The following is a 57,671-nucleotide window of genomic DNA, read 5'->3' on the forward strand; positions in this document are numbered from 1 at the left end:
CATCAAGCCCAGACACAGGGCCGCGAGGTTCGCGAATTTCAGAGCGGATTTCATGGGGGGTGTATCGCTTTCGGGGGAAGCAATGGCTGCGCACGGCGCGAGAGCAACAACCAGGCCAGTACCCACTCCAGGGCAGCGGGGCCTGGCTGAAGCGCGCGTCGGGTGTGTCAGGAGTCGCCCCGCGGATTCTTGACGTGTCCGTTGACGTGTCAGCGCGACGAGACCCGGTGATGGCCCCCCCGATTGACCACATGTGCTTCCCGCCGCCCACTTCACCGTGGCCACCGGAGGCAGCGGCGGCGAAGCTCCGTGCCTGGGGCACGCGGGACATCGCTCCACGGTGAACCCGGAGAGAGCGCACCATGTCGCGAATCGTCGAGCTGTGGGATGCGTGGAGCGAGCGCCAGACACAGGCGGGTCTCCGCGCACTCCATGGCGTGGAGCCCCTCTCGCGCGAGCTGCTCGAACGTTACGAGGCCGCGTTCTGGCGACGCGGGTTCGAGCTGAGCGGTGACCTGCGCGAGCTGCTCGAAGCACGCGGAATCGTATGGGTCTCTCCCGTGGAGTCCGCTGACGGCGAGACACTCCCAGGGCTGCGCCTGCTGAGCGATGTGCGGCTGCTCGACGAGCATGACCGCCACCTGGAGCTGGCGGAGCTCAACGGCGTGTCCGGCGCGGAGCAGTGGATGTTGTTCACCACGGAGCGCGACCTCGAACCCGCGTGGGCGCTCGATGCCCGCTTCGTGGGCGCGAACGGCCCGAGCGTCGGCCAGTATCACCAGGACCTCGTCTGCACCCAACCGGTGGGCCCCACCGAGCCGCTGCCGCTCGCCTCGCCTGACGTCCACTCCTGGCTCGCCGCGAGGCTTCAGGACCTCGAGGCCCGGTGGCGGAGCCTTCCGCGTGAGGTGCTCGAACAAGCGATGCCCGCTTCCCGCTCCAACACGGAGTCCTTCGAGGCCCAGCAGGCCCTGGCGCTCGCGGCGGCAGAGGCACGCGTCGCCAGGGGCGCACTCCGCTGGGAGACGCTCGATGTCGACTGGCGCCGCGTCGCGAGCGGCACGCGCGACACCGCGCTGCTCCAGCGAGTCCTGGAGGGCGTGCGGCAGGACCGGCGCAAGGGACGCCCTGGCATTCCCTTCGACCTGTTGGCCCAGGGCGTGGCCTGGCCTTGGGACTACCCGGGTCCGGGGCAGCTCGCGGCGCGTCTCGACGAAACGGAACGCGGAAAGGTCATGGGCTGGGCCCTGGAACGCGCTGGCGGGCGGACGACAGGCGGCGAGGGGCTCCGCTCCGCGATGGATGCGTTGCACCAGGGAACGCGTGGCTCGCGGGAGCTGCTTCACCTGGTCTCTCGGGAAGGGTGGACGGAGCGCGCCCTCGACTTCGCGACTCCCGAGGGACGCGGTCGCATCCTCGCGCGTGCCGCGGCGCTCGCGCTGTCGGACCGGACGGAGAGCAACGTGGAGCGTGTGTTGACGCTGTGCGCTCACACCGGCGCGGGGACGCAGGGGGCCTGGAGTCTGCTCGATGCATGGGACCACCTCGACGCCGTCTTGAACGGACGAACCCAGCCGGGCGTCGAGGTGAAGCCCGCGCCGACAGTCCCCGACTCGGCGCTCGTCACGGAGCTGCGTGCCTGGCTGCTCACGCACCCCGGTCCGCAGAGGAAGCTCGCCGAGGAGCTGGGCACACAGTGGGCACCTCGACTGAGTGCCGCGACGCCCGACGAACGCGAGCCCCTCGCCCGGATTCTCAAGAGCGCGCTCAAGTCCCCGAAGCTCACGGGCGAGCTGAACGCCCTGCTCGCACGCCTGAACTGAAGCGGGGACATCGCTCCACCGCGAGGGATACAAGGACCCCATGCAAGAGCCCCGGACCCCGCGGCCCCTCCACCGAGGCGACCTCTACTGGATGGAGTCCGATGAAGCGCGAGGGTCGATTCCCCCCATCGTGCATCCCCACCTGGTGGTTCAGGAGGATGTCCTCAACCACTCTCGCATCCACACCGTGGTGGTCTGCGCGCTGACGTCCAACCTGAAGCGCGCGAACGAGCCGGGCAACGTGCTCCTCGACGAGGGCGAAGGCGACCTGCCCCGGCACAGCGTCATCGTCGTCTCCCAGGTGTCCTCCGTGGAGAAGACCCGGCTGGGAGAGTTCATCGGCACGCTCTCCGCGCAACGGGTGGAGCAGGTCCTCGCGGGCCTGCGCTTTCAACAGGCCGCGTTCTTCAACGGCCGCTGACCCGCTGCAGCCAGCGGCTCACTTCATCCAGGTACTCGCGCGGGAGCGCATGGCCACTGTCGAAGGTCTTGTGCGTCTTGCGGCGAGACGGGGCCGCGTCGAACAGCGCCTTGCTGTCCGCGACGGGAGCGAAGTCATCCTGGTTCGACGTCAGCAGCAGCCAGTCCTGTTGAATCCGCGCCATGTGCCGCACGGGGGCCACCTCCTCCATCGTCGGGTCGATGTGGGGCGGCACCATCGTGACGAGATGGGTGACACGAGGCTCACGCGCCGCGAGCAGCAGCGCCACCTGGGCGCCCATGCTGTACCCGCCGACGAGCACCCGAGGCGGCTTGCCCTTCACCAACACGGCGGTGAGCAGCGCGTGGGCGTCCTTGACGGTGTCGGCGATCATCGCCACATACGGCCCGGGCTCGCCCCGGTGAGCCTGCTTGGCGAGCGCACCGGGCTTCGCGTCGGGGGTCGCCCGCTCCCCATGTCGTCGCGCATCCAGGAGATAGACCCGGTACCCGGCCCGCAGCAGCGTGTCCTTCAGCACTCCGCCATGCGTAGGGGCCGCGTCCGACAGCCAGTCCTCCTTCTTGCGGGTGAGACCGTGCAGGAGGATGGCCACCGGCGGGTTCGCCGCGCCGCCCTCGGGCTCCAGCACCACGGTGGGGATGCGTTCTCCATCCGCGCCGCGGACCTCCAGCGGCGCCACCGGGTCGGCGGCGTGGGCCAGGGAGGCGGACAGCAGCAGCAGGCACAGCGAGAGCAGGCGAGTCATGTCGGGATTCCTCGGAGTGAGAGGCCCCGCCACCTTGCGATTTCCGACGTCAGCCCCGCGTCAACGCGCGGTTGACCTCCGGTTGACGCGGCGACTGATAACCTGCGGCCCTCTCCTTCCAAGGCCCCCTGCCCGCCCGGGCATCCCCATGCGAGTGCTCATCGTCGAAGACAACCGCGACCTCCAGGCGAACATCGCCCGGTTCCTGGGCGCGGACTTCCAGTTGGACTTCGCCACCACCGGGCCGCAGGGACTCACGCTCGCGCTGGGCCATGAGTACGACGTCATCGTCCTGGACCTGATGTTGCCGGGCCTGGACGGAATCGAACTGTGTCAGCGCTACCGGGAGCTCGCGCCCCGGCTGGTGCCCATCCTGATGCTGACCGCGAGGGACACGCTCGATGACAAGGAGGCGGGCTTTCGCGCGGGCGCGGATGACTACCTCGTGAAGCCGTTCTCCCTTCGGGAGCTGCGCCTGCGCCTGGAAGTCCTGGCGCGGCGCCCCGTTCCTCCGAGCGGACGACGGTTGATTGTGGGGCAGCTCACCCTGGAGCCGGACACCGGCTTCACCCGGCTGGGCGAGCGCACCGTGCGCCTCAACAGGACGGAGGCCATCATCCTGAAGCTGCTCATGGAGGCCGCGCCCAAGCCCGTCTCCACGGAGAAGCTGGCCCACCAGCTCTGGGGAGACGAAGCACCGGAGTCGAGCGCGCTGCGCACCCATGTCTATGCCCTGCGAGGCGCGCTCGCGGAGCTGGGAATGAGTCCCTCCATCACCACGCGGCGCAACGAGGGCTACAGCCTGGATGCGCCCCAAGACTAGGTCGGTCCGAGGCCTCCTCCTGGGCGCCATGGCGCTTTCCGCGGCGCTCGCGCTCGCCCTGATGGGAGCCTTCTTCACCGCCTTCAGCTACGACCTCGAGGACGCCATCTTCGACCGGCTCGTGGCCACCGAGGCGGACCGACACCCGGATGAACCGAGCATCGTCCCGTCCGGAATGACGACCTACGTGGGCCACGCCAGCCTGCCTCCGTGGCTCCGGGAGTCGCTGCCGGAGGACGCTCCACGGAGCGAGCGGGAGGTCTTCACGCGGGGGCATGGGCACTTCCATGTCGCGGTGCGCCCGGACGCGGCCCGAGGGCCCACGCGCTACGTGGTCTTCGACACCACGGCGCTGACGAGCACCACCCGCCATCTCCAACGGACAGCCGGGTTGCTGGTGACCAGCGCCCTGCTGGCCCTGCTGGGCGCCGCGCTGCTCTCCCGTTTCGTCGCGAGGCGGCTCAGCCGTCCCCTGGAGCAGCTCGTGTCGCGGGTGCGGGCGGACGTGACTCCGCGCCCGGAAGAAGACGGCGGAATCGCCGAGGTGCACATGCTCGCGGCGGCCCTGCGTGCCCGGGACCTCCGCATCCAGGAGCTGCTGGAGCGAGAGCGCGCCTTCAACCGCGATGCGAGCCACGAGCTGCGCACGCCCCTGGCCGTGGCCCAGGGCGCGGTGGAGATACTGGAGCTGGACCCGCCGTCGGACGGGGAGACCTTCGAGCGACTGCGCCAGGCGGTGCGCCACATGGGCCTGCTGACCGAGGGAATCCTCTGGCTGGCCCGCGCGGGCCGCTCCGACGAGGCGTGCGGGCTGGTGGGCATCACCCGCGAGATGGCCGCGCTGTATGGAGACCGTCACCGGCACGACGGCGTGGAGCTGGTCATCGAGGCCTCGGACGAGGTCCTCGCGCCACTCCCGGGGGCCGTGGCGCGGGTGATGCTGGGCAACCTCATCAAGAACGCGCTCGATTACACGAGCCAGGGCCGCATCGTCATCCAGGTGGCTCCCGGGAGCTGGAGCATCCGCGACACGGGCGTTGGCTTCGGACAGGTACAACCCGAGCACGCGGGCTTCGGCGTCGGATTGTCGCTCGTGGAGCGGCTGGCGCGTCGGTTCTCCTGGGACTTGTCCATCCGTCCCGAGGAGCCGCACGGGACGCGGGTGCAACTCTCCTGGCCTCCCGTGGGGCCGCACGGAACGTGACGGCCGCGCGCCGAGTCGTCAGTCGTCGCGGGCGGTCCTGACGTCCGGCTTCTTGCATCCCGGCGTCATGCAGAGCTGGCCCATGACGACGCCCCCGCCGAAGCCGGGCTGGAGGTCCAACTGATGCGCATGGATGCGAATCCGGACGAAGGGGTGGCCACAGCGAAGGTCCATGTCGGAGTCCTCCGCCTCCGACACGCGCGGCAGCCCCTGAAGCTGGAGCGCGAGCGGTTTGTCCTGGAGCCGCCGGGACACGAAGCGCGCATGGCGCCACTTCACGAAGCCCGTGGGCAGCGGCCGCCCCAGCGCGTTGGCGTCCTTGTGCTCGTGGACGGCGCGCGCACGGGCTCGCGTCGAGCGGGCCTGCTTCACGGCGCGGGCGAACAGCAGGGCCCTGTCACACGGCTCGCACTCATAGAGCCGGAGGGTGCGCGCCTCCGTGTCGGCGTCGAGCGATGGGATGTGGAACACCTTCGTCGGCTGCACCCGACGGTTGCACTCAGGGCATGCGGCCCGGGCCTTCAGGTCCTCTTCGGAGATTGGCGCGGGTTGGACGTCCCAGTACAGCGCGCCGGTGAGCCCGAACGGCGCGGGGAAACGCCGAGCCTCCTCCGCGCGCTGGAGCAGAATCTTCGGGAGGGCCTTCGAGCGCTTCAGGGCCTCCAGTTCCCGCACGAGCCAGTCCGCCTTCACGTCCTCCACCTCGGGCCGACGGCCGTCCGCCAGCCACTCCACCGCCCCTCGCGACAGGTCCTTGAGCGTACGCGGCGTCGTGTCCTCCGCGTCCGGGTCTCCGGCTTCCTTCAGCACCGCCGCGAGCGCGTGGGCGCTCGACTTCGCCTTCAGACCCCGCCGCTTCAAGTAGTCCCAGAAGCCGGTACCGAAGCGAACTGCGCACTCGTCGAGGTACTGCTCGCACCGCTTGCGCTCCTTCGCGGTGAGCAGGTCCGGCGCCAGGCGCTGGAGGCCCACCAGATACTCGGCGGCCAGCTCCACCCGGTCACCATCGAAGCGCTGGATGAAGTCCAGGGTATGCGCGACGACCTCGGCGTCACTCGCGAAGTCGAACAGCGAGCTGCCGCTGACCTCACCCGCGGCCCGCCAGCCCGACTCCTCGAGGGACACGGCCTTGATCTCCTCGAACCGGTCGCCCTGTTCCTTCGCCAGTCGCTCCAGGACCTTCCTCGCGGAAGGCCGGGCCTGACGCACCGTGCCCGAGCACCACGAGGTGAAGCGCCACTCTCCTGTCTGTCCGGGGAGGCGGTAGCGCACCGGCCATCGCTCCAACTCGGACAGCAGTTCGACGCGGCGCTTCATCTCGCGACGGCTCAAGGGTTGGAGGCCCACGCCAGGCATCAAGGCTTCGTACGTCAGCGCCTCGAACGCGTTGCGCGGCCGGAGCACCCTCGCCACGAAGAGGTCGCCCTCGGGCAGCGGAATCTTCAGCTCCATCAGCCGGGCGCGCATCGGCCGAAGGCGCTCCGGGTCCTCCGGCCGCACCTCGATGCCGATGGGGGTGGTGAAGTCACACTCGCAGCTCGCGCAGACCACCGCTTCGGGTTCGACGGGCACGCCACACGCACAGCGCAGCGTGTCCTTCCGGGGCGGGACATAGGCCAGCGCCGCTTCCCGACGGTGCTTCTGCAACAGGATGAAGTCTGTCTTCACGCGCGGGTCGGAGTGACGCGCGGACAGCGCGCGCTTCTTGTCTTCCCAGAGCCAGCACCGCACCTCACCGTCGAGCGCGAAGCTCGCCAGCTCCCCACGCCCGCCTTTCTCCACCGCGAGGTCGAGGAGCGCTTCCAGGAGCGCGCGCAGCTCCGGAGCATCGGCGTCGGCCACGACACAGGCGAGCTCGAAGGGGCTGCCGAGCCCCCCCAGGTCGAACAGGGGGCGCTGCTTCAGCGTTTCGAGGAGCTGAGCGGAGGAGAGCGTCTGTCCCTGGGGCTGGCTTCGCAGCCAGGCTGCTTCCTTCCTCGGTGCGTTCTTGAACTCGATGCGGACCGCCAGCCCCGTCAGCCCCTTGATTCGCACGCACACGCTCCCGCGGTGACACCCTGGGAACGACTTACCCGAGGACAACTCCCACCGTCCATCCAGGGAGGCAATCAGGAGCCGCCGTCGCGCATCCGACGAGAGTCTTCACGTGGCGCTGGGCTTGGCTTCCGCATGGGCGCATGTTGGCGACAACGGCCGGGACGAGGGCCCTGCTCCATCCGAGTCACGACCAGGCCGGAGTAGGTGTCCGCGTGTTCCTTCAAATAGGCCACCAGGTCCACCTCCACCACCTCACCCGCGAAGTGGTCACCGACAATCCATCGTCCGTTTCCGCTGTAGAGCCCGGTATGCCAGACCCAGACAGGGCGACCCGAGAGCTCGCCGATGGAGGGCTCGGCCGGATTGGCGTCGAACCCCACCAGCCACAGCACGTCACCGGGCACCAGCCGCGTCACGTCGAGCGAAGTGGAGGCCACGGGCGACAAGCCCGACACCGAAGCGCCCAGCTCCGCCGATGGCACCGCCACGGTGGGAAGCACGGAGAACGACTTCCAGCCACAGCTTCCCACGCGCTCGGCGGCGTAGAACAACACGCCCTGGCAATCGAGCCCCGCGCCGCCCTCACGCAGGCGCCCGCCCAGCACATAGGGCACACCCAACACCTCTCGCGCGGCGAGCACGAAGCGCTCCCGGCTGAAGTTGGCGCCGGACGTTCGAGTCGACTCCGCCTGGGCACGCACGGCGCCGGGCAGAGCGAGCATGCAGAGGCTCAATCCCAGCCATGAAGTCAGAGCCCACGGCGAGACGAACCCACGCGAGCTCGCGCCGAACCCCTTGCGATTGAAGGACATGACCGGAGCGTTGCACGCCCTGCGGAGGCGACACAAAGCGACACATGTCCGGCGCGGCTCCCGCGAAACGGAAACGCGGGCGGCTTTGACACCGCTCCTCGTCCGCGCGTTCCCTCGACGCGGGCCGGCTATCTCATTGAGCGAAGAGGCCCTCCGACCGAGCGGAGACACCGCCTGGAATCGGTCCTACCGGGACCCGGCTTTCAGCGCCTCCTCGAGGACGGTCCGGGTCTCGTCCGCGATGGCCTTGTCGCCCTTGTGCATCTCGTACATGAGCAGGCCCTTCGAGAGCGAGACGTTGCGCGGTGGGGTGTCGTTGGTGCCTAACTTCTGCTTGTTGTCGGGGTGCTCGGGGTTGAGGGCACCGTAGAGCGCCATTTCCGAGACGTTCCATGTGAACAGGCACGCCACGCCGGTCACCTTCTTGGCGAGGGCCTTCTTGTTCTCGGGGCGGGCGCACGTGGTCGCGATGCCAAGAAGCACCTCCTTGCAGGAGTCCTCGTAGCCCACCCCATCCCAATCCTTGGGATTGAACCAGTTGAAGTTGGTCTTGACCTTGAGCCGGGTGCCGCACGCGGTGTTGGCGTCCTTCAGCGCGCTGGAGATCGACTTCTCGAAGGAGAGCCTGGCCTCCTTCTGAAAGAGCTTGGGCTCATCGGCGCGCGCGGCCATGGACAACAGGACCATGGCCGCGAATACGTGCTGCGAACGCATGCAGGGCTTCCTTGACTAGAACACCTTGTCCCAGCCGGTCTTGAACCAGTTCTTCACCGCGCTGGCCGCGTCACCCCAGTTGTTCCCATGGGGCCCCGCGATGTCGACCATCCCGTTGACGCCTCGGGCCTTGAGGTCCTCGGCGGCCTTCACCGGGTCCTTCGACTCGCCCCACACCGAGACGGTGCCGGCGGGCAGGAAGGTCTTGATGGCGTCGTCAGTCAGCTTGTCGTGACGCACCACGAAGGTGACGGGCCCGCCCAGCTCCTTCGCCAGGTCGACCATCTTCCGCGCATCCGCCCCCTTCACCTGTCCCTCGGTGGGCGGGTTGATGGCGAGGATGGCATTGGGGAAGCGCGCGCGAATCTCGGCGCCGTACTTCTGCATGTCCCCGAAGCCGAGGTTGAGCATCAGCTTGTCCTCGGAGATGCCCACCTTCTCCAGTTCGTCGAGGACGGCCGGAATCTGGTCGCCCTCCTTGATGTCGAGCTTGAGGCCGCGCCCGGACGCCTTGCCCATCGTCAGCCACTCGTTGAGCGTGAGGTTGTCTCCATCCTCGTGGCCCTTGTCGTGGCGCATCTCCGGGGTGTCGTTGTTGATCTCCTTCCGGATATCCCCCTCGAACCAGTTCGCGCCGCTGTTCAACGCGGCCTCGAACTCCTCCTTCGTGTTGGTGCGATGCGCGTTGCGCGCCTCGGAGAGCGGCTGGCCCTTGGACCAGGTGGTGTCCACCGGAGTCGAGGACTCGGCGGACTTCGCGCTGACGGTGTTCGCCTGGAAGCTGTCCGTCTGGGAATGGCCCTTGGGCGCGGTCGACGGAGCGGTCGCCTTCGCCTCGGCCACCGGAGGCTGTGGCTGCGGCTTGGGGAGCAGCGGGACGACCCTGGGACCAATCCGACCGCCGTGCTCAAAGGGCATGGTGCGACCTCCGATTCTCAATTGTCGGGGAATGGTGGAAAAAAGGTGCTTCGGCGAGGGCCATGCCCCGCGGCCCACAGGCGCAGGGCACCGCTCACCGTCTCGCGGGGGGCCTTCACAGAGGAGGGAACGGAGGGGCAACCGGGCGCCCCTACCCTTCCCCTGGTGATGGATCCCACTCTGGTAGGTTGCTCCGCATGAAACACCGCCCGGCCCCCGCTCCGGCCTTCTGGACGTTGCAGCTCGGGGGCTGGGGGCTCTACGCCCTCCTGCTCATCATCACCTTCTATCCGGCCATCACCGCGGGCGTGGATGGCGGCGCGCTGCACCTGGTGGTGCCCAAGGCGCACCGCGCGCTGTACGGGCTGGCGCTCACCAGTGTCATGCGGCTGGCCTACCGGCCGCTCTTCCCGGGCACCTTCCGACGGCAGACGCTCTGGGCCATGGTCATCAGCGCGGCGTTCGGAGCCCTCTGGGCGGTGCTGGGCGAGCTGTGGGCCATCTGGCTCTACCCCACCTACGACTGGCAGCGGCACCAGATGTCGATTCCCCGGCTCTCGCTGGAGTACGGAATCACCCTGCTGGGCTGGAGCGGGCTCTATTTCGGAATCAAGCACGCCCGCGCCTGGCAGGAGGAGCGCGAGCGCGCCCTGCGAGCGGACACCCTCGCGCAGGAGGCGCGGCTCGCGTCCCTGCGGCACCAGATGCATCCTCACTTCCTGTTCAACGCGCTCACCTCCGTGCGCGCCCTCATCGGGGAGGACCCGGCCCGTGCGAAGCGCATGGTGACGGAGATGGCGGACTTCCTGCGCTTCTCGCTCCAGAAGGGGGACTCCCCGCATGTCCCGCTGGAGGAGGAGCTGTCCATGGTGCGCAGCTACCTGAGCATCGAGTCGGTGCGCTTCGAGGAGAAGCTGGACGCGAGCCTCTCCGTGGAGCCCGGCACCGAGCAGCTCACCGTGCCCGCGTTCCTCATCCAGCCGCTGGTGGACAACGCGGTGAAGCACGGCATGGCCGCTGGAGTCCTGCCAGTGCGCGTGCGCGTACAGGTGACGCGGGTGAAGGACGTGCTGCGCATCCAGGTGGACAACACCGGCACGTGGGCCCCCGCGGCACGCGAGCTGGGCCCCCAGGGCACGGGCACCGGCCTGCGCAACGTGCGCGAGCGGCTGGCCCAGCTCTTCGCGGAGCGCGCGAAGCTGGAGACGTCGGAGACGGACGGCTGGGTCCACATCGCCGTCGAGCTTCCCGCCATGGAATGGACCCCGATACTCGCCGAGGAATCGCATGACACAGCCCCTGCGCGCCTTGCTCGTGGATGACGAGCGGCTCGCCCGAGTCGAGCTGCGCGAGATGCTGTCGTCGTCGCCCCACGTGCAGGTGGTGGGCGAGGCGGACAGCGTGACGTCCGCGCTGGCGCGAATCGAGGAGCTGCGGCCGGAGCTGCTGTTCCTCGACGTGCAGATGCCCGGAGAGGGTGGCTTCGAGCTGCTCGCCCGCCTGCCCGAGCGGCCGTTCCAGGTGATTTTCGTCACGGCCCACGACATGCACGCGCTGCGGGCGTTCGAGGTCAACGCGCTCGACTACCTGCTCAAGCCCGTGCATCCGGACCGGCTGGCGCGGGCCGTGGAGAAACTCGTGGCCCGGGAGCAGGGCAAGCCCGCGCCCACGCAGGGCCCCACCCGCCCGAAGCTCACCGAGGCGGACGTGCTGTTCCTGGAGAACGGCGCGAAGTCGCGCTTCGTGCGGGTGGAGCACCTCGTCTGCCTTCGCGGCGCGGGCGACTACGTGGAGCTCGTCACCGCGGATGGCCAGTGCACGCTGTCGCCGCGCCCCTTGAAGGAATGGGAGCTGCGCTTGCCGGAGCGGACCTTCGCGCGCATCCACCGCTCCGCGCTGGTCAACCTCACCTTCGTCGAGCGCGTGGACCGGGGCCTGAGCGGAGGCGGTGACGTCTACCTGCGCGGGCTGGAGGCCCCGCTGCCACTCAGCCGGAGCCACGCGTCGGCGCTGCGCGAGCGGTTCGGCTAGCGCGGGCGAAGGCGGCTACCTGCCTTGCCGCTCCTGCTCGCGACTGCGCTCCACGAAGTCCAGCACCTCCCTCGACACCGAGCCCTCCGGCAGCGCGAAGTGGCGCGAGACGACGTCCACGGTGGCGATGTACTCCGGCAGGTTGTAGCCGTAGAAGACCACCCGCCCGAGCCGCGAGTGCTCGCGCGTGCGCAGGTGCTCGCTCAGCGTGGAGCACGCCAGCTCCACCGACTCGCGCAGCGAGAGCCCTCCGGTACCGGCCCCCAGCGCCACCATGGCCACCGAGAGGTCGTCTTCCTCCACCTGCTCCAGCGCCGCCCACAGCCGCACGCATGCGTCGCGGATGCGCTGCACGTCCGGGAACGAGCCACCGTGGATGCCCTCGCGGTAGTCCATCACCGCGACGTGGGCCACCCACTTCGCGGTGGGGTGCGCGCCCGCCTCCGTCACCAGCACCTCGCCAGGCGCCATGGGCCCACCGAAGCGCGCGTTCAGCGCGGCGAGGATGTGCTCCTGGAAGCCCACGCCGCACGCCCGGCGGATGGCACCGGAGACACCCGAGCCGAGCTGACCATTCGTGTTGGACGCATTGACGAGCACCCGCTCCCGCCCGTTCACCAGACTGCCCTGCGCGACTTCGACAGACGACAACCTCGGGCCCACGTCAGGGCCCTTCAACACCACGTTCGACAAGCGCATGCACGACCTTCCCAGGTCCACTCAAGACAAGCGGGACCCGCCAGTGCTCAGGCCGGTCCCGCGAAGATGGAAGTTTGTGATTGATGCCGGTGGAGCGGACCTTGGGCCCGCTCTACACCCGGCTCACTCCACGGCGCGCTTCACCTCGGGGTCGAGGACTCGGTTGCCCTTCCACCAGTCATGCTCCCCGTAGCGCTGCTGGGCCCGGTCCACGCCCCCGTAGTTCCCGGTGACGATGTCGGCGATGTTGGCCAGGGACTCGGAGCCCTCGTTGTAGTACTTGGAATGGTCGCCCATGTTGCTGTTGTTCCCGCGGTCCTTCGCCTCCGCGGTGAACCGGTTGGCGCCGAACTTGTTCTCGGACGGGTCCTGTCCCAGCGGGTCCCCGGGCAGGTTGCTGCCATTGAGCCAGGACACCAGGTCGCGGCTGGCCGAGCCGGACCACGTGTGGCCATTGGCGAGCGCGCCGTCGTAGTCCTTCACGGACTTCGCGCTGCCAGCGCCTGGGCTGCCGATGAGCACCAGGTCATCCGCCTGGAGTCCATTCTTGTCGGCGGCGATGGAGGCGGTGGTGCTGCCATAGCTGTGGCCAATGACAGTCAGGTGGGGCTGGTTGCCCTCGCGGCTGGCGCGGATGCCGGCCACGTCGGCGGCCAGCAGCTTCGCGCCATTCTCCGCAGCGTTGTCGGACGCCACGTTATGGAAGCCCGGCGCGTCGTAGCCCATCCAGGCCACCGTCGCGACCTCACCGTTCGCCGTGCCCGAGGCCTCATGGAGCCGGAGCACTTCGCTGGTCATGCTGTCCATCGAGCTGCGCACGTCCGAGTTCAGTCCCGGCACGCTCACGGACACGTGCTTCGCGGTGTCCAGGTTGCCGGCGACGATGGCCGCACGGCCCTCGCTCTTCACGAAAGTCGAGTCATAGATGAGCAGCTGCGCGGAGCCCGCCTCCTTCGCCGTCCGGTCCAACTGAGCCTGCACGGTCCGCGCGTTATCCAACTGGCGCTGCTGCTCCTTCGACGGCGACTTCTCCGCGCTGAGCCGCGCGATTTCGTTCTTGAGCTGCGTGCGGTTCGCCGTGTCGCGCACGGAGGCCGGCAGGCCGTCCATGGAGCCGACCTTCTTGGGGTCCGAGGAGACCGCCTGCATCTGCTCCGTGGGGGAGAGCTGCTTCCACCACGTCGCGCGCGCCTTCGGGTCCGCGGGCGCGCTGTCCAGCGGCCCCTTCGCGGCGGGCTGCGCCTTCTCACCCGTGAGCTTCTCCGCGCCCGTCTTGCGAGGCCCCTCGTACGCGGAGACCTGCTCCACCGGCTTCGCCTTCGGCCTGGCCTCGGTCGCCGTCGCCGTCTGCTGCTGCCTGGCGGCGACGCGCGCTGCCTCCGCGCGACGACGGGCGGACTCGGCGGCGCTGCTGTTCACAGAGGAGAGACCGGCCATGACTGCGCCTCGTGTTGAAGGGGGGATGCCTACATCTTCGCGAATCAGCCGAAAATGTTTCCTGACGCATGGGAAAAACCGACGGACATGATGTGACGCAGGAAGTCACCTTCATTGTCCGCGACCCACGGCGCCATGCGTCACCTCGGCGCCTCTCCGCGCAAAGCCGGACATGGGGTCCGCCCCGTTCCCGGCCCCCGCGTGAAAGGCAGAAGGCCCGGGGCCGCTCGTGAGCGACCACCGGGCCTTCGTCAGCGAGCGAGGACGGGACGGCTACTTCGTGGGGTTGTCCACGCCGGTGCTGGTCCACTGGTAGCGCTGAACCCAGTCACCCCCGACGCCCAGGCCGGTCTCCCGCTGGCGGTCCTGCACGAGCGCCGGAGGCAGGCCCTTCTCCTGGAAGCTGGCCGGCACGCGGGTGCCGGACTCCATGTGGGAGTTGTTCACGACTTCGTACGAGAGGTTCGGCTTGCCGGTCTTCTCGTCGATGCCGGTGCACTTCACTTCCGTGCGGTACGAGCCGATGAACCACTCCAGCGAGGTGTACTTCTCCTTGCTCTTCTCGTCGGTGCCCGGGCCCGTGAAGCGGTACAGGGCCTTGTCGTTCTGCTCCTGGGTGGCGTCCTTGGGAGGGAAGACGTCGCCCGGCTTCGGGTTCGGGTACATCTTGAAGAACTCTTCGGTCACCTGCTGCTGGTGGGGCCGGCCCGCCAGGTCGTCGGTGTACGCGTTGTCGCGCACGGTGACACGCTCGGTGCCATTCTTGTCCTTGTCCCAGGTGCCCAGGTCCTTGGGCTTCTCCTCCAGCAGCCACGTCCCCCACAGCTTGGGCCAGTCACCCTGGAGCTTCTGTCCCGTCACCGGGTCCGTCGTCCGGGTGATGCCCTCCAGGTCCACCCGGCCCAGCGTCTTCAGGCTCTGGGTGACGGAGGAGTCCTTGCCCAGGAGCAGCTCGGACGTCTTGGCCAGGCCATCCATGCCGCCCTCGGCCGCCTTCACGAGCTGGTTCGCCGCGCCTTCCGGCAGCACCTTCTGCGCGCCGTGGTAGGCCGTGCGCAGGCCCGTCTGGAACACGTCGCGCGCCAGGTCCTTCGGGTCGGTGATGGCCTTCTTGAACGCGTCCGTGACGGGGTTGTGCTTCACGTCCTCGAACACGTCCTTGCTGGTGTCGACGACGGCCTTCTTCACGTCCTTGCTCGTGTCGACGACGGCCTTCTTCACGTCGGCCGCCTTGTCGACGACCGTGTCCTTCACGTCGTTGACGGTGTTCGTCACCGTCTTCCGAACGTCGTTGAAGCTGGGGATCCTGAAACCCATGGGTGGGACCTCGGGGGGTGTGGGCGGCCGGACCGCGGCTGACTCAGGGGTTATCGGGCCCGGAACCCCTGTTGTTTCTTGTAGGCTGAGAACCACGAGCCCACCGACGGATTTTCCATGATTCCAGGGGTTTGCAGGGTGTGGGCAAGGACATGACAGGCCGCGCCGACGCCGCGACTCAGAGGCCATTGATGCAGCCGCAATCCGACTGGCGCCCGCACGCGCTCGATGGCGCCCTCCTCTGGTTCCACCCGAAGACGGGCACGAACCTGCGCGTCGATGCGCCTTCCACACGCCACCTGCGGCGAAGGGCGCCCCGGCTGGTGCTCTTCGGCATCACCAACGCGTGCAACCTCGCGTGCACCTTCTGCTCGAGGGAGCAGGAAGCGCGGAGCGAGTGGACGGTGGACTCGGCGTTCGACGTACTGGCGGGGCTGGCCCGCGCGGGCACGTTGGAGGTCGCCTTCGGTGGCGGCGAGCCCCTGGCATTTCGCGGGTTCGACGAACTGGTGCGGCGGCTGTCGGAGGAGACGTCGCTCGCGCTCCACTTCACCACCAACGGGACGCTGCTCTCCGACGAGCGACTCGCGAGGCTCGCGCCCCACCTGGGCGAGGTCCGGGTGTCGCTCTACGAGGACAACGACTGGGAGGCCTGCGTCGAGCGGCTCGCCCGCGCGGGACAGACGTTCGGGGTGAACATCCTGGCCACTCCGGAGCGGCTGCCCTTGCTTCCGGAACAGCTCCGCACGCTCCACGCGCTGGGCTGTCGCGACGCCGCACTCCTGCGCTACGTGGGCAACGACTCGAAGCTCCGACTGAGCGCCTCGGAGGAGGCGCGACTCACGGAGGTACTCGCGGAGAGTCCGCTGCGCACGCGGCTGTCGGTCTGCTTCGGGGACACGCTGACGGAGGTCCCCCGGCTCTTCGGCGGTGACTGTGGCGCGGGGCTCGACTTCATCACCCTGACGTCGGACCGGCGGTTGAAGGCCTGCTCGTTCCAGGGAGGAGGGTTGCCCATCCGCTCGGCGGAGGACGTGCTCGCGGGCTGGAACGGACGGCGGGACGTGTTGTCCGCGCCGTCGCCCCTGGCGGGCTGCGCACGCGCGGGGACGCCCCAGGAGGAGGCGCTGGCCGACGGTGTTCGCGTGTGGCGGGGCTTCTCCGGAAACAACAGCGGCGACTGCGTGCTCGTGGGTCGCTTCGAGACCACGGACGAGACCACCGCGTACCTCGACACGCTCCTGCCGGACTGGAAGTCAGGGCGCGCCTATCCCGAGCGGTGGAAGGAGCTGCTCGCGGCGGAAGGCATCCCCGTGGGCGAGGAGGAACGTGCGCCGGAGATGATGACTGCCCTGGGCCGCGTGGTGATGCTGTACACGGACATGACGCTGGGGGACGACTTCCCCGCGCTGCGGACCCTCCTGTGGAAGCGCAAGGGGAGCATGATCCACGCGGAGATTCACGGCCACGGCCAGCTCGCGCTGGCGACCGTGTTCGGCGTGAAGGACGCCGCTTCCCTCGGTGCACTGGAGCGTGTGATGGAGAAGGAGCAGCTCGGCACCTTCTTCCGCCACGCGAACCAGCTCCACGGGCTCGTCGACTTCTGGGGCGTCCCTTCCCTCGACACCAAGGTGGCGAAGCTGAAGGCACTTGCCCAGGAGCACGACGCGGCGGTGGCGGTGGAGCTGGTGGATGTTCCCAAGAACGTTCGCCTCGAACAACGCCTCGCCTCGCGCGCACCTCACACGGGACGGCTGCGCCTGTGGGCCCTGTTCAAGTCAGCGGAGGCGGCGGCCCGGTATGCGAAGGACTTGAGCGGCGACGTCACGGTGGCGGGCCCGCACGTCCTGCTGGAGGAGGACCACTTCGGACCTCGCCTCGGCTACCTCGCCCAGCGACAGGGCGGCACCGCGCTCATGCTCACCAGCAAGCGCGTCGTCGTGCTGGGCCACTTCACCCAGCCCACGCGCGGTCCCCCCGACGTCGTCCCGCACCTCCGTCCGTACCTGACGGCGGACGACCGCGTGGAATCGACGACCTGGAACGACACCCTCTCGGTCCAGGTCAACACCCTGGAGCCCGGACGGGTGTTGAAGGCGCTCACCGAGTTGGAGGCCGTGCTGGGCGTGCGCGCCTGGATTCGGGTGAACTCGGACAACGCGCTCGCGGAGGCCCTGCACCGCCTCCGCGAGGACGTGGACCAGGAGCTCCGTAGACGGTAGCGGCGGGCCTACCCCTGCTCCCCCCGGGGGGCTTCTCGCGCCCACGCGGACGAGCAGGCAAGCGATTCACCGTCATCGAGGGCGACCAATGGAGCCACCCCTCGCTGACACCCGAGCACCAGGCAGGAGGCGGGGTCGACGAGGACTGCCAGGATTCGCGCGACGTCGAGCCCCGTTCCACTCCGCTGGGAGCCCATTGTTCCGCCCACGCGGAGTCTTCACGTGCGCCCGCGTCAGAAATGCCGGGTAGCACTTCGCGCCGCCGCCGGCGTTTCATGAGAAACTCCGCCACAGTTCACGCGCCCCCGCCGCCTGCTCAGGGAATTCATGTCATTTCTGGACCGCATCCTCGACCCTCCGAGCTACGGCTACGAAAAGGACGGCGCGCTCTACGTGCCGACTCATCGGGAGATCGCCTCGGAGTTCTTTACGCGCCTGAACATCTTTCGCACGCGTAAGAACTGGCTGGCGCTCATCGCCTGGGTCACCACGCTGGGATTCGGAGTCCCCCTCGCGCTCTTCTTCACCCACTACTTCAGTTGGTGGCTGCTGCTGGCCGGCTTCATCTACAGCATGGTGATTCTGGGGACGCACGGCACCATCTGGTACCACCGCTACTCGACGCACCGCGCCTTCACGTTCAAGAACGCGTTCTTCCGGGAGCTGTGCCGCAACCTGGTGGTGAAGACGATTTCGGAAGAGGCGTATGTCGTCTCCCACCACGTGCACCACGCCAAGGTGGAGCAGCCGGGGGACCCCTACAACGCGAAGGCCGGCTGGCTCTACTGCTTCCTGGCGGATGTGAACCACCAGGGCATCCGCAGGGACTTGAGCGCCAAGGACTACTCGCAGCTGCGCAAGCTGGTGGAGCACACGGGCGTCCACGTGAACAGCTATGAGCAGTACCAGAAGTGGGGTTCGCTCTGTCACCCCGCCTGGACGGTGGCGCACTTCCTGGCGAACTGGGCGGTCTGGTACGGCCTGTTCTTCCTCATCGGCGGACACGGGCTGGCGCTGGCGCTCTTCGGCTGGTCCGGCGTGTGGGCCGTGGGCGTGCGGACGTTCAACTATGACGGGCACGGGGGCGGCAAGGACCGCCGCCGCGATGGCGTGGACTTCAACATGAAGGACCAGTCCATCAACCAGCTCTGGCCGGGCCTCATCACGGGCGAGTGGCACAACAACCACCACCTGTACCCGCACGGAGCCCGCGCGGGGTTCCTGCCCCACCAGTTCGACCCCGCCTGGCACTTCATCCGCGGCTGGTCCTGGCTGGGCGCCATCAGCTCGTACCGGGACTTCAAGACGGAGTTCATGGAGCAGCACTACCTGCCCTGGGCGGAGAAGCAGAAGGCCAAGGCCGCCGTCGTCGTGAGCGGATAGGCGTGAGCCGGGTGCGGGGTGGCCTCCCTGGCACCCCTGCGATACGCTGACACGCGAATGGCGACAGAGAAGGCGCTGCTGCTCATCGCGGACATCGGTGGCTACACCCGGTTCATGAAGCACCACCGGTTCAGCCTCGCGCACGCGCAGGACACCGTGGCGCAGTTGCTGGAGGCCCTCATCGACGCCTCCGGCAAGCTGAAGCTCGCGAAGCTCGAAGGGGACGCGGCGTTCTTCTACGCCGTCGGAGACGACTGCTCCGCCTTCGCCCGGCAGGTCGCCAACCTCCGCCGTGCCTTCCTCGCCCGGCGCGAGCGGCTCATCGTCGACCGCATGTGCAAGTGCGACGGGTGCATGCAGGTGGGCGCCCTGACGCTCAAGTTCGTGGCGCACTCGGGTGAGGTCGCCTTCCAGCGCGTGAAGCACCTCACCGAGCTGGCGGGTGTCGACGTCATCCTCGTGCACCGGATGCTGAAGAACGACGTCCCGGTGTCCGAGTACGTGCTGATGACCGACTCGGTGCACCAGCGGCTCGAACCGGGGCTGCGCCAGCACACGCGGGGGCTCGAGCACGAGTTCGAGGGCCTGGGCCGCACCGCGACGCACTACCTGGACCTGAACGAGAGCGGCCAGGAGCTGCCCGCGGCGCCAGGTCCCAACCTGTTGCGCAGGTGGTGGCACAAGCTGACGCAGGAAGCGCGCTCGCTCAAGTACGTGCTCGGCTTCCGCGAGGCCTGCCAGGACTTCCGCAACGTCGAGATTGTCGACGCCCACGCGCAAGCGCACCTGCCGCGTCCTCCGAACTCCTGAGCGGGACCGCCGCGCGGGAGAGGTGCCGCCGGAGCCCGCAGGCGGATGAACCGCCGGAACCCGTCCGCTGGGAACAGACGTTTCCGAGCCACCCCGCGCGCAGGTCCTTGGACAGCGACAGCAACGCCGTCATGGCGAAGTGAGTCACGAGGAACCAGCGCTCGCGTCGGATGCGGAGTCGCGCTGCCTCGGGTACCTTGCCGGACAGCGCTCGCGCGACGCGAGCAGCCTGGGGGCGACTCGTGAAGCGCTACTTCATGCCGGGAACTCGAGCCACCCTCCTGCTCGACGGCCCTCCGCGCCGGGCCAACTCCATCCAGCGACACACGCGGAGGCCCGCGGTCCGCGGGGCCGTCTCGACTTGAAGACCTCCGAAGGAGGACGCCGATGAACCAGCTCGCCTGTGGCCATGCCGCACCCCACGCGGGACAGTGGTGTGTCCACCTCCTGGATGACGACGACGCGGGCCACCACGTCCGCTTCACGGGGCAGGGCGTCCACCATGACCTGCTCTGTCAGGACTGCGCGCGGGTGGCGCTGCCCGGCCAGCAGTTCCGGAGCATCTGCGCCGACTGCCAGCACGTGCGGCTGGGACACAGCTCCGCGTTGATGGGCATCATCGGACGCCCCCAGGTGCGCACCCGGACCACGGGGCTCCACTTCGAGCACCGGGAGCAGTCACTCCCCCAGCTCGCGGGCCAGTCGCTTCGGGCCGTCACCGCGCTGGGCTCCGCGCCTGGCTCCCTGTGGCTCGCGGTGAACGCGCATGGCGAGCTGCTCCGCATCGACCTCGATGAAGGCTCGCTCACGCGGCTGGGGTCCGTGGGCGCGGAGACACTCGACCTCTCCGCCAGGCTCGCGCTGCACGTCTCGCCCTGCGGGCGCTATGCCGCGGTGGTGAACCTGCTGGGCGCCAGGGGGCTCGTGCTGGAGCTGGTCTCCGGCAAGGTGACGATGTCGCTGGACCGGGGCTCGTACCATGAGACGCGCTGCGAGTTTCCCCTGGCCTTCTTCCGCGACGGCCCCCGGACGCTCCTCGCCCACGCGACGACCTGGAATCGGCTGGACCTGTCGGACCCCGCCACGGGGGAGCTGCTGACGCGGCGAGAGCCCGGGGGGCGGGGCAAGCCCGGTGAGCCCATGCCTCGCCACGAGCGCGACTACTTCCACTGCGGCCTCACGGTGTCCCCGGACGAGGCCTGGCTCGTGGACGATGGCTGGGTCTGGCACCCGCTGGGCATCCTGACGACCTTCTCCCTGCGGCGATGGGTGCATGAGAACGTGTGGGAGTCCGAGGACGGCCCGTCCCTGAAGCACCTGCGCGAGTGCACCTACCACTGGGATGGCCCGCGCTGCTTCGTGGGCCCTCGCGCGGTCGCCTTCTGGGGTTTCGGCGGGGACGCCGACGCCTTGCTCGACGCCGCGATGATTCACGACGTGGAGACAGGGAAGCTGCTGCGCTGGTTCCCTGGACCGCGCGGCGAGTTCAGGTGCGATGGCAACCTGCTGCTCGCGAGCACGAAGGACCAGGGAACCTCCGTGTGGGATGTGGAGACGGGAGAGCAGCTCCACCAGGACCCCACCGTGGTGCCCACGGCGTGGCACCCGGTGGCGCGTCGCTTCCTGACGGTGATGCCCGAGGGCCTGCTCCGCGAGAGCAGCCTGAGCGGCGCGGACTGGTGAGCCGCGCGCGGGCCCCGGGCGCGACTCAGGTGGGGAACACCGCCAGCTCCAGCTCCCGCAGGCGCTCCGGCTCGAAGATGGAATCGAGCGCGAGGAGCTTCCCCTCCTCGCTGAATGAGGCGCCCTTCAGGCTCCAACCCTGGATGTTCCGCGCCGGGCCCCCTTCGGCTTCTTCGCAGGCGGGGTCTTCTTCGCGGCCTGGGTCTTCTTCGCGGGCTTCCTCGCAGTCGCGGCGTGGGTCTTCTTCGCGGGCTTCCTCGCCGTCGCGGTCTGGGACTTCTTCGCGGCCCGGGTCTTCTTCGCGGGCTTCGGCTCCTTCGCAGGCGCCTGCTTCACCGGAGGCAGGAGCTTCTCGTTCCAGGCCTCGAAGGCGGTCGTCCCGAAGATGTGCCCCTCCACGAGATGCTGGAGATACTTCTTGTCCGTCACCTTCACCAAGAGGTCGAAGTGATGAAGCCGCTTCCACGCGGCATCGAGGAAGGCGCCCTTGCCCTTCTCCTCGAGAGGACGAAGCTCACGCCGGGCCTTGTACAGCAGCCCGTCGCTTTCCGCGTTGTGCCGCGCGATGACGCGGGCGCGCGCCACGAAGCGCGGCGTGTGCTCGGCGTGCCACTGTTCCTCCCAGACCACGGCGGCGCCCGCATCCGCATGGAGGGGCGACTCGGCCTTTTCCGCCTTCTTCGCCAGGGCCACCCGCGCCTTCGCCACCGCCTTCGGCGCCCCCCTCACCAGATAATCGATGTCACTCGCGCGGCGCTTCGCATCCAGGAGCAGCATCAGGGCGAAGGCCCTGCCCGAACCGAAGTCCCTCGGGCCGCCACCAAAACCCGTCAGGCAGTGCATGGTGACTTCGCGTCCCACTGTCTTTCCCACCCGCACATAAAACGTATCCGTGGACACGAGGTCCTCCGCTCGAGGCTGTTGTCGGCGACGGCCCCCATCTGGCCACCAAACGTCGGCGACTCAAAGCGGCATCTCCGATGGAGATGCCATTCAGTCACATCTGTTTCGTCGCGGAGGCCGCGGCGTCCAGGCCGCGGGCCCGCGCGCACGGGAAGGCGCCTCGTGAACGCGGGCCCCTCCCCGAAGCACACGTTGGCAGTCCAGGTCAGGCACCCCACCCTCCCATGCCTTTTTTCAGGCCGGAGAGGAGAAGACATGCGGGCAAGACATGGATGGGCTCTGTTGGCACTGGGACTCGCGGGGTGCGGAGTTTCCCCTGGCACCGAAGGGATGCCGCCGGGCGCGGACGGACGCGACGTCAAGCAATGGGCCTGCCCCTCCGGGGTCGCCTCGCGCCTGAAGGTCATCACTCCCCCGGGCACGGGCCCCGTCATCATCAGTGGGCAGCTCCTTGGGACCGACCAGCTCGTCAACGCGAATGGGGTGCTCTACTTCGGCACCAACTTCTACGACGGCAGCGCCGTCCTCTGGCGCACGGATGGAACGTCATCCGGCACCACGCGGGTGAGGACGTTTCCACCCTCCATGCGCGGCCCACCCCGCCTGGGCGGACTGGTGGCCGTGGGCGACCAGGTCTTCTTCGAGCTGGATGACACCGCCACCGGAAACGAGCTGTGGGTCAGCGATGGGACGGAGCGAGGAACCCGGCTCGTCAAGGAGCTCGCGCCCGGCATGGATGGCGTCTCTCTGCAACACCTCACCTCGCTCAACGGGCTGCTCGTCTTCGTTCGCAACGTGTCACTCCCCGCACCAACGTTCATGCGTCGTGAGGTCTGGCGCTCGGATGGCACCGACGCCGGCACCTTTCGCGTGGCCGTGCTTCCGTCGGATGTCGAGGTCCGCTTCACCTCGCTGAAGGTGGGCGCGGCGCTGCACCTGTTCCTGTCGTCGGAGCCCCACGGCACCACGCTCTGGCGCACCGACGGCACCTCCGCCGGGACGTTCGCCGTCAAGAAGCTGGACGCGCGGAGCACCTACGTCCACCACGTGGCGCAGGCGGGCAACCTGGGGTTGTTCGTGCTGGACGACGGCCCCAACGACGAGGTGTGGACGACGGATGGAACCACCGCGGGGACCGTCCGGCTGGAGTCGTTCGGCCGCTCCACCAGCCTGCTCGGCGTGCTGGACTCGTCCGTCTACCTGGCCACGCAGTCCACGGATACGAAGCGACTGCATGTCGAGCGCGTGTCCTTGAGCGGCGGAGGCAAGACACGCATCACCACCCTGCCCAACCTGTACGCGAACCTGCCGGACGCGACGCCCTACTTGCAGCGGACGACGAGCTCCGGAGGAAGGCTCTACTTCTCCATGGCCATCGGCGGCAGCGGCCCCGCGCCCCGGGACGTGTCGCTGTGGGCGACGGATGGAACGACGGCCGGGACGCAGTTGCTCCATCACCCCCTGGACCTGAGCGACGACTCCAACTCGTCCCTCTTCGCCACGGGAGACGGCTCCGTCTTCTTCAGCGCGTCAAAGGATGGCCTGTTCACCGAGCCCTGGTTCACCCGAGGCACACCGGCGACCACGGGCCAGCTCGCGGACATCAACCCCGGCACCTGGGGCTCCTCGCCGGACGGCTTCGCGCGGCTGGGCTCGCGCGTCTATTTCTTCGCGAGCGACGAGACGGGCGAATATCAGCTCTGGTCCACGCCCTCGGGCATCCACTGTCCCCCGGGGGCGGCCCCCGCGAAGTAGCCGCGCACCTCCCGCCCTCACTGCCCGGGCGGAGGGAATGAGGGAGGCTGGAAGCCAGGCACGGGCAACTCCACGCGCACCGGGAGCCCGCGGGTGTCGCCCGTCTTGAGGAACTTCACCACCTGGGCCAGCAGCTCCGGGTACTTCGCGAAGACGGGGGCCCGCGTGTGGTGCGCGCCCCGGTGGACCTGGATGACGCGGCCGTTGGAGAACCAGGGCAGCAGGCCCAGCGCGTTCTCCAGGGGCGTCGAGGTGTCCCAGTCCCCGTGGAACATGAGCACCGGAATCGGGCTCGGCACCGGGAGGCGCACCTCATCACCGATATCGGGCGTCGGCCACGCCTCCTCGGAGGCCATCAGCGCATCGAAGTCGACGGCGCCCAGCAGCTCCAGGCCCGCGTCGGTCTTCAACAGATGTCGGCGCTCGGCGGACACGGCGAGACTGCTGTCAATCAGTGGCGCGATGAGCCGGACGGGTTCCTCGACGTCCTGACGCTCCGCGAGGACCTCTCGCGCCCAGTCGTCGTAACGGCGGTAGTACAGGGAGAGGACGAAGGCGGGCCAGGACGCCGCGGGCCTGAGCAATGCGCCCTGGAAGTCCTCCAGGCCGAGCACCACCGTTCGCGCCGTCCCCGTCTTCGCGTCCTGGACCGTGACTTCGACGGGCCCGGCGGCGAGGCGCTCCCGCACCGCGCGCAATGCCGCCATCACCCCACCCCGGGGCAGATAGGGCCGGAGCGCGGGGGAGCGGTCCGCGTCCCAGGCGATGCGCTGGAGGGACGCGAAGATGTGCGAAGGCATGTCATGGCTGTTGTCGAGCGGCTCGATGCCCGAGAGCAGCGCCCGCGCCACGATTTCGGGATGCAGCCGCATCACCGCCAGGCTCCACTGCGAGCCGAAGCTCTGTCCCGACAACGAAATGCGCCGATAGCCGAGCGCCTTGCTCAGCGCCTTCACGTCCTCCGCGTACTCGACGAGGTTGTAGCCGGACAGGTCCTTGTCGGGATGGGCCGCCACCGCATCCTGGGCCAGCGCCACCATCGCCTCCGCATCCGCGGCCAGTGAGCGCGGTTGCTCCAGCGGCTGCGCCCGCCGGGACACCGTCAGGATTTCCCCGCGCGGCGAGTAGCCCCGCTGGTCCACCACCACCACGTCCCCCACGGCCCGGTAGGGAAGGATTCCCTCGAGCTGGCTCTTCGCCGCGTCGTCGTGGTCCGTGAAGGCGTTGAGATACGAGCGCGCTGGCCCGCCAGGGAGGATGAACACTGGCGGAGCACCGGTGGGCTTCGCCGCGCGGATGCGAGCGAATCCGATGCCGATGACACGAGCGCGCTTCGAGGTCCGGTTCTCCGGGACATAGAAGGTGCCCAGCTCGTAACGAAGCGTCTCGCCGGACGGCGTCTTCGTCGTGCCGGTCTCCACCACCAGCGCTCCCGCCTTGCGAATCCCCACCGTATCGGTGGCGCGGGCCTGCGGGACAAGTACCAGCAACCAGATGACAGCTACAACGGAAGATGTCTTATCGAGGCGCAGGGTCATTTCCTCCGAGGGAGGGTAACCGGGCGCGAGGAGGTTTACTCCCGCCTCCGAGCGACTTCGGGCAGCAGTCCCACGGCCTTCGACGTGGCCCGGGCCTCGGCGAGCAGCCAGGCCTTGAACGCGACCACATCCCGGCGGCTCGACAGGGGCCGGGGGTGGACCAGCCAGTAGCCGAAGTCATTGGGGAGGACCTGCGCGAAGGGCTGGACCAGCCGCCCCGCCTTCAGGTCGTCGGCGGCGAGCAGCAATCGCCCGAGCGCCACGCCATCACCTTGCCGCGCGGCCTGGAGCACCAGCCCCGCGTCGTTGAACGCGAAGCCCTTCCCGGTGTCCACGCCGTCGACACCGGCCGCATCCAGCCAGCGACGCCATCCATCCTTCGGCGTGTCATGGAGGAGCCGCACCTTGCCCAGGTCCGACGGCGAGCGCAGCTTCCTGGCGAGCGCCGGACTGCACAGGGGCGCGAGCACCTCCGGCGCGAGCTGCTCGGCCTTCAGCCCCGTCCACCGTCCCAGCCCGGAGCGGATGCCCACGTCGAAGCGGTCGTCCAGGAAGTCCCACAGCTCCGACGCGCTGCTCAGGTGCAGCTCGATATCCGGATGGAGCCGACGAAAGCCCTCCAGGCGGGGAAGGAGCCAGGACGAGGCGAACGAGGGCAACACGGTGAGCCGCAGGGGCCCCTGCTCCGCCTCGTACAGCCGCGTGGTGGCTTCCGACAGGCGCTCGAACACGGGCGTCAGCTCGCGCAGGTACGCCTGTCCCTTCGCTGTCAGCGTCAGCGCGTGCCCCCGGCGTTCGAAGAGCGAGACGCCGAGCCAGTCCTCCAACTGGCGCACCTGGTGGCTGATGGCCGCCTGGGTGACGCGCAGCTCCGTGGCGGCCCGGGTGAAGCTCAGGTGTCGCGCCCCGGCCTCGAAGGCCCGCAGGGCGCCGAGCGGTGGAATGCGGCGCATGCTCGATGAGCTCCCTCTATCGAGCGCGTGAGGATAGCTCGCTGGGGGTTCGACTCGAAATGGAGTTTGTGTGGCGACTCGCGCCCCCTCACGACGACAGGGGCGCGTGGGGGCTTTCGTCATGATTCCCGCTGAAGTGTGGGTGATGTTCCTGGGCTACACCGTGCCGATGGTCTTCAGTCCCGGACCCGGCAACACGGTGCTCGCCACCGCGGGCGGACGCTTCGGCATCCGGGGCTCGCTGCCGTTCTGGACGGGCTTCGAGGTGGCCAACGTCGCCCTCTGCCTGCTCTACGGACTGGGGCTGGGGCGCGCGCTGCAAGGGGTTCCCCCGCTGCACGGCATCCTGCGCTGGTGCAGCGTCGTGTACCTGCTCTACCTCGCGTGGGGCTTCTTCCGCGCATCCAGCACACCCGCCGGAGCGGAGAAGGAACCGGAGCGCCTCGGCTTCGTCGAGGGCCTCTTCACCGTGGCCCTCAACCCCAAGATTCACTCGATGATTCTCGTGATGTTCTCCCAGTTCCTGAACCCGGAGGGTGGCATGCTCTCGCAGGCCGCGCAGCTCACCGCCGCCTTCCTCGTCGTCTGCGTGGCGTGTCACTTCCCATGGATCTACGGAGGCAAGCTCATCCTGGGGCGCTTCCGCTCCGCACGAGCCCTGCGCATCCAGGGCTGGACGTTCGGCGCCTGCATGGTCGCCGTCGCCGCCTACGTGGCCGTCGCCTGAAGCACGTTATTCAAGCATCTCCGTTTATTCTCGGATAAATCCGTATCAGTGGCGAAACACGCCACCCAGACATCCGTGACTGGAGATGTTCATGCTCACTCGAAGAACCGGAATGCTCCGGTTGGTGTTGTTGACGTTTTCCTCCGTGGCCGTGCTGGGCTCGACGCCTGGCTGGGCCCAGACGGTGTTGGACCTGTCGCCCGCGAATCGGCGGGCGCCCATCACCGGACTGCCGGACTGGTCCAAGGCGGGCTACCGGGGCGGACAGGAGCTGCCAGGTGAGTCGGACATCAATCCGGATTCGGCGTGCCGGGTGACACCGGCCGAGCTGGCGACGAACCACGGCGTGATTCCGAATGATGGCGTGGACGACACGGCCGGCCTCCAGGCCGCCATCGATTACCTGCGCACGACGTGCTCACCTGGCGCGTCCTTCACGAAGCTCTCCCTGCTCTCGCTGCCCGCGGGCCAGCTCGACGTCTCCCGTCAGCTCGCGGTGGACGCCAACTACGTCATCATCCGGGGTGCGAGCTCCTCTCCGGTGACGGGCACGAAGCTGGTGTTCCGTCCCGATGTGAACACCCGCTACGACACGCTGACGTCGGACGGGGGCGACTGGGACGAGGACGCCATGACCTACGGCGAGGGCAAGGGCGGCTGGCTGTGGCCCGGACGGGGCCTGTTCCGGGTGCAGTCGCGCCAGGTCCACACGGCGTACGACGACGACCATGAGACGGCCCCCGCCAACCGCGCCGACATCTTCGAGGGCACCGCGAATGTCCATTGGAAGGTCGGGGTGAAGCTCCGCGCGAAGCCGGGCGAGACGGGCTTCGCCGCGCGCACCGGCGACACGGTGGTGTACCTGGCGGCCAACTCCTCCGCCCTGGCCGTGGGCAGGCTCGTCAACATCCGCGCCGCCAACTCGCGCGCCTTCTACGCGGAGCAGCAGGCGCTGCCCACCGAGCACGCGCTGTCCAACCTGCACATGCGTCAGCAGCTCTTCCGCATCGTCGCCGTGGACTCGGGCAACAAGACGCTCACCCTGGACAAGCCGCTGGAATACGACGTGCCGGTGACGTCGACCTCGGACGGCTCATCCGCCATCGACGGCACGGTGTACGACTCCAAGGCGGCTCCGCTCGTCGACCCCATCGTCGGCGTCGGCATCGAGAACCTGTACTTCACGCAAGAGGTGCCGGGGGTGAGCGCATCGGCCGCGCTCCATAACTACGGCAACCTGGCGCCCGCGTACGAGATGCACGGCATCGTCTTCAAGTGGGCCGCGGACTCGTGGGTGCGAGGCATCCGCGCGGAGATGACGGGCTCGCATCCCATCGTCACGGAGGAGGCGAAGAACCTCCAGATTGTCGACAACGTGTTCGACGGAGCGTGGAACAAGGGCAAGGGCGGCAACGGCTACTTCCGAGGCTCCCGCGTCTGGGATTCCCTCTACGCCGGCAACACGTCGCGCAACCTGCGGCACTTCACCTTCCAGTGGTCCGCGTCCAACAACGTCGTCATCGGCAACGACTTCGACTCCGACCTCAACCTGCACGGCGGCTGGGAGCGCAGGAACCTCTTCGAGCGCAACGTCAGCGCCGTTCCGTACGCGCACCGCTCCGGCAACTGCAACGCCCACTGCGGCGAGGAAGGCGGCGGCGGCCCGGATGACTCGAACTGGTATCCCATCTGGTGGGGCGCGGGGAAGAAGGCGGTGAAGTGGTCCGGTGCCACGGGGCCGCAGAACGTCTTCTTCAACAACGTCCTGCGCAAGCAGGTGGGTACGGACACGGCGCCCTACGCCGACTTCTATTCGGAGCCCTCGCGCGTCTACCAGTTCGGCTGGTCCGGCTCGGCGTACAAGCACCTGGACATCAGCGGGACGCCCATCTCCGACTGGGCGCATGCGGAGACGCTCGACTACTCCGGAGGCCATGGCGTGGACACCACGCGGACGGACACGGCGCCGTCGCTGTTCCTCATCAGCGTCGGTGCTCCGCCGCCTCCCGACACCACTCCGCCGAGCGCCCCCTCCAATCTCCGCGTGACGGCGGTGACGTCCACCAGCGTCACCCTGGCCTGGGACGCGGCCACGGACAACCGGGGCGTCACCGGCTACTCCGCCTGGCTCGGCGGCAACGTGACCGCCACCACGACGGGCCTGGGTGTGACGCTGCTCGGCCTGAGCCCGGCCACGGCGTACTCATTCACCGTCACCGCGCGGGATGCGGCGGGCAACGTGTCGGTGCCGAGCGCGGCGGTCATCGCGACCACGGCCCCGGCGGCGGCCTCTGGACTCGTCGCCCACTTCGCCATGAGCTCTGTCTGGGCCAATGGCTACACGGGCCGGTACACGGTGGAGAACCTGGGCACGACGAACGTCAGCGGGTGGCAGCTGGAGTTCGATTTGCCGGCCGGCACGACGGCGCAGAACCCGTTCTCCTCCACGATGACGCGCAACGGGAACCACTACACGTTCCTTCCCGTCAGCCACAACACCGTCATCAAGGCGGGCGCGAGCAAGGAGTTCGGCTTCACCACCACCGGGCTGGGGCAGCCCTTCAACTGCACCTTGAACGGCAACCCCTGCGAGTGAGACGGACACGGGTCCGGTGCTCGTCCAGGCCGGGCCCAGGGGTAGTAGGCCTCTCCGTCGAGCGTCGGACGGACGTGCCGCGTCGTGCGCTGGAGCAGTCGCACGCCGAGCCGGGACTCCAACTGCTTGATGGCCTGCATGGCCGTCGAGCGCGGCAGCTCCAGGTCCTGGGCCGCCACCGTGAAGCTGCGCCGCTCCACGATGCGCGTGAACAACCGCATGACGTCCAGCCGGTCCATCCCGCCTCCTCACGGTCCACCGGGGCCGAGCACAGCGGCTCGAGTGCTCGGCCCCAGCGAATCGCGGGGCACGTGGGCCCCGCGACTCCCTGCGCACCGGCTCACCGCTTAATGACGAACTCCACGCGGCGGTTCTCGCTGCGTCCTTCCGGCGTGTCGTTCGACGCGATGGGCTGGGCCGGGCCGTACCCCTTGGCCTCCAACCGCGAGCCTTCGACACCCCGGCGGATGAGGTAGGCGCGCACCGACTCCGCGCGGTCCTGGCTCAACGTGCGGTTGAGGTCCTCCGGACCGGTGTTGTCCGTGTGCCCTTCGATTCGCACCGCGACGCCGGGCCGTGCCTTCAACTGCTCGGCGATTTCGTCGAGCACCTTCGCACCCTCGCCCTCAATCTGGGCAAGGCCCACCTGGAAGGTGATGCGACGGTCCGCCAGGGAGAGCCGCTCCTCCGCCGGCGCCTTCTCCGGCTCGGGGCAACCCTGATTCTCCACGGTCCCCTTCTGCTTCGGGCACTTGTCGTCGGCATCCGGCACGCTGTCGCCGTCCGAGTCCTTCACGGGCGCGGGGCATCCCTGGTTCTCCACGGTGCCCTTCTCGTCCGGGCACTTGTCGGAGTCGTCCGGCACGCCATCGCCATCCGAGTCCTTCGCGGGCGCGGGGCATCCCTGGTTCTCCACGGTGCCCTTCTCGTTCGGGCACTTGTCCTCGGCATCCGGCACGCCATCGCCATCCGAGTCAGGGCAGCCGTTCGTCTCCGCGCTCCCAGCCTGGTTCGGGCACTTGTCCAGCCGGTCCACGACGCCATCGCCATCCGAGTCGCGGTCCGGGCAACCCGCGTTGTCCGGCGACCCGGCCTCCAGCGGGCAACGGTCCGACTTGTTCAGCACGGAGTCACCGTCGTCATCGGAGTCCGGGCACTGCTCGGGCGTGTGCTTGCGTCCACCCTGGCAGACGTCCTCGCGCGCCGGGTTGTGCGCCCACGCGATTCCCGCACCCAAGCGCCACGACGGTGTCCCCGGGATGTCCGTGAAGCCATGCCCGGCGAGCGCGTTCAGCTCGAAGCCCAGGCCAATGGGCAGCCTCACGCCTCCGAGCAGCTCCACCGCCACGTCCGGATGCACCAGCGACTCCGCCACCTGCAGGGCCACCTCGGCGCGCAGGCCATCTCCACGGGTCGCCACCACCACGGACTGCTCCAGCTCCGTGCCCACGTCGCGGCCCGGCTCCACTTCCGTGGAACGAATCCGCGCGCCCACGCTCGCGCCCAGCGCGAACATCCCGACCTCGCGCCCCAGCGAGACTCGCGGCGAGAACTGAAGCCCCGCCCAGTGCTCCTGCCGGCCGAAGGCGCTCGCCCGTCCACCCGGGAGCCCCACGTCCAGCCCCACCGCGAGGGACAACGGCGCACCTTCCTCGCGCCGCAGCAGCGAGTAGCGCGCGCCCACCTCGGGCGTCCCGAGCCCCGCGGACGAGGGCTCCGCGACTCCCTCCAACTGGTTCGCGCCATGCCCACCCTGCGAGATGATGACGGGCAGCCGCGCGGAGACCTCCAAACGGTCCACCGGAGACCACGCGCCCATCAGCCAGGCCGAGGTCCGGTAGTGGATGATGGAGCGCTCGCTCCCGTCACTGCCCTCCAACAGGAGGATGCCTCGCTCGTAGTTGGCGAGGAGGCTGAGCCGATAGCCGCCCTCCGAGAGCACCCGGCCCGTGTCCACCATCAACGAGTCCGTGGCGGCGGGGCTCAGACGCAAGCGCTCCGCGTCGAAAGCAACCAAGGGGCTGGAGAGCGTCTGCGCCGAGGCGCCCGTGGCGACCAGGGCGGCGACAAGCACACAAGTCCGTGCCGATTCACGCAAGGGAAGGTCCTTCGAGCTGAAGAGTCGGATGAGAGGATTCAGGAGGCTCACGGGGTGCCTTGCTCCCGGCCGCGACGGCGGCCTGCCCATACGGCGAGGACCGACAGCACGACGAGCGCCGCGTTCGCGCCGCCCCCCGAGGACTGACAGCCACCTCCGGCAATCGAGACCACCTGGGCCTGGACGGAGACCTCGAACGTGCACTGCGCCGAGTTCCCCGCGGCATCCGTCGCGGTGACGGTGACGCGCGTCTGGCCCGGAGGAAAGCGCGAGCCCGACTCGGGCGACGCCGTGACTGTCGCCGGTCCGGAGACGGAGTCCGTCGACGTGGGCAGGGTGTACGTCACCAGCGAGCCACCCGGCCCGTCAGAGCGCACCCGGACATTGTCCGGACAGGTCAACGGCGGCGGGGCCGTCGTGTCGCGCACCGTCACCCGGAACGTACACGTGGCCTGCTCGCCATCCGAGGCCACCGCCGTCACCGTGACGGTCGTCTCACCCAGCGGCAGCCGGCTTCCCGACGGGGGCGAGTACGTCACCACCGGCGGAGTCGGCGCACCCGGGTCCGTCACCGTCGCGGGCTCATACGTCACCTCGGCCCCCGAGGCGTCCTGGGCCTCCACCACCTGGTCCGCGGGACAGGTGAGCACCGGCGGAGGGTTTGCCGCCACGTCCACCGCCACCGTGGAGGTATTGCTGTCCAGTCCGCAATCCCGGGCCACGAAGGTGAAGGTGTCCGGGCCGGAGTAGCCCGCGTTCGGCGTGTACGTGAGGTTGGGTGGCGTCCCGCTCAGCGTTCCATTCGCGGGAGGCGTGACGATGACGTACGTCAGCGGACCCGCCTCCGCATCCGTGGCCACCAGCGTCACCGCCACCGGGGTGCCATGGGGCGCGGCAACAGTCTGGGCCTGCGCCACCGGCGCGGTGTTCTGCAGCACCGTCATCAGTCGCCCGCTTCCAATCGCGTTGGCGAAGACGGACAGCGCATAGGTGCCGGGCGTCGTGCTGGCGGGAATGGTCACCGTCACGCCCGTGGCGGACAGGTCCGTCCCCGGCAGGCTCCAGAGCCGACCACCCTCCACGCCTTGCAGCCGCGCCAGCGGGAAGTCCGTCGCGGAGTCCTTGTAGTCTCCCGAGCTGGCCCCGGAGATGCCTCGGAACCCCGTGCCATTGATTCGGACGGAGCACGTACGAAGCACCTCGTCCGGCCCCGTCACCACCGGACGCCAGGCGGGCTGCGCCCCCGTGTCCTCGTACAGCTCGGAGCTCGCCAGCCACGTATTGGCCGCGGACTCTCCCCCGAGCACGAGCACCTCGCTCGTGGGCAGCACCACGGCGGCGAAGCGCGCCCGGGGCCCACCGAGGTTCTTCGCCGGCTTCCAGGTGTTCGTCGTGCCGTCATACAGCTCCGCGGTGTCGAGCACCGCGCCTCCAGCGCCCTGGCCTCCCGCGACGAGCAAGCGGCCCGACGGCAACAGCACCGCGGAGTGGAAGGCGCGCGCCCCCGCGAGCGAGCCCGCCGGAGTCCAGGTGTTGGAGACCGGGTCATACAGCTCCGCCGAGGCCAGCTCCGCCGCGAGCGTGGAGCCCGCCGATGCCAGCACGCGGCCCGAGGACAACAACGTCAGCGTGAAGGACTCGCGCCCCTGAGCGAGGCTCGCCGCCGGAGCCCAGGTGTTGGTGGTCGGGTCATACAGCTCCGCCGACGCCAGCAGCGCTCCCGCGTTCTGCCCGCCCGCCACGAGGACACGGCCGTCGTTGAGCAACACGGCGGCATGTCCCGAGCGCGGCGTGGAGGCCGAAGCGGCGGCGCTCCAGGCATGGGTCGCCGGGTCATACACCTCCGCCGACGCCGAGCTCGCGCCGCCCACCACGAGCACCTGGCCCGAGCCGAGCACCGTCGCGGTGTGTCCATCTCGGGCCGTGGCCAGAGCGCCCGCGGGCGTCCAGGCGTTGGCCGTGGCGTCATACTGCTCGGCCGAAGCCACCGCACCCGCGCCATTGGCGCCGCCGACGACGAGCACCCGGCCCGACTGCAACAGGCTCATCGAGGCCCGCTCACGCGCTGTCGCCAGGGACGCGGCGGGCGCCCAGGTGTTGCTCGCTCGCGTGTAGCGCTCCGCCGTCGCGAGCACTCCTCCCGGACCGCGGCCTCCAGCCACCAGCACCTGCCCCGTGGGCAACAGCACGGCCGCCCTGGAAGCGCGCGACGCCGCGAGATTGCCGGCGGGAGCCCAGACGTCGCTGGATTCCTCATAGACATCGGCGTCGGCGTAGAAGGTGAGGCTCGGGTTGGAGCGGTAGCCGCCGTTGGCCAGCACCTGGCCCGTGGGCAGCAGCGTCGCCATCAGGTTCTCACGCCCCACCGCCATCGTCCCGGCCGAGCTCCAGGTCCCCGTCGCGGGGTCATACAGCTCCGAGACCACCTCGGTATTGCGAGCCGCGTCCGCGCCGCCCGCGACGAGCACCTTGCCGTCGGGAAGCAGCGTGGCGGAGTGGCCATTGCGCGGAAAGCCGAGCGCTTCCGTGGCGGTCCACGTGTTGGCCACGGGGTCATAGAGCTCCGCGTGGTTGGTGACCCCTCCCGCCGCGAAGCCGCCCGCGAGCAGCACCCGGCCATCCGGCAACAGGGTCCCCGTCGCGTAGTGCCGAGGGACCAGGACAGGCGCCGCGAGAGACCATGTCTCGGAGACGGGGTCATACAGCTCGCATTGGGGGACCTCGCCCGGGATGACGTTGCTGAAGCCGCTCACCACCAGCACCCGTCCATCCCTCAGCAGCACGGCCGCGTGAGCACGGTGGACGACCGCCATGGAACCCGTGGGTGTGAAGAGGTTGGTCGCGGCATCGTAGAGCTCCGCCGTCGCCAGGTTGGAGCCACCGGCGACGAGCACCTTGCCCGAGGGCAGCACGGTGACCGACGGCAAGCTGCGCAGCGCGGACATCGCGCCCGTGGCGGTCCAGGTGTTCGTCTGGACATCGTAGATGCGTCCCGTCTGGCTGCCGTCCGTCATCACCAGCGGCCGTCCCGTGGGCAGCATCACGCCCACCGCGATATTGCCCTGGATGCCGGGGCTCCCAGCGGAAGCCCAGGTCCCCCGCTCCGGGTCGAACCGCTCCGCGGTGGACACGAAGCCCAGCCTGTTGACCCCTCCCGACACCAGGACCGTGCCATCCGTCAGGAGCAGCGAGGCGTGCTGCGCTCTCGGGGTCGCCATGCCGGCCGTCGACGACCAGGCCGGGTCCACCACCAGCGGCGCGGCGAGTCCGGCGAGCGCCACCTCCGTGACGAGACTCACGCGAACACCCTCGACGTCGAACACGTTCGCGACCGAGGACGCGCGCACGCCCGACAGTCGCGTGACGCCGCGTCGGGACTCGCCCCGCGCATCGCGCACCTCGGACGGATGGAAGCGCAGGACGGGCTGCCCGTCGGTGTCGAGGAACTCCACGTACTCGCCCACGTCCCGCAGGCGCGTCACCGAAGGCGGCAGCGTGACGTGGTACTCCGCGCGGTGGAACGGCTCGGAGCCATCCACCACCCAGGCCTCCTCCAGTCGCGAGGAGCGCCAGCCCTGGCTCACCTCGGCGGAAGCACCCACCGGGAACCAGAAGTGCCGGGGGCCCGCGAAGACCTCCGTGCGCTCGCGGCGCAGGGCCCCGGCGTCATCGGCGGAAGCCCCCTGTTCGATGCGGAAGAGCAGGCCCCGCGTCGTCAACTCCAGCGTCCCGCTCCCGGAGAGCCGCGACGTGAGGGCGCGGGAATCCGCGACGGTGAGGGGAACCTCCGAGGTGGAGTAGACCTTCGACGGCGCCTCCTCCGTGGCCAGTTCCGGGAAGTAGGCTCGGGTCAGGGCCACGGCTTGCGCCGAGTCCGGCAGGTCGCGCTTCTGTTCGCACGCGGCGACGAAGGCACAGCAGAGCACCACGACCAGGCGTTGCGAGACGCATCTAGACTGCATCTTTCAGCCTCCACACCCGTGCGCGTGGCACGGGCTGACGCGCGGGGGGCTCCACGGCTGGCGAGCATGCGCGTGTTGCATCCGGCTGTATCACGCTTTGACCCCACCGGGTCCTGGCTGACGCCTCCAAAAAGAAACGCCAAGGGTTTGGACACGACAGTGGCAGGCTGCGGGCCTCGTTGGGTTTCATGGAGGAATAAAATGACCGCGACGAAGCATCAGCCCGTCACCGCGCCTGGATTGCCGAAGCCCGTGGGCCCCTACTCTCCGGGCATGCGGCTGGACTCGTTGCTCCTCGTGTCCGGACAGGCGGCCACGGACCCCGCTACCGGGAAGCAGGCCGAGGGAATCGAGGCGCAGACGGAGCAGGTCCTCCGCAACCTGGAGCGCATCCTCCTCGCCGGTGGCTCCAGCCTCCAGCACGTCCTGCGCTGCGGCGTCTTCCTCGTCGACATGAAGGACTTCTCCCGGATGAACGCCGTCTATGAGCGCGTGTTCGCCGGGCACCGTCCCGCCCGCACCACGGTGCAGGTGGCGGCGCTCCCCGAGGCCGGACTGCTGGTGGAGATAGACTGCATCGCCTACGTGCCCTGAGACGGCCGCGGACTTCACGGTCCGAATCAGGACCGGAACTGTCCTAGATGGCCCGTACGGTGCCTTCCGATACCCCGCTACCGGAAGGCCCCATGCGACCTGTGCTCTTCACGCTCTTGTTGTTGCTCACGTGCGAGGCGGGTGCGCGTCCGAGGACGCCTCCGACAGGAGCCTCCGCCGTGAAGCCCGCGTCCCGTGATTGCTGTGCCGTGCTGGAGTTGCGGCAGTACACGCTGCGCCCAGGCCAGCGCGACGTCCTCATCGACCTGTTCGAGCGGGAGTTCATCGAGAGCCAGGAAGCCGAGGGCGCCCACCTCGTCGGACAGTTCCGGGACTCGGCCCGGTCCGAGCGCTTCGTCTGGGTGCGCGGCTTCCCGGACATGGTGTCGCGCGAACAGACCCTGAAGCGCTTCTACGGAGGGCCGGTGTGGAAGGCCCATCGCGAAGCGGCCAACGCGACGATGCTGGACTCGAGCAATGTCCTGCTGTTGCGCCCCGTCACCGGAAGTCGAGGGTTCCCCCCGCCGAGCGCCCAGCGGCCCGACAAGGGGAACACCTCGACGCCGGACTCCGTCGTCCTCGTCACGATGTTCCACCGTGACGCCCCCCTGGACGCCGGGTTGCTGCGCTTCGTCGAGCAACAGCTCGTGCCCGTCCTGCGCGAGACGGGTGGCGCGCCGCTCGCCCTGTTCCAGACGGAGTACGCCCCGAACACCTTCCCCGCCCTCCCCGTGCGCGAGGGAGAGCACGTGCTCGTCGCGTTCACCGTGTTCGCGAGCCGGGAGCAGTACCAGGCCCACGTCGAGCGACTGGCCGGCTCACGCCGATGGACGGACACCGTGCGTCCCGCCCTGCTCCAATATTTGAAGGCCGCCCCCGAGTCCCTGCTGCTGGAGCCCACGCCCCGCTCCCTGCTGCGGTGAAGCCGCGGCCTACGGCGACACCGCGATGTCTCCATTGTCGATGGCGGACTTCTGCCCGAAGAAGCGCAGCCCGAGCTGCCCCACCTTCACGCCGTCCTTCGAGGTGGCGCCCATGGCCGCGACGTCCAGGTTGAGGGCGGGAGCCAGGCTCACCGAGAGGAGGTCCTGCGACCCTGATTCATCCGAGACGGCTCCGAAATAAGCCAGCAGGGGGACCTCCGCCATCAACGTGGCGTTGCCACCCGCCTGGATGAAGTTCTCGAGATTCCCCTCGCGCGAGGCCGCGGGGGGCTCGCCTTCCTCCGGCGTCGGAGTCTCCGTGGAGGTGATGGCCGCATAGAGGCTGAGCTGGACGTTGTAGAGCACCCGGAACCCCAGCAGCTTCGCGGTGATGCTCTTGCCCTCCTCGGACACGCCGGTGAAGGTGAAGTAGTCGGCCGCCGATATCGTGTCGTGGCCGAAGTAGACATTGGAGACCGCCTTGTCCCAGAACCGGTACTGCAACTTCTCGGGACGCGACGGCCCTTCACCCTCGGGCTTGCCATCGACGAGGGCCCGCTCCGTCGCGCCCGTTCTCCCCCGGAGCCGCGTCTCCGGAGGGGCCATGGACTGCGCGAACGTCACCCGGGGCATCCCCACGAAAAACACGAGCAAGCCACACAGCACCAGGCGCTTCATCGGACCCCCAAATCAGACAACACCCGTGCCGACATTGCAGGGGGCACGCCAGCGGTGGCTCCAGGGTGACACGCGGCACGTTCCGGGCCGGGACTGTCCACCGGCTTTGACAATCCCCTCGCGCGGTGTCCAATCCCGTGGACAGGTGCGAGTCGAGCCGTCTGTCACACAGGCATGTAAGGGATTGGCCTTAGTCCCTTTCGACAGGCTCCGCGCGGAGTGTCGACTCGCGAGTCTCAACAGGGACCCGCGTCGGGCTTTGCTGACGGGGACGCGTCACCCCAGCTTGCCCCGTGGCCCGTCCATCCCGGACAGGCTTCGTGGCCCCTGACTCGCGTCATGTCCGCGGTGCGGTGTGCGCGGTGCCAGAGAGGCCTCGAGAGGAGCACACACATGAGGTCGCGGTGGGTGGGTTGGTTGGCTTTGGGGATGTTCTTGTTCTGGAGCGGGGGTGCGGGCGCGACGGAGCCGGAGCCTTCCGCGGTATCGCAGGTGGATTCGTTCGCCACGAGTTGGATCTACCGGGACGCCATGACGTCGCCCTGGGTGAACGCCTCCTGGACGACACACTCCCTCGTGGCCCCCTCTCCGGTGTCGGAGGGGCGCTACTCCATCTCCGCGACGATGGGCGCCGAGGAGGCCCTGTTCTTCTACACGCCCTCCCGCGTCGCCGACTCCAGCGCCGTGTTCATCCTGCGCGTGCACGGCGGAACGGCCGGGACGGGCGCGGCGGTCAAGGTCCGCGCCTTCGCGGATGACCTGCTGACCGCCGGCACGGACCTGGGTGCGCGCTGCACGGGGGGGCGCATCCAGGCCAATACCTGGGTGACCTGCAACGTGCCGCTCTCCGCGCTCGCGCCCCCGGGAGCGCGCATCCAGGGCGTCGTGCTCCAGGAAGGGCGCGGCGTGACGCTGCCCACGCTCTACTTCGATGAGCTGCGCGTGGAGGGCCTGAGCGTCCCATCCGCCGTGACTGTCACGCTCTCCCCCGCATCCCTCTCCATGACCGGAGGTACCTCCCGGACCTTCATCGCCACGGTGACGGGAACCTCGAACACGGCGGTGACCTGGTCCATCCAGGAGGGGCCCACGGGCGGCTCCGTCACGGCCGCGGGCCGCTACACCGCGCCCCGGCAGGTGGGCACGTATCACCTGGTGGCCACCAGCGTCGCGGACCCCACGAAGTCCGCGACGGCGCCCATCCGGGTCACCGCGCCGCCGTCCGGCGGGTTGTGGGTGTCTGGCTATTACACCGGCTGGAACGCGGACCTGTATCCGCCGGAGAAGGTCGACTTCAGCGCGATGACCCACATCATGGTCGGCCGCGTCACCCCCAATCCCGACGGCACGGTGAACACCCAGTTCGACAACGACAACGGCCCCGCCATCGCCCGCACCCTGTCCACCCGCGCCCACGCGGCCAACCGCAAGGCGCTCATCATGGTGGGCGGCTCCGGAGAGCACGACGGTTGGGTGGGTGCCGCGTCCAACGCCAACCGCGCCCGCTTCGTGCGCAACCTCCTGGCCGCCATGGACAGCTTCGGCTACGACGGCCTGGACATCGACTGGGAGCCGGTGGAGGCCGCCGACAAGCCCTTCCTGCTCGCGCTGGTGCGAGAGCTGCGAGCGGCCCGGCCCGGCATGCTCCTCACCTTCCCCATGGGCTGGGTCAACGCCAACTTCCCCGAGGACGCCGACCCGTGGTTCACCAACCTGGTGCCGTACCTGGACCAGATGAACGTCATGACCTACGAGATGACGGGCCCGTGGGGCGGCTGGACGTCCTGGTACTCCTCCGCGCTGATGGGAGAGTCGGGCACCCACCCCACCTCCGTGGACGCCAGCCTGAGTGCCTGGGTGGCCGCGGGAATCCCCAAGGCCAAGCTGGGCATGGGGCTGCCATTCTATGGCATGGCCTGGCGCCACATCACCGGCCCCTATCAACCCTATACGGACTGGTCCGACTACGTGGGCAGCGACAATGACTTCACCTACGGGCGCATCCTGGAGCTGTCCGCCATGGGCGGGACGTATCACTGGGATGCCCAGGCGCAGTCCAGCTACGTGACATTCACCACGCCGGTGGTGGATGGAACCGTGCGCTGGATTTCCTATGACTCGCCGCAAGCGATTGCCGCCAAGGGGGCCTGGGCGCGCGCCAACGGCTTCGGCGGCACCATCATCTGGAGCCTCAACCAGGGCTGCACCGACCCGGTGACGGGCGCCAATCCCCCGCTCGACGCGGTGAAGGGCGCCTTCCTCCCCTAGCCCTGGGAAGCGCGGGCCCCAGGAAGGGTAGTCGTCATCCTCCCTGCCCCGCACCGCTCGCGTCTCCCCGGCCCGGGCCCGCCTGGGCTCCTCGGGCCGGGGGATGCCCTCCACGGACAGGTGCACGCCGTCCAGTGAAAAGACTGTCAGGGCATTCCACCAGCTCTGCCTCGAATCACACGCCGGGAGCGTGCAGTGGGCGGGGATGCCCGACAGGCGGCCTTGGCGTCCACGACGTTGGCGCCCAGTCTGCAATGGCCAGACGCCAACCGGGATGCACCGGCCTTCTCGCTGCTGGAGCTGTCCATATGACAACCCTGAAGAGTGCCCTTGCCACCGCCGCCGTCGCCGCGTCACTCACCCTCGCGCCTTCCGCGGACGCGGCCACCGCCACCGCCAACCTGACGGTGACGGCCACGGTGAACTCCGCGTGCAGCATCAACTCCGGCACGCTCAACTTCGGCAACTACGACCCGGTGCTCATCAACGGCAGCGCGGGAATCGACCTGCTCGGCGCCGGGACGATGACGGTGCAGTGCACCCTGCTGGGCACCGCGGTCGTCACGCTGGGCCAGGGCGCGCACGCCGACTCGGGCTCCACGGACGCGGTGCCGCTGCGCCGGATGCTGCGCACCACGTCCAACGACTTCTTGTCCTATACGCTGTACCAGGACCTGACGCGCCTGGTGGTCTGGGGCAACACGGCCGGCACGGGCCTGCCCTACATCGGAACGGGCCTGTCCACTCCCGTGACGGTGTTCGGCACCGTGCCCAAGGGGCAGAACGTCCCCTCCGGCACCTACAACGACACCGTCGTCGCCACCATCACCTTCTGACGCGGGACACCACCCTCATGCGCATCCGTCTTTCTTCCTGGGCCCGGTGTCTGGGATTGATGGTGGGCCTCACCTGGGTTCTCCCCGGGACGGGGCTCGCCGCGTCGCTCGAGGTCAATCCCGTCCGTCTCGAGTTGGAGACCGGAGCCCGGGGCGTGGTGGTCACCGTGCGGAACCAGGGCACGGAGACCACGCGCTTCCAGGCCTCGGTCCACACCTGGGTCCAGGACGAAGACGGGCGCATGACGTTGGAGCCGACGCAGGAGCTGTTCTTCTTCCCGTCGATGCTGACGTTGGAGCCGGGAGAGTCCCGCCCCATCCGGGTGGGCATCTCCTCGGCGCCGCGAGACACGGAGCGCCCCTTCCGGCTCGTCATCGAGGAGATGCCGCCCCTGGGGCCGGTGCCGCCCGCCATGGGCCTGAAGATTCTCACCCGCGTCTCCATCCCCGTGTTCGTCGCGCCCAAGCTCAAGGCCGTCCAGGGCCGCGTCGAGGACGTGGACCTGCGCCAGTCACGGTTCCACTTCCGCGTCAGGAACCCGGGCACGGTGAACTTCTTCATCCGTCAGACGCGGGTGCGCGGCCTGGATGCGCGGGGCCAGTCGCTGGTGGAGAAGGACCAGGTGGGCTGGTACGTGCTGCCCGGAGGCTCGCAGGTGTTCGCGCTGGACACCTCCGCCGAGCACTGCCAGCGAATCCGTTCGCTGGAGGTGGAGGTGGAGACGGACCGGGGCGTGTTCCGGCAGAGCGCGCCCGTCAGCGCCTCCGAGCCCTGTGGGCCCGCGCAGTCTCCATGAGTCACTCGCGAAGGGGGGCTCCAGGGGGCGCGCTGGCCCTGGCGCTGGTGGCTTGCTTCATGTGCATGCCCGCGCGCGCGGCCTCGGCCGAGCCCGGGCACCTCGTTCCCATCGTGGTGGAGTTCACGCTGAACGGCGTCCCCCTGGGTGACGCCTTCCCGCTGCTGAGGGGCACGGACGTGTTGCTGCCCGCGGCCACGCTGGAGGAGGGCGGCGTGGACCTGGCGCGGCTGGGGGGGCGCGTGGAGGTCATCTCGGGCCAGGGCTATGTCTCGCTGCAATCCCTGGCACCCCAGGGACGCTTCGAGCTCGACGAGCGCACCGCCAGCCTGCGCTGCGAGTTGCCATCCTCCGCCTTCACGCCGACGCGCATCGACCTGGGTACCCAGGCCCCCGAAGGCTACGCCGTCACCGGAAGCCCCAGCGGGTTCGTCAACTACGCCGCGCACCTGCGCAACACGAGCGTCGCGCTGTTCGGCGAGGTGGGCGCGTCGGTGGGCCGGGGCCTGTTGACGAGCCAGGGGCGGTGGAGTCCCGGCGCGACACCGCTGCGGGGGCTGACGCAGCTGTCGGTGGACTTTCCGGAGGTCATGGTGCGCGCCGTCGCGGGCGAGGCCACCGGCCAGGGTGGCGTGCTCGGCGGTGGCGCGGTGGTGGCGGGCCTCCACGTCATGCGCTCCTTCGAGCTCAACCCGTACTTCGTGCGCAACCCGGTGCAGGACCTGGCGGGCGACGTCACCACGCCGTCCACGCTGGAGGTCTACGTCAACAACCGGCTGGTGCGCCGCACCGAGCTGCCACCGGGGCCCTACCGGCTGGAGAACCTCACCGTGCCCCGGGGCGACGGCACCACGCGCTACGTGGTGCGCGACGCCTTCGGGCGCGTGAGCGAGGTGAACGCGTCGTACTCGCTGGGCGCGCAGCTGCTGTCGCCGGGCGTGGCGGACTACCACGTGTCCCTGGGCATCGAGCGCGAGTCGGTGGGCACGCGCAGCTTCGACTACGGACGGCCGCTGCTGCTGGGCACCTTCCGCCTGGGGGCGACGCCCTGGTTGACGCCGGGCGTGCGGCTGGAGCTGTCCACTGACCTGCTCAGCACCGGCGCGGTGCAGTGGTTCCAGCTCCCGCTCGGAGAGATGGAGCTCTCCGAGGCCATCAGTCGCTCGGAGCGCCACACCGGAGTGGCGGCCGGCGCCGCGTACTCGGTCCAGGGGCGGTGGTTGGGAGGCTCTGTCTTCGGCCGGGCGATGAGCGCGCGCTACGCGCACAGCAGCCTTGCCCAGGACGCGCCGCACCCGCGGCTGGAGTCGGGTGGCAACCTCTTCGTCTCGCTCGGCGGTCGGGTCAGCCTGGGCGGGCAGGCGCTGGTGACGCGCTGGAGGAACCGCGGTTGGTCCACGTGGCTGAGCGCGTCCACCTCCGCGCAGTTGAGCGGGCGGACCCTGATTTCGTTCTCCGCCAGTCGGGGCCAGCAGCGCCAGGGCCCGTCCTCGCTGGAGGGCATGGTGTACCTGAACACCATCCTGGACCCGAGGACGACGGGCACGCTGGGCCACACCCAGCACCGGGGAGGCGGCCTCACCACCGCGGATGTCTCTCGAGGCGTGCCCGTGGAGGGCGGGCTGGGCTTCCAGGTCCAGGGCCAGGCGGGCCTGCACCACCAGGCGCTCGGCCGCGTCGAGTACGAGACGAACGTGGGCCGCTACACCGCGGGCCTGGAGTGGCGTCAGGGCGTGCTGGTGGGCGCGGCCGAGGTCTCCGGGGGCGTGGTGGCGCTCGGCGGTCGCCTGCGTCCCACCCGCGCGGTGGACCAGGGGTATGCGCTGGTGCGGGTGGAGGGCGTGGAGGGCGTCGGCGTGCGGCTCGACAACCACCTCATCGGCCGGACGGATTCGCGGGGCGAGCTGATGGTGACGCGGCTCCAGTCCTACGGGGCCAACCGGCTGTCGCTCACGGACGAGGACCTGCCGCTGGACGTCTATCTCCGGACGACGGAGCGACTGGTGGCGCCGTGGCGGCGCGGAGGCGTGGTGCTCGACTTCCAGGTGGACGCGGTGCGCGCGTTCCGGGGCCGGCTGGTGCTCGCGGACGACGCGGAAGGGCGCACACCCGCCCATGGAGAGCTGCGGGTGGACGTCGCGGGCGCGCGCCTCAGCTCTCCGGTGGGGAGGAATGGCGAGTTCGAGCTGGTGGGGCTGCCCGCGGGAAAGCACGCGGCGAGCGTCATCCACCCCGGAGGACGATGCGCCGCGACGCTGGACGTCCCATCCCTGGCGGGCAAGGTCATCGACCTGGGAACGGTGAGGTGCGTGGATGCGGCTGCACGGTGACGCGATACGACCCCGTGCGCTCCTGCTGGCGGGCCTGTGCGGGCTGGCTCCCGCGAGTGCCCAGGCGGTCTGTGAGGTTCGCAACGTGGTGGGCCTGAGCTTCCTCAACTACACCAGCACCTCCACACTGCCGCTCGACGCCATGGGGAGCATCACCTTCCGGTGCACCATCATCCAGCTCACGCCCGTCACCATCGACCTGAGCCAGGGCAGCTCCAACAGCTATACGACGCGGCTCATGAACGGCCCGTCCTCCAGCAAGCTCGCCTACAACCTCTACCTGGACCCCTCCCGGCTGGTGGTCTGGGGCAACAACACGGCCGGCACGTCACGGTATGGCCCGGTCCTCCCCCTGCTGGGCCTGGACATCACCGTCCCCATCCACGGCCGGGTCCCCGCCCAGCAGAGCGTCGCGGCGGGCGCCTACTCCGACACGCTGGTGGTGACGGTGAACTTCTGATGCCCGGGTGCTCACGCCACGTGCGAGTCCCGCCCGCTCCGCTGGGACGCGGGGCATGCGCGCGGAGAGGCGCTCCACCGCGGACGTCGCGCTCGCGGAGCCTGGGCCGCTCGCCTATCCTCACACCATGAGTTCTTCCGACCCCATCGCGACGACCTTCGTCACCCATGAAGTCACCAATCAGGCGCCCCCCCTGGTGTACGACGCCTGGAAGACAGACCTCCCGTTGCGCGAGGCCGTGGCACGCGAGGGTGGAAGCTGGGCCGAGGCGGACATCGCGAAGTACGGCCCGCTGGTGGGCGGCGAGCTGATGCAGCTGGGCTTCACCGCCAACGAGAACAAGCCGAAGTTCAAGCCCTTCGACCGCTATGGCAACCGGCTGGACGAGGTGGAGTTCCATCCGGCCTACCACCGCATCATGGAGGCGGCCGTCGCCCATGGCATCCCCAACTTCGCGTGGCGCCACGAGAAGACGGTGGGCGCCCACGTCGCGCGCATGGCGCTCTCCTATCTCCACAACCAGGCCGACCAGGGGACCAGCTGTCCGCTGACGATGACGTACGCGTGCGTGCCCACGTTCCGGGCGCACGCGGGGCTCGCGGAGAAGTGGCTGCCGCTCGTCACATCCACGGCGTATGACTCGCGCTTCCAGCCCGCCGAGCAGAAGAAGGGCGTCACCATCGGCATGGGCATGACGGAGAAGCAGGGCGGCTCCGACGTGCGCAGCAACAGCACGCGCGCGCACCAGCTGGGCGCCCGAGGGGCGGGCAATCCCTACGCGCTGGTGGGGCACAAGTTCTTCTTCTCCGCACCCATGAGCGACGCCTTCTTCGTCCTGGCCCAGGCCGAGGGCGGGCTGTCGTGCTTCCTCCTGCCGCGCTTCACGCCGGAGGGCACGCGCAACGCCATCCGAATCCAACGGCTCAAGGACAAGCTGGGGGATTGGAGCAACGCCAGCTCGGAGGTGGAGTTCCAGGGCGCGGTGGCCTTCATGGTCGGAGAGGAAGGCCGGGGCGTGGCGACCATCCTGGAGATGGTGGCCCTCACGCGCCAGGACTGCATGATTGGCTCCAGCAGCCTGATGCGCCAGGCGCTGGTGCAGGCCATCCACCACACGCGGCATCGCAAGGCGTTCGGTCGGCGGCTCATCGAGCAGCCGCTGATGATGAACGTGCTCGCGGACCTGGCGCTCGAGTCGGAGGCCCACACCGTGCTGACGGCGCGCGTGTCCCGCGCCGTGGACGCAAGCCACCGCGACGAGCGGGAGGCCGCCTTCGCCCGCATGGCCACCGCGGTGGGCAAGTACTGGGTGTGCAAGCGCGCGCCCACCTTCGTCAACGAGGCGCAGGAGTGCCTGGGCGGCGCCGGCTACGTGGAGGAGGCCAACCTGGCGCGGCTGTACCGGCAGGCGCCGCTGAACTCCATCTGGGAGGGCAGTGGCAACATCCAGTGCCTGGACGTGCTGCGCGCGGCCACCCGTGAGCCCGCGAGCCGCGAGGCCCTGTTCCAGGAGCTGATGGCGGCCCAGGGCGGCCACCCCGCGCTCGACGCGGAGCTGGCGCGCATCGCCAAGGACTTCTCGGACACCGCCACGCTGGAGACGCGCTCGCGCTTCGTCGTCGAGCGGCTGGCCCTGGCGCTCCAGGCCTCCCTGCTCCTGCGCGCGGGCAACAGCCAGGTGGCCGACGCCTTCTGCGAGTCCCGGCTCGGCGGCGCGCACGGCAACTGCTTCGGCACCCTGCCCGCCCATGCCCCGATGAAGGCGCTCATCGAGCGGGCCTTCAGCGAAGGCGCGGTGGCCTGAGGCCCCCTCGCCTGCCCTCACCCCGTGTCCGGACCACACTGTCGGGCAGGAAGGCCTCCGCCCCGTCCACCGCCACCCGGGGGACGGGGCCTTCGTCTACTGGACGAAAGAACGAGACACACGCTTGCAAGCCAACACTGACGTGTTCTCCTAGGAGGCTGGAAGAGGAGCATCTTGGGCGACGACCACGACCACCTCGTGAACTCTGGTGATGGAGGCATCACCTACTCGCCAGGAGACCACTCCAAGCGGGACACCGCGGATCAGCTCCGGCTGTTCATCTCGAGCGTCACGGACTACGCCATCCTGACGCTGGACGTGCGCGGCTACATCGCGAGCTGGAACCCGGGGGCGGAGCGCATCAAGGGCTACCTGGCCGACGAAATCCTGGGCCAGCACTTCAGCGTCTTCTACCCGCCGGAGGACGTGGCCTGGGGCAAGCCCGCGTGGGAGCTGGAGTCCGCCATCCGGCTGGGCCGGTTCGAGGACGAGGGTTGGCGCATCCGCAAGGACGGCTCGCGGTTCTGGGCCAACGTCGTCATCACCGCCCTCTTCGACGAGAGCGGGGAGCTGCGCGGCTTCGGCAAGGTGACGCGGGACTTCACCCAGCGCAAGCAGGCGGAGGAGACGCGCGAGCTGGAGCGGCTGCGCGAGGCGCTGCTCGCCCGCGACGAGTTCTTGTCCGTGGCCTCGCATGAGCTGAAGACGCCGCTCACGCCCCTCCAGTTGAAGCTGTCCGCCATGCGCCGCATCGCGGAGAGCAACCCGGAGGCGCTGCTGGCGGACGGACGGCTCGTGCGGGAGCTGGCCTCGGCGAGCGGGCAGGTGCGCAAGCTCGCCGACCTCATCGACGACCTGCTGGATGTCTCGCGCATCAACGTGAGCCGGCTCGCGTTGGAGCCCACGCGCATGGACCTGGCCATCCTGGTGCGCGACGTGGCGACGCGCCACGGAGACCAGGCCGCCGCCGCGGGGTGTCACCTGGACGTCCAGGCGCCCCCCAGCGTGGAGGGGATGTGGGACCGGCGGCGGATGGACCAGGCCGTGACGAACCTGCTCACCAACGCCCTCAAGTATGGCGCGGGCAAGCCCATCCACCTGGGCCTGCGCGCCGATGACACGGTGGCGGTCCTCACCGTGCGGGACGAGGGCATCGGCATCGCCCCCACGCAGCAGCAGCGCATCTTCGAGCGCTTCGTGCGCGCCGTCTCCGAGCGCAACTACGGAGGCATGGGCCTGGGCCTCTTCATCACCCAGCAGATTGTCGAGGCCCACGGCGGGAGCATCCACGTGGAGAGCGAGCCGGGGAGAGGCTCGGCCTTCACCTTCAAGGTGCCGAGGACGGCGCTGACGCCGGGCAATCCGACGACGTCGATTCCCCACGCCTGAGCGCCGGGCACGCCAGCCCGCGAATCGGGGCTGGCGACCAGGCCTTGCCGCCTACTGGAAGCTCACCTTGCCGTCGCGCTGGTAGCAGACATGCGGCGTGCCGTCCGTGGGGCGCACCGCCACGCTCGGACGCGAGCCCTCCTGCACCGTGCCCAACTGGGTGAATGTCCAATAGCCGCGCGCATCCGGGGTGATGAGCTCCAGCGTCGTCGCATGGCGCTGGGCGATGAAGAGCTTGCCCCCGCCGTAGGTCAGGTCGTTCGCGTCGTTCTCGAAATCCACCGGTGAGGCGACCAGGGTGCTGGTCGTGAAGGGCGCCCTCACCGTGAGGTCCTGCAGGGCGCTCTTGGTGCCGTCGAGGGCGCCGCTCGACAGGAGCAGCAGGTGCTGGCTCGGGCCCCAGACCGCGGAGAGCCACAGGGTGTTGTTCCGGTTCACACCGTCCAGTTGGAAGATGTCCGTCGCCACGCCGGGCCGCACCCCCACGTAGGACTCCGTGCCGGAGCCCGGGCTGTAGGGGATGTACAGCGAGCCCGAGGCGTCGAAGTTGATGTCGCCCATGAGAATCGCGGTGTTGTGCTGGGCGATGGCCCAGGTGCCAGGCGCCGTCCGGGTGGCGACACGGACCCCCGTCCCGAGCGAGCCATCGCTGAAGGCGACGACGGGCTGCAGGCCCTGGTTCGGATTGAGCGCCACGCTCACGCGCGTGTAGGACGTGCGGTTGGCGGGGTCCACCTCCTCACGCACCCAGTTGCCGCCGACGCGCGTGGCATAGGTCATCCGCCAGTTCGCCGCCGTCGTGCCGGGCAGGCCCGGCCCCTTGAGGTAGACGACGTGCGGCGTCCCGCTCGCCACGTCCAGCGTCAGGGCGATGTTCCAGTTCAGGACGTAGGTGCCGCCGTTGTTGAAGCCCGGGCCGTCAATCTGCTCCGTCGTCCACGTGGTGCCGTCCCACGTCGCGTACCACAGGCCCTTGTGCGTCTCGTTCGTGTAGACGAGGTGTCCCTTGCCCGTGTTGTCGAAGGCCAGCTCGCAGAGCACGCCCGTCATGTCCGGCCCGGCGTCAATCGTCGTCCCCGGCGCGACAGCGGCGGCCACCACGTTGAAGTTGAACAGGCCCTCCGCCGTCTTCCCCGACGTCGTCTCCACGGAGACGGACAGCGACGCCGTCCCCTCCTCCGGCAGCGTCCACGTCACGCGCTCCGCCTCGGCGGCGACAGAACCCGCGTTGGCGCTCCAGCGCACCGCCTTGAAGGACTCTCCCGAGGCGGTGACCTTGAAGCGCTCCTGCGTCCCCTCCACATAGGGGCCCTCGCCGCCCTCACGCTCGATGAGCAGCACCACCGTGCCGGGGTTGTGCGAGTCGATGACCTCCGCCTTCTCCGGCGCACTGTCACACGCGGCGAGCAGGGACACACCGCTCACCAGGAGGCACCATGAAACGACGACCTTCTTCAACATGATTCCGACTCCCGTTGATGAGGACCGGCGCGCGACAGGCACACCGGACCGGAGCCGTGACGGCTCCACTCACCGCTTCAACGGAGGTGCCCCGGAGATGTCTTACGAAAAGCGAGACATGGTCGCGAAAACATCCTGCTCAAGGAGCGCCCTGGGCCTGCTGTCCCGGAGGAAGGCGCCGTCCGGTGGGAGTGGGAATCGCCGCTTGCGTGTGGTCCACGAAGAGCAGCCCGTCATACGCCACGGCGGCCCGGACGACCCGGGGCGGGATGTCCTTGCTGAAGACGGCCCCGTAATTGCGCGTGTACCGGGGCCGCACGAAGAAATCAGACACGCCGCCTTCCTGGGGAAGGCCCCGTAAATCCAGGGCGAACGCCGACACCCGTGCCCGCGCGAGGGTTCCATCGAGCCAGCCGATTTCCGCGGACGGGACGGTATGGGGGATGACGCCCCGTCGCGGCTCGTTCGGCTCGCTCGGCATGTGCACGGCCTGGAAGGAGCCCTGGTTGAAGACGAATCCAAAGACATACATCCCTGGGCCCAGGGCCTCGCGCAGATGCTGGCCCATGGACAACGAGCCCCCGCGGTCCGCGATGCAGACATGGCCGTTGTGCGCCCAGAGCACCATCCGCGCCTCCGGGCCTTCGTGCTCCAGAACCCAGCGCGCGTTCTCCGCCATCGCCCGGTCCCTGAGTTCAGTGCTCGAATGCGGGGCCACGACAACCTCGGCGAACTGGCCCAGCACCCGCGCATGGCGCGATACCAGGGCACGGGCCTTCTCCGAGCGCTTCCGGATGGGCGGCAGCCGCAAGCGGGCGTCGATATCCGCGACGAGTCCGGCGAGTTGCTTCCCGGTCTCCACCGGGAGCGGCTCAGGGCCCTTCTTCTCGTCGAGGAACGGCGCCAGGGGCCCGAGCAGGCGCTGGTGGAAGGCGGGGGCCTCCTGCTCGAAGAAGTCGACGAGGGCCCGCGCGGAGGCGGACGGGACGCGCGGAGCGCCGGTTCCAGCGCACGCGAGGGAAAGCACGAGCCACGGCAGACACAGGACTTTCACGCGGACCTCGGGATGGACGACGGGGGCCCGGCCGGGACGCACCGGGCACGGGAGGCCCGGCGCATCCGCCGTGAAGGGACACAGGATGGGCGGGGAGATGCGTCCACCCCGCATCGACGCGCGCACCAGAAGGCGGCGACGCTCACGTGCTCGGGTGGGAACGGAGCCGAAGCGGGGAGCCACGCTCCCACGCTCCAGCTTCCGGGTGTCGCGGACCGACGACGGCCAACGCTACGGCGAGATGTCCTCCTGGTAGTCGCTCGGGATGACGAAGCGCGTGGCGTCCTGTTCGACGAACTGGATGTTGGAGACGCGCAGGGTGCCGAAGAGGTCGGACTCCTCGCGGATGGCGTAGCCCAGCTCCGCGTCCACCCACTGCGTCATCGTGTCGTGCGGCGCATGGACGCGGCGCCACCGGCGCGTGAGTCGTCCCTCCAGGACCTCCTCCCCCTGGAGCTGGCAGTCCTTCTGGCTCTCCGAGCAGCCATCCGGAAGGTGCAGCGGAAGCCCCAGGTCTCCCGGAGAGGGAATCACGTCGTAGGTGCGCGCCCTGACATCCAGGGCCACCCGCTCCCGCGTGGTGACGTCATAGAGCAGCACATGCGGGGAGCGGCCATCCGCCGACTCCAGGCGGATGCGGCCACACCGCGAGACGGAGATGCGGTGGGAGATGCGGTTGAGGGTGAGGCTCCCATCGTTCTCGTAGGTCGTGATGGCGGTGAAGTCCTTCGGGTAGACAGCCCGCGCACACACCGCCGCCGCGAGCCCGGTCCTCGGCCGCGCGGGTGTGGACAGCGGCTCGGGCACCTCCCACGCCCAGGCCGCGCCGGAGGCCACCAGCACCGCGAGCACCACGCCGGCACGCGCGGCCAGTCGCGCCTTGCGAGGCACCTCCCGCCTCGGCGCCTGTCCGAGCAGCCGCCGCACCCGCTCCGCCAGCGGCTGCGTGCCCGCGCCCAGCGCCACCACCGGGCCCGCCTGCCGCAGCTCCTCCAGCCCCAGGAGCGCGCTGGAATACACCCGCGCGTCGCCGCAGAAGCCGACCGCCGCGTCATCACAGCAGTGCTCGCGCTCCAGGCGCACCTGGGCGGAGAGCCAGCGGGCAGCGGGGTGGAAGAAGAACAGCACCTCCACCAGGGACTGCACGAAGTTGACGACGGTGTCGTGGCGCCGCACGTGGGTCAGCTCATGCGCCAGCACCGCTTCCAACTGCGCCGGGGAGAGCCGCTCCCGCATGCCGCGCGGGAGCACGAGCACCGGGCGCACCACGCCCAACACCAGCGGAGACGGCGCGACGGCGGACTCCAGCACCTTCACCGCGCGACGCAGGCCCAGTTGTCCGGCGACGTGTGACACCAGCAGGTGCAGCGCCACGGAGGCGGGCGTCGCGGGCCGCACCAGCCGTCGCGTCAGCCGCCGCCACCCCAGGGCCAGGCGCAGCAATGCCACACATGCGCCGCCGAGCCAGAGCCCGCCCACCACGAAGGGCCAGCGCGTGAAGGAGTCCTCCGGCACCGACATCGTCTGGGGGGACGGGCTCGGCAGCACGCCGCCCGCGAGCCTCCGGGAGTCCTCGACGATGGATGTCGCGCGCCCGCTCTCCGCCGCCGCCAGCAGCGGCTGCTCCACGGGGGCGGAGACAGGCGACGACAGCAGCAGCGTGGCCATGGGCGACAGCACCACCACAGCCAGCGCCAGACACCCCACGGCATAACGCGCCCGCGCCGAGCGGCGGCGCAGCAACCACAGCGCGCCACCCGCGACCAGGACGACGACGCTCGTCTGCCACACGCCGTGAGCCAGCCACAGGGCCACCGCGCGCCCCCACTCCTCCATCAGCCAGACGGGGCTCATCGCTTGCTCCCCTTGTCCTCATCCAGCAGCCGGCGCAGGTCTTCCAGCTCCTCCTTCGAGGCGGGCTTGAGCGACAGCGCCTGCACGGCGAGCGCACCCGAGGAGCCACCGAAGACGCGGTCCAGCAGGTCCTTCACCAGTTGGCGCTTGGTGCGGGCCTCCGCGACGCTCGCGGCGTACACGTGGCTGCGCGCGCGCTCGTCACGGCTCACCAGCCCCTTGGCGGACATCACCTGGAGCTGCTTGAGCGTGGTGGTGTAACCCGCGCTCTTGCCGTCCTCCCGCCCGAGCGCCTCGTGCACGTCTCGCACGGTGCTTGGACCGCGCTTCCAGAGCACACCAAGGATGGCGAGCTCCACGTCCGTGGGAATGGCATCCGTCGTCATGCGGCCAAAGTACGATTTCAATCGTATGTTGTCAACGACGCTCGTCGTACTTCATCGCCGCGCTACGTGCCGGGGTGCTGCGCACCCTGTCCCCAGCCCGACACGCAGCCCAACTCATGCTCGCGGGCGAAGGCCACCAATCCGCGATGGTGCTCCGGGGTGAACTCCCTGCCATCGACGTGGCGGCCGAACAGGGGACAGGCGCCCAGCCGCCGCCAGACCCTGCTCGAATCCCAGTGGGGGAAGGCCGCCGAGACATGCGCGTGCATGCCCCGCAGCGCATGCAGACAGCACTCCAGGGCATCCGGAGGCGCCGACGGTCCGAACTCCATCATCAGCCCATTGATGAGCGCCGGTTCGATGCCAGCGGAGGACAGCCGCTGGAGGAACCTCACGCCCCCGTCGTTGAACCCGGCCAATGCCCCCGGCGCACCCGCGACGGGCAGCGTGTAGGAGAGCTTCAGCGTGGGATGGACGGAGAGCAATTGGGAGATGGCCGCCAGGTGGCGCACCTGGCCCTCGTCGTCGTGGAGGAAGGCCCCCTCGAAGTCGAAGTCCAGGTGGCGCACGCCGTAGTTGCGCAGGACGGACGCGTAGGCCGTGACGAGCCTCGACACGTCCGTCTCCACGGCTTCGAGGGGCACGTTCGCCGCGCCGCCAAAGGACAGCACCACCGTGCCGCCCCCGCGACGGAAGTCGTCCAGGTCCTGCTTTCCATAGTCGGAGACCGTGGCGTCCCCCGCGTATGTCTGGCCATCCTCCGAGTCCACGAGCAGGGCGTTTCCGCCCCAGGACACCGACCTGTCACCGTCCGGCCGCACGACGATGAATCCGAGGAAGACGCCATCCAGGCCGGACTGCCCTGCGGACCGAGACACGCGAGGCGTGGGCCACGTCGTGTAGTCCACGAAGGGAGCCCGCGGCACGTCCCAGTCCCCCGCGTCCGGCAGCGCTGGCGCCGTGCGGACCTTCACCGCCTCCGAGGGCGCCGAGGCGTTGTCAGCCAGGTCCAGCGCCACCACGGAGACCCGGTACTCGCTCCCCGCCGACAATCCCATCAAGGTGATGGCCGGCCGGGTCGTCACGCGCGTCTGGGCCCCGCCGCCGCCCTCCTTCGTGTACGTCACGCGATAGCCCGCGACGGCGACGTTGTCCGTGGACGCATCCCACCCCAAGGAGACGAGCCGGGAGCCCACCAGCGTGGCGTGCAGCCGCCTGGGCGTCGTGGGGGGCTCGGTGTCGAGCGGAGGGTCCGCGGGGCTCCCGTTGACGGTGAAGTCGAAGGGAAGCCGGCCCTGGGCCTGGCCCTGCACCGACAGCCGGAACTCGCTCGCGGCGCGCGGTGGAATGACATTGCGCTCGGACACGAGGGTGCCGGACACCACCTCCCCGCTCCGCGTCCACACCAGGCCGTAGTTGTTCTGGAGGACCTGTCCCGCTCCCACCCTGAACGAGATGACGGGATTGACCACCACCTCGTCCGACAGGTTCAGCAACGTCACCTTGAAGGTCGACCACGAGGGTCTTCCGCCCGACACCCACTCCGGGCGCGCCACCACCACCAACGTGTTTCCCACCATGCCGACGGTTGTGCCGGATGCGGGGCGGGCACGACATTGCCCACGGGTTCCTGCCCCTTGTCGCTCAAGTGACGGGACGCGCCCCACCGTGTCACTGCGGGGCGCGGCCCGCGCCGTGAACAACACCTGAAACAGCGTGAGACCGACCGCGACAGCACGAAGTCCGGGCACGGCCCGGCGGGAGAAAATCATGATGGAACCCTCCTGGGGGAACCATCATGAAATCCTGCTTTATCGATGATATACAGAATTACAGCTATATGGACTCATGCGACACCGCTACACATGCCACCGTATTGAAACGTGAGAACCCGGGCCGGGTGGAGGCCTACTTGTCCCGCGACAGGATGACGACGCTGTAGGGGCCCAGGTTGTTGAGGGAGCCGCTGGCGGGCAGGCCATCCTTGCCGTTCCACTTGCCGCCCACGTCGAAGCTCTGGGCGTTGCCGAAGTCGCCGGAGTAGCCCTGCCAGTCGCTGTTGTAGCGCACCTTCCACGTGCCGTCGGAGGGCAGGCCCAGCTCGTAGTTGGAGAGCTGCTTGCCGCCGAAGTTGACGACGACGATGGTGTCGTCGCCCGGCCCGCCCTTGTCCCAGCGGTGGAAGGCGATGACCTTGTCGTTGTCGTTCACGTGGTGGACGTTGACGTTCTCCCCACGCAGGCCCGCGGTGTTGTCGTTCCAGTTGCGCCGCAGCTTGATGAGGTCCGTGTACGCCTGGTTGATGCCGGCGAAGGACTCCTTCTTCTGCCAGTCGAGCGGGTCGCCGTCCTGGAAGTGGCCGTCCTCGAGGAACTCCTGACCCTGGAAGATCATCGGAATGCCAGGGCTTGTCATCGTCAGCGCCGCGCCGATGAGCGAGCGCTTCTTGGCGTGGTAGCCACCGGAATCCCAGCCCCCCACTTCACTGGGCAGCCGCTGCTTGCCATTGGCCACTTCATCGTGGCTCTCCGTGTAGATGACACGCTGGGTGGCATTGCCGTTGTATTTGAAGCCAATCGCTTGGGCGACGGCGTTCATGTCGCGGTCCGCGTCGGAGAAGGCCGTCAGCGCCGTGCGCACGGGGTGCACGAAGTTTGCGTCCCACTGGCTGTCGAAGTTGGCGCCATCCGGGTGCGTGAGGCCGCCCTCGTTGCCCAGGTCCTCCGCGATGATGATTTTCTGCGGGAACTCGCGGTTGACGGCGTCGTTGATGTCCCGGAGCAACTGCCAGCCCTGCGGGTTGTCCGCGCCGCTGGCCTGGCGGATCTCCTTGGTGGCATCCAGCCGCAGGCCGTCCATGTGGTAGTCGCGCAGCCACATCATCGCGTTGTCGCGCAGGTAGTCGCGCACCTCGGGGCGGCCGTAGTCCGGGCGCGTGTCGCCCCACGGCGTCTTCGCGCGCCAGTCCGTGTAGAAGTAGCTGCCGCCCTTGCCGTACGTCTCGCCGTCGAAGTCCCAGTGGGGCAGGTCACTGGGCCCCAGGTGGTTGTAGACGACGTCCATCACCACGCCGATGCCGCGCTTGTGCGCCTCGTCGACGAAGCGCTTGAGGTCCTCGGGGCTGCCGTAGGCGCTCTCCGGCGCGTTGGGGAAGGCGGGGTTGTAGCCCCAGCTGAAGTCAGCGGCGAACTCGGCCGAGGGCATCACCTCGACGACGTTGATGCCCAGGTCCTTCAGGTGGTCCAGCTTGTCGATGGCGCTCTGCCAGTTGCCGGGGCCCCAGCCGGGTGAGTCGTTGAACGTGCCCACGTGCATCTCGTAGATGACCGCCTCGTTCCAGGCCGGCATCTTGAACTCCCAGTCGTGCTTCCACTCGTAGGACTTGTGGTCGACGATGACGGAGTTGCCCGTGGAGTTCGTCACGTCGTTGGCGCGCGGGTCTCCCTTCCAGCGCCAGTCGCCGTGCTTGCCCTGGATGACGTACTGGTACTGCTCGCCGGCCTTCGCGCCGGGGACGTCCAGGGAGAAGTTGCCGCTCGGCTCGCGCTTGAGCTCCACCGACTCCCAGTTGCTGAAGTCACCGGCCACCTGCACCCGCTGGGCGTTGGGCGCCCAGACGCGGAACGTCGTGCCTCCGTCGTAGGGGATGGCGCCCATGCCCGGACGACTGGAGGGCTGGGAGGGCATGGGGACGGCGGTGGCCCGGGGCAGCTCGGCGACGAGGCTCCCATCCTTGCGGACGATGTCGCGCCCCACGGGCCCATGGTCCGCCGGTGCACGCCGCGCCTCCGCGTTGCGCGTCTGCCGGACGTCGTCGAAGAAGTCCTTCACCGCCGGGCCGCGCGCGCCAGCCGCCTTCCCGCTGGACGCGGGGCGCGGCGACTCGGACTCGGTGGAACGGGACGTGGAGGAAGTCGCGGGACGGCTCGGTGGGGGAATCCGGGTGGGCATGGCTCGGCCGTTGTCTGGAGAAGTCCAGAATCAGTATCGAGCACACGCCCTCAAGGTTGCTTGAGGCATGTGACAGCAGCTGCTGGAGCCCGCTGAAACAGCATCAACCTGAAAACAAAAACACGTTATTCACGGCTGATACCCGCGCGCCCCACACCGTGGGACTGAGTCCCACCCGACCGGGCCCTACTCGTGCGGGTAATGCGCGTCCCGGGCGACGACGACGTCCGGGGCCGCATCGCGGTTCAGGGCGTCTCCGTGAAAGCCGGCCTCCCCCATGGAAGGAGCGGAGACTCCGCGTCGGGCCTCGGCCACGCTCTTGAGGTCGGCCAGGCCCTGCTCGAAGTCCCGGCCCATCACCTCGTCCATGCTGGCGAAGAGCTGGAGGGCCTTGCCGGCGAAGGTGTTCTCCCCGGACATCACCCACGTCAGCGTCACGCCGTCCGCGGTGGGGGTGAGCAGGTACTCGCTGGTGTTGGTGGCCCGCATGGGCACGGTGAAGTCGAGCCGGATTCGCACGTAGGTGTTCGGACGGCTCTCCACGATTTCCATCCGCCCCGAGCCCGTCCGCTCCCCCCGCCACGCGTAGATGGCGCCCACACCCGAGGGCGCGCCCTCGAAGGAGACGTGCTGGGTGGGCTCCAGCTTCCACCAGGGCGACCACTGCTCCCAGTGTTGGAAGTCGTTCACCAACGCGAAGACGACCTCGGCGGGTGCCTGGATGTTCGCGCTGCGTTCGACGCGGAACGTGCCGGGTCGCTGGCCGATGGCGATGAGCAACCCGACGACGGCGACCATCGAGACGATGCCTGATGTCCTCTTCATGAAAACTCCCGGACGTTCAAAAGGAATGGATACGTCGGGCCCCCCCGGGCCATGCACCGAGCGCTCAATCGCCGCTCTGCAGCGGCGACGAACGAGGACCCCTCAGATCGACACGGGGTTTGCGATTTTCCTGGTCTTTCCAAGTACGCGGAATGATTGATGCTGGCACCCCCGGAGGGCTCCCATTAGAAGTGGGCGGCCTCTTCGACGCCGGACACCATGAGAAATACCCACCGTCCCCTCACCACCGTGGCCCTGGCCCTGAGTCTCTTCATGGCGGCGTTGGAGGTGACAGTCGTGTCCACCGCCATGCCCACCGTGGTGGGGGAGCTGGGTGGCATCCAGAGCTACGCGTGGGTCTTCACCGCGTACATGCTGTCCTCCACAATCACGGTGCCCATCTACGGGAAGCTGGCGGACCTGTACGGT

Annotated in this window: 44 protein-coding genes and 1 pseudogene (1 of these 45 running past the window's edge); 23 read left to right on the forward strand and 22 right to left on the reverse strand. The window is 69.2% G+C overall.

What is annotated here, in order from left to right; translation table 11 throughout:
* The first annotated feature begins 362 nt into the window (after nt 1-362).
* Both HUW62_RS06535 and HUW62_RS06540 read left to right on the forward strand, forming a co-directional pair.
* Complete coding sequence (locus tag HUW62_RS06535; protein WP_176433891.1) at nt 363-1,823, forward strand: hypothetical protein; 1,461 nt, start codon at nt 363-365, stop codon at nt 1,821-1,823.
* A gap of 40 nt (nt 1,824-1,863) precedes the next feature.
* Entirely contained in the window at nt 1,864-2,244 is a 381-nt protein-coding gene (locus HUW62_RS06540) for a type II toxin-antitoxin system PemK/MazF family toxin (protein ID WP_163868826.1), read from the forward strand.
* On the opposite strand, the gene HUW62_RS06545 is transcribed toward HUW62_RS06540, so the two are convergent.
* Complete coding sequence (locus tag HUW62_RS06545) at nt 2,231-3,010, reverse strand: alpha/beta hydrolase (protein ID WP_176433892.1); 780 nt, start codon at nt 3,008-3,010, stop codon at nt 2,231-2,233. The genes HUW62_RS06540 and HUW62_RS06545 overlap by 14 nt on opposite strands.
* Before the next feature lie 148 nt (nt 3,011-3,158).
* On the opposite strand from HUW62_RS06545, the gene HUW62_RS06550 reads away from it, so the two are divergent.
* Both HUW62_RS06550 and HUW62_RS06555 read left to right on the forward strand, forming a co-directional pair.
* Nucleotides 3,159-3,833 (forward strand): response regulator transcription factor, encoded by a 675-nt coding sequence (locus HUW62_RS06550; protein WP_176433893.1) that lies wholly within the window; start codon nt 3,159-3,161, stop codon nt 3,831-3,833.
* Nucleotides 3,817-5,037 (forward strand): HAMP domain-containing sensor histidine kinase, encoded by a 1,221-nt coding sequence (locus tag HUW62_RS06555; RefSeq protein ID WP_255203279.1) that lies wholly within the window; start codon nt 3,817-3,819, stop codon nt 5,035-5,037. Before HUW62_RS06550 ends, HUW62_RS06555 begins: the two co-directional genes overlap by 17 nt.
* An 18-nt stretch (nt 5,038-5,055) precedes the next feature.
* On the opposite strand, the gene HUW62_RS06560 is transcribed toward HUW62_RS06555, so the two are convergent.
* From HUW62_RS06560 to HUW62_RS06575, 4 genes are all read right to left on the reverse strand, one after another.
* Complete coding sequence (locus HUW62_RS06560; protein WP_176433890.1) at nt 5,056-7,071, reverse strand: hypothetical protein; 2,016 nt, start codon at nt 7,069-7,071, stop codon at nt 5,056-5,058.
* Nucleotides 7,072-7,145: 74 nt separating this feature from the next.
* Nucleotides 7,146-7,796: a hypothetical protein gene (locus HUW62_RS06565; protein ID WP_163868829.1), complete on the reverse strand. Its 651-nt coding sequence runs from the start codon at nt 7,794-7,796 to the stop codon at nt 7,146-7,148.
* 276 nt (nt 7,797-8,072) lie between these two features.
* Nucleotides 8,073-8,600, reverse strand: a complete 528-nt coding sequence (locus tag HUW62_RS06570) for a hypothetical protein (protein WP_176433894.1) — start codon at nt 8,598-8,600, stop codon at nt 8,073-8,075.
* Between the two features lie 15 nt (nt 8,601-8,615).
* Nucleotides 8,616-9,518, reverse strand: coding sequence for a DUF2181 domain-containing protein (locus HUW62_RS06575; RefSeq protein ID WP_163868831.1), 903 nt, complete (start codon nt 9,516-9,518; stop codon nt 8,616-8,618).
* Nucleotides 9,519-9,715: 197 nt separating this feature from the next.
* Between HUW62_RS06575 and HUW62_RS06580 the strand changes: the two genes are divergently transcribed.
* Both HUW62_RS06580 and HUW62_RS06585 read left to right on the forward strand, forming a co-directional pair.
* Entirely contained in the window at nt 9,716-10,840 is a 1,125-nt protein-coding gene (locus HUW62_RS06580; protein WP_176433895.1) for a sensor histidine kinase, read from the forward strand.
* The gene (locus HUW62_RS06585) at nt 10,806-11,549 is read left to right on the forward strand and encodes a LytTR family DNA-binding domain-containing protein (protein WP_176433896.1); all 744 of its coding nucleotides are present in this window, start codon (nt 10,806-10,808) and stop codon (nt 11,547-11,549) included. The genes HUW62_RS06580 and HUW62_RS06585 overlap by 35 nt, the downstream gene beginning before the upstream one ends.
* Before the next feature lie 15 nt (nt 11,550-11,564).
* On the opposite strand, the gene HUW62_RS06590 is transcribed toward HUW62_RS06585, so the two are convergent.
* The 3 genes from HUW62_RS06590 to HUW62_RS06600 all read right to left on the reverse strand — a co-directional run bounded on the left by HUW62_RS06590 (nt 11,565) and on the right by HUW62_RS06600 (nt 15,002).
* A complete protein-coding gene (locus HUW62_RS06590; RefSeq protein WP_176433897.1) occupies nt 11,565-12,248 on the reverse strand; it encodes a macro domain-containing protein in 684 nt (227 codons plus the stop codon).
* Nucleotides 12,249-12,371: 123 nt separating this feature from the next.
* Nucleotides 12,372-13,685, reverse strand: coding sequence for an alpha/beta hydrolase (locus HUW62_RS06595; RefSeq protein ID WP_176433898.1), 1,314 nt, complete (start codon nt 13,683-13,685; stop codon nt 12,372-12,374).
* Between the two features lie 273 nt (nt 13,686-13,958).
* Entirely contained in the window at nt 13,959-15,002 is a 1,044-nt protein-coding gene (locus tag HUW62_RS06600; protein WP_176433899.1) for a hypothetical protein, read from the reverse strand.
* A 191-nt stretch (nt 15,003-15,193) separates the two neighbouring features.
* Between HUW62_RS06600 and HUW62_RS06605 the strand changes: the two genes are divergently transcribed.
* The 4 genes from HUW62_RS06605 (at nt 15,194) to HUW62_RS06620 (ending at nt 21,100) form a co-directional block, all read left to right on the forward strand.
* On the forward strand, nt 15,194-17,224 hold the full coding sequence (locus HUW62_RS06605) for a radical SAM protein (protein ID WP_176433900.1): 2,031 nt from the start codon (nt 15,194-15,196) through the stop codon (nt 17,222-17,224).
* Between the two features lie 327 nt (nt 17,225-17,551).
* A complete protein-coding gene (locus HUW62_RS06610; RefSeq protein WP_163868838.1) occupies nt 17,552-18,607 on the forward strand; it encodes a fatty acid desaturase in 1,056 nt (351 codons plus the stop codon).
* A 57-nt stretch (nt 18,608-18,664) separates the two neighbouring features.
* On the forward strand, nt 18,665-19,417 hold the full coding sequence (locus HUW62_RS06615; protein ID WP_176433901.1) for a DUF2652 domain-containing protein: 753 nt from the start codon (nt 18,665-18,667) through the stop codon (nt 19,415-19,417).
* A gap of 387 nt (nt 19,418-19,804) precedes the next feature.
* A complete protein-coding gene (locus tag HUW62_RS06620) occupies nt 19,805-21,100 on the forward strand; it encodes a hypothetical protein (protein ID WP_176433902.1) in 1,296 nt (431 codons plus the stop codon).
* A gap of 126 nt (nt 21,101-21,226) precedes the next feature.
* Here HUW62_RS06620 and HUW62_RS06625 read toward each other — a convergent pair whose 3' ends face one another.
* A complete protein-coding gene (locus HUW62_RS06625) occupies nt 21,227-22,000 on the reverse strand; it encodes a hypothetical protein (protein WP_176433903.1) in 774 nt (257 codons plus the stop codon).
* A gap of 285 nt (nt 22,001-22,285) precedes the next feature.
* On the opposite strand from HUW62_RS06625, the gene HUW62_RS06630 reads away from it, so the two are divergent.
* Complete coding sequence (locus tag HUW62_RS06630; protein WP_255203280.1) at nt 22,286-23,758, forward strand: hypothetical protein; 1,473 nt, start codon at nt 22,286-22,288, stop codon at nt 23,756-23,758.
* Nucleotides 23,759-23,775: 17 nt separating this feature from the next.
* On the opposite strand, the gene HUW62_RS06635 is transcribed toward HUW62_RS06630, so the two are convergent.
* Together HUW62_RS06635 and gcvA are read right to left on the reverse strand one after the other, a co-directional pair.
* Complete coding sequence (locus HUW62_RS06635; protein WP_255203281.1) at nt 23,776-25,248, reverse strand: alpha/beta hydrolase; 1,473 nt, start codon at nt 25,246-25,248, stop codon at nt 23,776-23,778.
* 83 nt (nt 25,249-25,331) lie between these two features.
* On the reverse strand, nt 25,332-26,249 hold the full coding sequence (gcvA, locus tag HUW62_RS06640; protein WP_176433906.1) for a transcriptional regulator GcvA: 918 nt from the start codon (nt 26,247-26,249) through the stop codon (nt 25,332-25,334).
* A gap of 121 nt (nt 26,250-26,370) precedes the next feature.
* Here gcvA and HUW62_RS06645 point away from each other — a divergent pair, with 121 nt between their 5' ends.
* Nucleotides 26,371-26,976, forward strand: coding sequence for a LysE family translocator (locus tag HUW62_RS06645; protein ID WP_176433907.1), 606 nt, complete (start codon nt 26,371-26,373; stop codon nt 26,974-26,976).
* 91 nt (nt 26,977-27,067) lie between these two features.
* On the forward strand, nt 27,068-29,572 hold the full coding sequence (locus HUW62_RS06650) for a cellulose binding domain-containing protein (RefSeq protein ID WP_217911165.1): 2,505 nt from the start codon (nt 27,068-27,070) through the stop codon (nt 29,570-29,572).
* A gap of 62 nt (nt 29,573-29,634) precedes the next feature.
* Here the strand turns inward: HUW62_RS06650 and HUW62_RS48525 are convergent.
* The 3 genes and pseudogenes from HUW62_RS48525 to HUW62_RS06665 all read right to left on the reverse strand — a co-directional run.
* Nucleotides 29,635-29,811, reverse strand: a pseudogene (locus tag HUW62_RS48525) (LysR family transcriptional regulator); the annotation flags it as partial.
* Between the two features lie 101 nt (nt 29,812-29,912).
* Nucleotides 29,913-31,646, reverse strand: coding sequence for an OmpA family protein (locus HUW62_RS06660; protein ID WP_240356850.1), 1,734 nt, complete (start codon nt 31,644-31,646; stop codon nt 29,913-29,915).
* Between the two features lie 71 nt (nt 31,647-31,717).
* On the reverse strand, nt 31,718-35,632 hold the full coding sequence (locus HUW62_RS06665) for a kelch repeat-containing protein (protein WP_176433908.1): 3,915 nt from the start codon (nt 35,630-35,632) through the stop codon (nt 31,718-31,720).
* A gap of 201 nt (nt 35,633-35,833) precedes the next feature.
* Between HUW62_RS06665 and HUW62_RS06670 the strand changes: the two genes are divergently transcribed.
* Together HUW62_RS06670 and HUW62_RS06675 are read left to right on the forward strand one after the other, a co-directional pair.
* Nucleotides 35,834-36,226: a RidA family protein gene (locus HUW62_RS06670; protein WP_163868848.1), complete on the forward strand. Its 393-nt coding sequence runs from the start codon at nt 35,834-35,836 to the stop codon at nt 36,224-36,226.
* A 92-nt stretch (nt 36,227-36,318) separates the two neighbouring features.
* Entirely contained in the window at nt 36,319-37,149 is an 831-nt protein-coding gene (locus HUW62_RS06675) for an NIPSNAP family protein (protein WP_163868849.1), read from the forward strand.
* A 9-nt stretch (nt 37,150-37,158) separates the two neighbouring features.
* On the opposite strand, the gene HUW62_RS06680 is transcribed toward HUW62_RS06675, so the two are convergent.
* Nucleotides 37,159-37,827, reverse strand: coding sequence for a hypothetical protein (locus tag HUW62_RS06680; protein ID WP_163868850.1), 669 nt, complete (start codon nt 37,825-37,827; stop codon nt 37,159-37,161).
* A gap of 393 nt (nt 37,828-38,220) precedes the next feature.
* Between HUW62_RS06680 and HUW62_RS06685 the strand changes: the two genes are divergently transcribed.
* The 7 genes from HUW62_RS06685 (at nt 38,221) to HUW62_RS06715 (ending at nt 47,711) form a co-directional block, all read left to right on the forward strand.
* On the forward strand, nt 38,221-40,095 hold the full coding sequence (locus HUW62_RS06685) for a glycoside hydrolase family 18 protein (protein WP_176433909.1): 1,875 nt from the start codon (nt 38,221-38,223) through the stop codon (nt 40,093-40,095).
* 308 nt (nt 40,096-40,403) lie between these two features.
* The gene (gene pru, locus HUW62_RS06690; RefSeq protein WP_163868852.1) at nt 40,404-40,931 is read left to right on the forward strand and encodes a fruiting body spore coat protein U; all 528 of its coding nucleotides are present in this window, start codon (nt 40,404-40,406) and stop codon (nt 40,929-40,931) included.
* A gap of 17 nt (nt 40,932-40,948) precedes the next feature.
* Nucleotides 40,949-41,728 (forward strand): molecular chaperone, encoded by a 780-nt coding sequence (locus HUW62_RS06695; protein WP_163868853.1) that lies wholly within the window; start codon nt 40,949-40,951, stop codon nt 41,726-41,728.
* Nucleotides 41,725-44,058: a fimbria/pilus outer membrane usher protein gene (locus HUW62_RS06700; RefSeq protein ID WP_255203282.1), complete on the forward strand. Its 2,334-nt coding sequence runs from the start codon at nt 41,725-41,727 to the stop codon at nt 44,056-44,058. Before HUW62_RS06695 ends, HUW62_RS06700 begins: the two co-directional genes overlap by 4 nt.
* The gene (locus HUW62_RS06705) at nt 44,042-44,518 is read left to right on the forward strand and encodes a spore coat U domain-containing protein (RefSeq protein WP_176433910.1); all 477 of its coding nucleotides are present in this window, start codon (nt 44,042-44,044) and stop codon (nt 44,516-44,518) included. The genes HUW62_RS06700 and HUW62_RS06705 overlap by 17 nt, the downstream gene beginning before the upstream one ends.
* A 55-nt stretch (nt 44,519-44,573) precedes the next feature.
* Complete coding sequence (locus HUW62_RS06710) at nt 44,574-46,322, forward strand: isovaleryl-CoA dehydrogenase (protein WP_255203283.1); 1,749 nt, start codon at nt 44,574-44,576, stop codon at nt 46,320-46,322.
* Between the two features lie 174 nt (nt 46,323-46,496).
* Complete coding sequence (locus HUW62_RS06715) at nt 46,497-47,711, forward strand: PAS domain-containing sensor histidine kinase (RefSeq protein ID WP_217911166.1); 1,215 nt, start codon at nt 46,497-46,499, stop codon at nt 47,709-47,711.
* A 51-nt stretch (nt 47,712-47,762) separates the two neighbouring features.
* Here the strand turns inward: HUW62_RS06715 and HUW62_RS06720 are convergent, their stop codons facing one another.
* From HUW62_RS06720 to HUW62_RS06750, 7 genes are all read right to left on the reverse strand, one after another.
* Nucleotides 47,763-49,172: a hypothetical protein gene (locus tag HUW62_RS06720; RefSeq protein WP_176433911.1), complete on the reverse strand. Its 1,410-nt coding sequence runs from the start codon at nt 49,170-49,172 to the stop codon at nt 47,763-47,765.
* 139 nt (nt 49,173-49,311) lie between these two features.
* Nucleotides 49,312-50,409 (reverse strand): erythromycin esterase family protein, encoded by a 1,098-nt coding sequence (locus HUW62_RS06725; protein WP_368670356.1) that lies wholly within the window; start codon nt 50,407-50,409, stop codon nt 49,312-49,314.
* Nucleotides 50,410-50,457: 48 nt separating this feature from the next.
* Nucleotides 50,458-52,080, reverse strand: coding sequence for a M56 family metallopeptidase (locus tag HUW62_RS06730; protein WP_176433912.1), 1,623 nt, complete (start codon nt 52,078-52,080; stop codon nt 50,458-50,460).
* Nucleotides 52,077-52,466 carry a BlaI/MecI/CopY family transcriptional regulator gene (locus tag HUW62_RS06735; RefSeq protein ID WP_163868858.1) on the reverse strand — a complete coding sequence of 130 codons (390 nt, stop codon included), beginning with the start codon at nt 52,464-52,466 and terminating at the stop codon, nt 52,077-52,079. The genes HUW62_RS06730 and HUW62_RS06735 overlap by 4 nt, the downstream gene beginning before the upstream one ends.
* A gap of 62 nt (nt 52,467-52,528) precedes the next feature.
* A complete protein-coding gene (locus tag HUW62_RS06740) occupies nt 52,529-54,046 on the reverse strand; it encodes a fibronectin type III domain-containing protein (RefSeq protein ID WP_176433913.1) in 1,518 nt (505 codons plus the stop codon).
* 328 nt (nt 54,047-54,374) lie between these two features.
* On the reverse strand, nt 54,375-56,417 hold the full coding sequence (locus tag HUW62_RS06745) for an alpha-amylase family glycosyl hydrolase (protein ID WP_176433914.1): 2,043 nt from the start codon (nt 56,415-56,417) through the stop codon (nt 54,375-54,377).
* A gap of 186 nt (nt 56,418-56,603) precedes the next feature.
* Nucleotides 56,604-57,242: an SRPBCC family protein gene (locus tag HUW62_RS06750; RefSeq protein WP_176433915.1), complete on the reverse strand. Its 639-nt coding sequence runs from the start codon at nt 57,240-57,242 to the stop codon at nt 56,604-56,606.
* A gap of 219 nt (nt 57,243-57,461) precedes the next feature.
* Between HUW62_RS06750 and HUW62_RS06755 the strand changes: the two genes are divergently transcribed.
* On the forward strand, nt 57,462-57,671 hold the start of the coding sequence (locus HUW62_RS06755) for an MDR family MFS transporter (RefSeq protein WP_163868862.1). 1,263 nt of this gene lie beyond the right edge of the window; the window shows 210 of its 1,473 coding nt (coding positions 1-210); its start codon is at nt 57,462-57,464; the stop codon falls past the right edge of the window.

Origin of the sequence: Myxococcus sp. AM011 (assembly GCF_013372595.1) — a bacterium.
In the GTDB taxonomy this organism is placed as follows: Bacteria; Myxococcota; Myxococcia; order Myxococcales; family Myxococcaceae; genus Myxococcus; species Myxococcus eversor.

Bases quoted from the DNA above. Each gene is read 5' to 3' on its own strand.
- HUW62_RS06645 (WP_176433907.1), top strand. From the start codon at position 26,371: ATGATTCCCGCTGAAGTGTGGGTGATGTTCCTGGGCTACACCGTGCCG.
- HUW62_RS06665 (WP_176433908.1), bottom strand. From the start codon at position 35,632: ATGCAGTCTAGATGCGTCTCGCAACGCCTGGTCGTGGTGCTCTGCTGT.
- HUW62_RS06540 (WP_163868826.1), top strand. From the start codon at position 1,864: ATGCAAGAGCCCCGGACCCCGCGGCCCCTCCACCGAGGCGACCTCTAC.
- HUW62_RS06555 (WP_255203279.1), top strand. From the start codon at position 3,817: ATGCGCCCCAAGACTAGGTCGGTCCGAGGCCTCCTCCTGGGCGCCATG.
- HUW62_RS06545 (WP_176433892.1), bottom strand. From the start codon at position 3,010: ATGACTCGCCTGCTCTCGCTGTGCCTGCTGCTGCTGTCCGCCTCCCTG.
- HUW62_RS06585 (WP_176433896.1), top strand. From the start codon at position 10,806: ATGACACAGCCCCTGCGCGCCTTGCTCGTGGATGACGAGCGGCTCGCC.
- HUW62_RS06670 (WP_163868848.1), top strand. From the start codon at position 35,834: ATGACCGCGACGAAGCATCAGCCCGTCACCGCGCCTGGATTGCCGAAG.
- HUW62_RS06750 (WP_176433915.1), bottom strand. From the start codon at position 57,242: ATGAAGAGGACATCAGGCATCGTCTCGATGGTCGCCGTCGTCGGGTTG.
- HUW62_RS06575 (WP_163868831.1), bottom strand. From the start codon at position 9,518: ATGCCCTTTGAGCACGGCGGTCGGATTGGTCCCAGGGTCGTCCCGCTG.
- HUW62_RS06735 (WP_163868858.1), bottom strand. From the start codon at position 52,466: ATGACGACGGATGCCATTCCCACGGACGTGGAGCTCGCCATCCTTGGT.
- HUW62_RS06535 (WP_176433891.1), top strand. From the start codon at position 363: ATGTCGCGAATCGTCGAGCTGTGGGATGCGTGGAGCGAGCGCCAGACA.
- HUW62_RS06615 (WP_176433901.1), top strand. From the start codon at position 18,665: ATGGCGACAGAGAAGGCGCTGCTGCTCATCGCGGACATCGGTGGCTAC.
- HUW62_RS06570 (WP_176433894.1), bottom strand. From the start codon at position 8,600: ATGCGTTCGCAGCACGTATTCGCGGCCATGGTCCTGTTGTCCATGGCC.
- HUW62_RS06680 (WP_163868850.1), bottom strand. From the start codon at position 37,827: ATGAAGCGCCTGGTGCTGTGTGGCTTGCTCGTGTTTTTCGTGGGGATG.
- HUW62_RS06740 (WP_176433913.1), bottom strand. From the start codon at position 54,046: ATGGTGGGAAACACGTTGGTGGTGGTGGCGCGCCCGGAGTGGGTGTCG.
- HUW62_RS06695 (WP_163868853.1), top strand. From the start codon at position 40,949: ATGCGCATCCGTCTTTCTTCCTGGGCCCGGTGTCTGGGATTGATGGTG.
- HUW62_RS06550 (WP_176433893.1), top strand. From the start codon at position 3,159: ATGCGAGTGCTCATCGTCGAAGACAACCGCGACCTCCAGGCGAACATC.
- HUW62_RS06730 (WP_176433912.1), bottom strand. From the start codon at position 52,080: ATGAGCCCCGTCTGGCTGATGGAGGAGTGGGGGCGCGCGGTGGCCCTG.
- HUW62_RS06590 (WP_176433897.1), bottom strand. From the start codon at position 12,248: ATGCGCTTGTCGAACGTGGTGTTGAAGGGCCCTGACGTGGGCCCGAGG.
- pru (WP_163868852.1), top strand. From the start codon at position 40,404: ATGACAACCCTGAAGAGTGCCCTTGCCACCGCCGCCGTCGCCGCGTCA.
- HUW62_RS06600 (WP_176433899.1), bottom strand. From the start codon at position 15,002: ATGGGTTTCAGGATCCCCAGCTTCAACGACGTTCGGAAGACGGTGACG.
- HUW62_RS06650 (WP_217911165.1), top strand. From the start codon at position 27,068: ATGCTCACTCGAAGAACCGGAATGCTCCGGTTGGTGTTGTTGACGTTT.
- HUW62_RS06745 (WP_176433914.1), bottom strand. From the start codon at position 56,417: ATGCCCACCCGGATTCCCCCACCGAGCCGTCCCGCGACTTCCTCCACG.
- HUW62_RS06565 (WP_163868829.1), bottom strand. From the start codon at position 7,796: ATGCTCGCTCTGCCCGGCGCCGTGCGTGCCCAGGCGGAGTCGACTCGA.
- HUW62_RS06605 (WP_176433900.1), top strand. From the start codon at position 15,194: ATGCAGCCGCAATCCGACTGGCGCCCGCACGCGCTCGATGGCGCCCTC.
- HUW62_RS06675 (WP_163868849.1), top strand. From the start codon at position 36,319: ATGCGACCTGTGCTCTTCACGCTCTTGTTGTTGCTCACGTGCGAGGCG.
- HUW62_RS06685 (WP_176433909.1), top strand. From the start codon at position 38,221: ATGAGGTCGCGGTGGGTGGGTTGGTTGGCTTTGGGGATGTTCTTGTTC.
- HUW62_RS06595 (WP_176433898.1), bottom strand. From the start codon at position 13,685: ATGGCCGGTCTCTCCTCTGTGAACAGCAGCGCCGCCGAGTCCGCCCGT.
- HUW62_RS06710 (WP_255203283.1), top strand. From the start codon at position 44,574: ATGCGCGCGGAGAGGCGCTCCACCGCGGACGTCGCGCTCGCGGAGCCT.
- HUW62_RS06700 (WP_255203282.1), top strand. From the start codon at position 41,725: ATGAGTCACTCGCGAAGGGGGGCTCCAGGGGGCGCGCTGGCCCTGGCG.
- HUW62_RS06610 (WP_163868838.1), top strand. From the start codon at position 17,552: ATGTCATTTCTGGACCGCATCCTCGACCCTCCGAGCTACGGCTACGAA.
- HUW62_RS06705 (WP_176433910.1), top strand. From the start codon at position 44,042: ATGCGGCTGCACGGTGACGCGATACGACCCCGTGCGCTCCTGCTGGCG.
- HUW62_RS06620 (WP_176433902.1), top strand. From the start codon at position 19,805: ATGAACCAGCTCGCCTGTGGCCATGCCGCACCCCACGCGGGACAGTGG.
- HUW62_RS06720 (WP_176433911.1), bottom strand. From the start codon at position 49,172: ATGTTGAAGAAGGTCGTCGTTTCATGGTGCCTCCTGGTGAGCGGTGTG.
- HUW62_RS06580 (WP_176433895.1), top strand. From the start codon at position 9,716: ATGAAACACCGCCCGGCCCCCGCTCCGGCCTTCTGGACGTTGCAGCTC.
- gcvA (WP_176433906.1), bottom strand. From the start codon at position 26,249: ATGCGCCGCATTCCACCGCTCGGCGCCCTGCGGGCCTTCGAGGCCGGG.